The organism is Halalkalibacter sp. HAAS-P014 (assembly GCF_056619965.1).
This window is the reverse complement of the sequence record NZ_JBWQTV010000002.1, coordinates 1-57,671: the sequence shown is the minus strand read 5'-3', so window position 1 is coordinate 57,671 and position 57,671 is coordinate 1. Positions and strand designations below refer to the sequence as shown.

Sequence of the window (57,671 nt, the reverse complement as noted above, 5' to 3'; positions counted from 1 at the left end):
AGTAGGCTTAGGCTTCAAGTTATAATTACACTTTTAAATCAATTCATTTGTATTAGTTTACTGTCATGTAGTAGAGGATCAATATTGAAAGGCCTTTTTAAACTATCGTTGTCTTTAAAAGAATGATTCCACTGAACTGTAACTTTTTTCACTTTTAAAAGTTCATCGTAATGATCAATATTTAAATAAAGCGACTTTTGATTATTGAAAAATACAACTATGCATACAGCCTCAAAATCTAGAATTCCAGCCATTATAGAAACGTTGTAATAACCTTGACAAGGTAACAAATAATAGTTATCTATCTCGATCTGTACCATTCTATTGGCGTAGACTTGCTTTAAAACACCATCTGTTTTATAGTGTTCTCCTAAAAATCCAGGTATCTCTTCAACAGTCCCTTTCCTTATTAATTCGCGAATTTGACTAGATCCGATTTTTTGACGATTGTGTTCACATTTTTGAACTGTCGTTACATCAAATCGTCCTTGACTATCTTCTACCAATGTAGACATATTTCCTTGACCTAGATTGCCGTATGAAAAATCAAAGCCTGCGACCACATGTTGGCCATTTAATTTACATAAATATTGGTTTACAAATGATGCACGTGATAAATTAGCAAAGTTTCTATCAAATTTGATAACGTACAACAAATCCACACCTAATTCTTCAAATTTTCTTTTTTTCACTGGTAGTGGAGTTATAAATTGTTTGATCACCTTCTCAGGTTTCACAATTTCACTTGGGTGTGGGGTGAATGTCATCACAGCTAATTTTATCTTTTTTTCCTTTGCTATAGTCTTCGCTTTCTTAATAATTTGTTGATGTCCCAAATGGACACCATCAAAGAATCCTAAAGCTATGACACAAGGTTCATAGTTAAATAGTTTCGAGTAAATCATTTCGTCTGTAATATAACGTACGTGCAACTTACTCACTCCTAACTGTGCTGCTCCTTAACTAATCTGATAGTATTTACCGGAGAAATAAGTTAATGGTTTGACCTCTTCTTCTAATTTAATATCGCGTACTTTACCAACAAATAGAGTATGATCTCCTTCTACATGAGTATTATGAAGCTCACAAGCAATATTGGCTATTGCTCCCTCTATTACAGGTAAGTCATTGAGCGAATTGAAAGAAATATCACGTTGTTCTTTAATCTGGCCAGCAAAGTACATTGACATGTCTTCCTGTTCACTTGACAACAAACTGACTGCGAAAGTCCCTGATTGCTGAATTAATTCTTTCATTGTTGCATTGTTTGCAACCGAAATTAAAATCAGTTTAGGGCTGAGAGAGACAGACATAAATGCATTGGCTGTCATACCATGAATTTTACCATTAATTTCAGTTGTAATAACAGTAACACCAGTTGCAAATTTCCCCATTGCTGTTTTAAATGTACGATCTTCCATCCTCATAACTTCCTTTCCAAACGATTTTAACCTAAAGTGAGTGTTTCAAAACCAAATAATGATTTGCCATATGCATCTACTGAATCTTCATATAGAGATGTCTTATGAGTCGCCGCTGATAAAAGATCTCTGACAAATAATTCAACAGTATCCCCTTTACCAATCGCTGCTCCTCCAAGTGTAAGGAGTACTTTCACTGCGATATCGGTCGATGTTTGAACAATTTTCGCTCTCATTGCACATAACTCTTCTATCCAAGCCTTTTCATTTTTGTGATTTTCCAATAGGGTAATATATTGATTCAATAATCCTTCAGCTTCCAAATATTTCACTCTTAATTCTGCTAGTACTCTTTGACTACGTGGCGACTCCATCTCTTGATCTCCATCAATCCGAACTCTACTTTTTGTACGTACTTTAAATTCTTCTAATAGCCGTTCAGCTCCACCAAGCGCTACACTTGGAAATCCGATATAAAAAGCTGAGAAAAATGGAACATCATAGTAAGGATAATCCTGATCGTAACTTTCTTCCTCTGGTGGTCTGCCAGATTCATTGATAACATTTAGTCGTACAATTCTTTCCAATGGAACAAAGACATCTTCAGCAATCACTTGGTTACTTCCAGTAGCTCTAAGTCCCATCGTATTCCAATTCTTAACAACTTCCACTTCAGAAACCGGAACCATAAACATACAAAACTCTGGTTGCTTACTATCTGGTAGTTCCATCATGACCCCTAATCCAACCCAATCACTATAAAGAATTCCACTAGCAAAGTTATAAACCCCTGAAATACGGTAACCACCCTCATCCGGAACAACTGTCCCTACAGGTGCAAAAACATCAGAAATTAATCCACCTTGACTAATAATCTCTTCTCTCCCCTTTGCTGGTAGATATGAAGGTAGTGTATTATGAAGTGGATAAAGGTATGTTAACCAAGCAGCGGAAATATTGTGTTTGGCAACTGTACGAATGATTTGTGAGAACCCTCTTATATCTACTTGTGGTCCACCATATCTTTTTGGAAGGAGTAATTTAGTGATTTTGGTTTCCTTCATTGCTTCAATTACTTTTTCAGATAACGTTGCATTAATGTCTGCTTCCTGTGCTTCCTTAGCAGCTAACTCTCCTACTTTTTTAGCTCCGGCTAACAATTCCTGAAGTGTCATTTTATTTTCTTTCACCATATTTTTCTCCATTCTTCTACACCTCTTTCACAATATTAAGAATATTACTAAAAAAATGGCAGACATGTAGCATACCCGTGGACATATGCCTTCTATATTACGATTATTTATGAATTCAATCTTACATATCCCCACTAATAAACTGACGTAGCATATTTATAAAACGATCTCTTTTTTCAATCTGGATCCAATGGCCACACCCTTTAAACAAATGCACTTCGGCATTAGGTAAATGCTGTAATAAAGAAAGACTACTCTCTTTTGATACAAAACGATCTTCAAAGCCATGCAGTAGTAAGAATGGATGGTCCATGCGCTTTAAAGCCGATGGAGGAATAATTCCTTCTCCAGGTGCAGTTGGAAACATATTACTAAGATATGACTTCCTAACCTCCGGGCGCATAATCGTTTCATAGCGTTCTTGTAATACTGATTCCAATTGATCTCCGAGAGCTCTTTCATCGTAAACAAACCAATTCGTCAGATTTCTAAGTGCATTGAGTGTTGGATTTCGATAGAACCCAACCATTCGACCAATTTCAGGTGTTGGAACAGTCTCACCACCAGCACTCCCCATTAGGAGGACTTTCTTAAAACGCTCAGGTGCAGCCATAATTAAGTTAAGTGATACATATCCCCCCATTGAGTTTCCAACTAAATTCACCTTTTCAACCCCAAGATAATCGATTAATTCTAGCACTTGTTCTACTCTTCGATTTGTCCATTCCCAAAAACTATTCGGAGGGACTTCAGGGTGCTGTGTATTACCAAACCCAAACATATCCGGAGCAACAACATGAAAATTATTAGTTAAGGCTGGGAGAATATTTTTCCAATTTGACTCTGATGTTGCCCCAGGTCCAGATCCATGTAGGAATAACAATACTTCCGAATTCGTTTCTCCTCCTTCGCAATAGAACGTTTCATAACTGCCAGTATTTTTTGTCTTTGTTTCATAACCACTCATCTTAATCTCTCCTTTTTAATTCTATTAGGCTTCAGTCGAATCCTCATTTCCTGCAGTCGCATTTTCCCCCCAATATGTTAAGCCTCGCTTCATATCTTCTTCTGTCCATTCAACAGGCTCCCAATCCGGTTCAAAAATTAGATAACTATTCGAAAATAATTCGACACGATGACCACTGCCAGGGTCTTTCACATAAACATAGACAGCTTGAGTAATTCCATGCTTTCCAGGTCCTACAAACTTAATTTCAGACTCACTTAAAATATCAGAAGCTCTCAATAGATCCTGGGCATTGTCTAACCAATAAGCAAGATGATGTAGTCTATTAGGTCCGGAATTTGTTTGATCTCCCATTACTGCAACATCATGGACAAGGGGCGTTACACTCATCCAGCCGGCAACGACTGGTCCATTCTGAACCTTGATATATTCGCGCATTTTAAAACCTAATTTTTCTGAAAGCCATGTGTGAATACCACCTGGGTCCATATTTGTTGAGATATTTACATGATCAATTCTGCGAGGAGATATCCCTTTTCTCCAAGATTTATAAGCTTGATTTTTCAAGACAGATTTTAAGTCATCAGATACTTTGGGTTTTTCCATATCGTAATAGATTTCAAATCGGTGCTTGCTTGGCAACTGGAAACGAATTGCTTTTCCTTGTCCAGCTTCTCGACCAGCTTCAACCCACTCTACAGTAGTCCCAGCCTCCTCTAATAGTGTTGCAAATCCCTCAACGTCTTCTTGACGTTTCGCACGCCAACCAATATGATCAACATGTGCGCGATCTCCTGCGGTTAAAGAAAGTGAATGGTGTTCAAAGTCCCCCCATGCTTTCAAGTAATGAGTACCATCTCTTTCCTCTGTTTCCTCTAATCCGATTACTTCACGGAAAAACCAAAGCGACTTTTCAAGATCCGGTGTTACTAGAGCAATATGTCCTAATTTAGCAATTTCAGGTATAATCAAACGAATTACCTCCCATATTTTTGAATTATTATTTTTTGTTCTATGAATCTATTAAATTGATGCTTACCTATTTAGTGTAACCTTAAATGGTAGCATCTTATTGAGATGCTAATTCCGCTGCTACATCAACAATCATATCTTCTTGACCACCAACCACTCTTCTCTTGCCTAGCTCTATTAAAATGTCCCTCGAATCGACAGAAAATCTTTTTGCAGCCTTCTTTGCATGAAGGAGAAAACTTGAATAAACTCCTGCATATCCAAGTACTAAACTATCACGATTGATTACTTGTGGTTGTTGCAAAATAGGCGCTACAATCTCCTCTGCTATATCCATCATCTTGTATAAATCAATTCCAGTTGAGATTCCAAGACGATCTAGTGCAGCAACCAATACTTCCGTCTGCGTATTCCCTGCTCCTGCACCTAAACACCGAACACTCCCATCGATTCGAGTAGCTCCTTCTTCAATAGCTACTAACGTATTTGCCATCGCCAAAGATAGATTATTGTGTCCATGAAAGCCAATTTCGCAACCCAGCTCTTTTCTTAAAACACAAATACGATCTCTTACTTCATGCGGAAGAAATGCACCAGCAGAATCTACGACATACACGATATCAGCTCCGTAACTTTCCATTAATTTCGCTTGTTCAACCAATTTATTTGTCGGAACCATGTGAGACATCATCAGAAAACCAACTGTTTCCATCCCTAACTCTTTTGCAGCCGCTATATGTTGGGCAGAAACATCTGCTTCCGTAACATGGGTTGCAATTCGTGCCATTTTTGCTCCTAGATTAGCTGCCTGTTTTAATTCTCTAATCGTTCCAATCCCCGGGATGAGTAATACAGCTACTTTCGATTGTGTACAGGAATCTACCACTGCTTCAATTAACTCCATCTCATTCGTACGGGAAAAGCCGTACTGCAAAGAAGAGCCTAATAATCCATCACCGTGTGACACTTCAATAAATGGAACATTCGCCGCATCCAAGGCCTTTGCTACTTTGATAACTTGATCCACAGTATATTGATGTGAAATGGCATGGCTTCCATCTCTTAATGCAACTTCTGTAATCGATATCTTTCTATTTACTTCCATTGATATTGCTCCCTTCCTATTAAACCGTTCTAATCTCCACTTGCTTCCTGGCCATTTCCTCTGCTACTTTCACCGCAGCAGCCGTCATAATATCTAAGTTACCAGAGTAGTTAGGAAGGTAATCGCCAGCACCTTCCACCTCCAACAAAATTGTTACCTTATTTCCTTCGAAAATTGGATCTGTTCTCAAGCGATAACCGGGTACATATGCTTGAACTTTTTTTACCATTTCATAAATGGAGGCTGTAATTTCTTCTTGCTTATTCACATCCTCATCAATTAATACATAAACTGTATCCCTCATTAGGATAGGGGGCTCTGCCGGATTTAAAATAATAATCGCTTTCCCTTGTTTTGCACCACCTATTTCTTCGATGCCTCGTTTGGTCGTATAGGTAAATTCATCAATATTTGCCCGAGTTCCTGGACCTGCACTCTTACTAGAGATAGTCGCAACAATTTCTGCATATTGAACAGGACTAATACGATGAACTGCATTTACCATTGGGATAGTCGCTTGCCCACCACATGTGATTAAATTGACATTGTCTGCTTCTAAGTGACTTCCTAGGTTAACTGGTGGCACCACAAATGGCCCTTTGGCTGCAGGTGTCAAATCAATCACTTTCTTCCCAGCTTTTTTTAACAATTTTGCATGACGTATATGAGCTTTAGCAGATGTCGCATCAAATATGATGTCAGCCAGTTCCGAATTTTCTAAAAAACCAGTGATCCCATTATCAATGACTTCCAATCCTTTCTGTTTAGCCTTTTGTAATCCATCTGAATTAGGATCGATACCAATCATGGTTGTCAATTTTAATACATCTGATCTAAGCAGCTTTAACATTAAATCTGTCCCGATATTTCCCGAACCTAATATCCCTACTTTAACCTCTGACAAAGTAATAACCTCCTTCCAAAGTTGGAAATATTATTTAAATGATATTTCCACTATCCCTAACGCTTTAAAATCAGCCGTGAAACGATCCCCTTTTGTAGCCTCAACAGCAGCAGATAATGCACCTGAAAGGATGACTTCCCCTGCTTTTAAAGAAACATCAAATTCAGCTAATTTATTGGCTAACCATGCGACACAATAAGCTGGATGTTCTAATGCTGCTGAACCCCTCCCTGAATTGAAGACCTTCCCATTTCGCAACAAATCCACTTCCACCTCAGGTAGAACAACTTCTGATACCGAAAACGTTTCTTTTCCTAGAACGAATAATCCGGAAGAAGCATTATCAGCAATCGTATCTTCAAGTTTAATCTTCCAATCTTTGATCCTACTATCCACAATTTCAATGGCTGGTACAATATATTCGGTAGCTTTTAAAACGTCTTCAATTGAAATGTTAGGACCTTTCAAGTCACTTTTTAATATAAAGGCAATTTCTGCTTCGACCTTTGGTTGAAATAACCGATCAATTAAAACACTACCGCCATTTTCTATTTTCATATTATCTAGTAAGTAACCATAATCTGGTTGGTCGACTCCCAGTAGTTCTTGCATTGCGACTGAAGTTAGTCCGATTTTTTTACCAATAATTTTGTTTCCACTTGCTATTTTCTGCTCAATTATTTTCAATTGAATTTGATATGCATCTAGAACTGTCAATTCATTAAATTGATCTGTTAACGCTTCAACTGGTTGACGTGTCTTCTCAGCTTGCAAGAGAGTTTTATAAGCGCTTACATTTCTATTTACTTGCTGTTGACTCAAATTAAATCCTCCTTTACCAATTATATGAAAGGTATTTATGTTCATAAATCTTATAAATCCTTCCAGCAAATTCAACGTTACTCGTAACACCTCCAGGTGAGTTTATAAATAGAAAATTGGTGTCTTGTTATTAAAGTGTGGATCGCTTTTCTATAACTAAAGTTTAGATAAGTTACAATTATTCGACTATACAAAAAACTAATTAATAATTTATTATTTTCCGTAAGTTTTTATTGGTTTTTTTACGAATTCAAACAAAAAAGACCAGACGTATAAAACGCCTAATCTCTAGAGGGTAAATCCAAACTATTTTAAATTTTCTTAATACAATTATAACTCAAAAAATTATCAACTTGATATTTCAACCTTTTTTTGTTTATTAGTAAACCAGTCTTGTACAAATAAGAATGTAGCAAGAGAGATTCCTACGAGATTCACGAGCAGTTCTAAATCAATATTTTGAATTGGGAAAAAGAATAGGACTGCACCAATGGCAAAAAGGAAGCGCTTAATCATACTTAAATGACCAAATAAATAGCCTTCTAAACTAATGGACAATAAAATACAACCAACTAAAACTGACAAAATTGCCAATGTTACACCTAGAATCGAAAATTCCATGTTATAGCTTAATAACAGACGTGTATCATAAACAAATATGAACGGTACAATATACGCCATAACTCCAAGTTTCATTGCTGCTAAACCTATTTTATAAGGACTTTCTTTCGCAATCGGTGCAGCTACAAAGCAACATATAGCAATTGGTAGAGTAATACTCGAAATATTAGCAAAATAAAACACAAACATATGTGCAGAAATTGGTGAAACCCCTAAATTGACTAGCGCTGGCGCCACTAAAATTCCTACTAATGAATAAGCAGCAATCCCTGGCATACCCATTCCTAAAATAATACAAACAATAGCACAAGCTAATAGTAAAATGAACTTTCCATACTGTCCAAAATCTGTTAGTACGAGAGCTAAATTAAAACCAAGTCCTGTAATACTAACAATTCCAACAATTATTCCAGCTCCGGCAAGGACAATGCCAATTTCAAGACACGTTTTCCCTGTATCCTCTAGTATTTGGATAATTCTCTTACATATATTCTTTCTCATATCTTTTTGAACTAACAATAGAATCAATGCAAATCCCGAAGCATAAAGTCCTGTCGTTGCCGGTGAATACCCTTTAAAAAATAACAAATAAACCATCAGACCAAAAATTGGTATAAGTAACCAACCCGTTTTTATTACTTTTGACATAGATGGCATCTGTTCTTTTGAAATAATACCAATTTTTCTCTTAGCTGCACTAATATCTACTTGGATAAATAAGCACAAAAAATATAATAGAGCAGGGATAAGCGCAGCAAGTGCAATTTCACGATAAGGAACGTTTAGCGTTTCTGCCATGATAAATGCAACGACCCCCATAACAGGGGGCATGATAGATCCACCAGTAGAAGCTACCGCTTCTATTGCACCTGCTTGGGCTCTTGAATACCCACTTTTATGCATTAAGGGTATCGTCATATTCCCAGTTAACATAATGTTCACTACTGGTCCACCTGTAATACTTCCTACCATACTTGAGCCAACAATAGAAGCTTTTGCAGGTCCACCACGGTATCTTCCAAAAAAACGCATGGCAATATCATTAAATATATTTGCCCCATTTAAACGAATTAGTGTGTGTCCAAATAAAATGAAAGCCAAAGCAACTGTAGCTGCTAGTTTTAATAAACTTAATATACTATTTGCATCAAGGTAAATATAATTCAGCAGCTGACCAAGACTCGTGCCTTCTCCTTGAAAGGATCCTGGCATATAGGGTGCTGCAAAAGCATAGCCAAGGAACAAGCCCACAATGATGACTAATACCCAACCATAAATTCTTCGTAACCCTTCTATAATTAATACAACTGCTGTAAGACTCAAGAAAAACCTAAGAGGCGTAATAGAGGAAAAGTTATATAACAAATCTACATAATAAAATGCAATGTATAATCCAACCAATATACCTAACACGCTTAGAACCCAATCATACCAAGGTACATATAGTCCACTTTCTCCTTTATTACTTCGAACTCCAATAAATACACTAGCAAATAGCAAAGCCATAAAGATTCCTATATATTGCTCTGTCATTAAATATAGTCCTACTAGTGGAAAGACATTCAATATAAACATTATACCCATTAGAGGAATAAGAATTAAAAGAACACGTAAGACATGATGAGTAGGACCCGATAATGTTCTAAATCGTATCGGTTCGATACTTTGGCTCATATATTTTCAACCCCCAAATCTACTAGTCCATAAAAGAGATATTACATCATAATGGTGATTGGTAAATAATTATTGAATGGAAGGTGGAGACATGCCCTATTTGATGGATTCAACTAAGAATCACTACATGTCTCTACTCCCTTAATTATTACTTGATCAATTTAGTCATATTGTATTCACTTCACCATATCGATCAATTCTTGATTCCTTTTTTCAACATCATCATTCCACTTTCCAATCTCCTTTAAGTATCGGATTGTCCCTTGATGATAAGGGGTAGGAGGATTAGAATTAAACATTGAGTCAGTATCCCAACCTTTAAACCAATCATGCATCTCATATAAATCTTCATGATTTTCCCAAATGTTTTTTGTGATTTCATACACGGTGTCTTCATCTAGATGAGCTGACACAGCAAGAATTACAGGAGTTTGAATAATAACGGTTTCTTCCTCGGCATAGCCACCAATTTGAACAACTGGTTCAATTCCTTCCTTTAAATCATCTATTTTCTTTTGAAGTTGATCCGAATGTTTATCGAAAGAAGATGCAGAAACATCTCCAAGATTTAACGGACGTACGCCAACTGTGTTATGCAATTCCAAGACAGGACCTCCTGTTGTTTCTCCCCCCCAAACTGCATCAACTCTTCCTTCTCTCAGTGCATCAACACCGGCAATGAAGTCGGATACCGGGACTTTGACCACATCATCCCATGTTAAGCCAACAGAATGAAGAAAAATTTCAATATATTCGTTTATCGTTGTTCCGACCTGTAAATAGGCGACTCTTTTCCCTTTTAAATCCACTATATCTTCAATACCTGAGTCTGCTTTAACAACGGGACCTGTTATTTTCGTCTGTGTTCCAAAAGCGATTGTACGGATATTTTCGAGTGGCCGACCATGTATCTTTCCAAGATATGCATCTCTTACTTCATAAAGAGAGACACCCATGGCAATGTCACCTTTGTCCATTAAATCTTGCCATGGTGGGGCACCTGCGAACGGTCTAACCGTTACGTTATAATCTCCTTTTTCTGTTAAAAGGCTCGCCAATCCAGAACCACCCGTATATAAAATTGTTCCTGATGGGTGGGTTCCGATACTTAAGTTACTTTTTTCCTGTTCGCTTGATGCAATAGATCCCTCATTATTACTACCACACCCAGTCAAACTAAGAATCGATACTATTACACAAATCAGAAACAAACTTTTTCTCACTTTTATTTGTTCTTTTCTCACCATGATGTACTCCTCTCTCCGTGTTCTAACTCTTTTTGTAAGCAGGACCATATTGCTTTTAATCAAATCCTTATTATTTGTAAGCGTTAACAAATAACTCTACTAATATTAAACATCCCCCCTAACTGTAGATAATTTCACTATTTTTTATCTTGTATAAAAGTTTAAAGTATACTTTATTTTCTGACTATAAAAAAAACAGTTGAATTATTTTAGTTAATTAGTAAGTTTTTATTGGTTTTTCATAGCTCTTAGTTTGAAATAAAACAAAGGTTATTCAATTTTCAGCTCTCCTAATGCAATTAAAGATTCCAAAATTAATAATAACTGGTACCCGCTTTTGGGGTTACGAAGATCTTGATCTATGATCTTTTCTATATTCTTTATTCTGTACATCAAACCACTCAACGATAAAGCAAGGTCTTTCATTGTTTGCTCAAGCTTCCCACCATTTTGCAAAAACACATATAACGTTTTGATAAGTTCGTTTTTTTTATGGTCATCCATTTTATATAATAGTCCCAATTGTTGTTCGGCCATCATTTTAATTCCACTAATGTTATTTGAGTCTATTAACACGCCTACAATCCCTAAAGAGGCAAAATTAACAACCTTTTCTTTGGTAGTTAAACGTAACACAACCTTTGCTTCATTATGTTTTTGTACTGCTTCTTCTATTGCTTTTCCTTCATTACTTATTCCTACTTTAAATTCACACTTCGGATGTTGACTCTCTAAAAATTCAATCAATTCCTTGAAAATCTCTTTTATTCTTGCTGCTTTTGTTGACTCTTTTGTAATTAACATCACAACTTTTCCATCTCTTTGCCCTATGAGGATATTTTCTTTTTTCTTATTAAAGTACTCGAAGACTGTTTCAAGTATTTGTTCATGGTAAATCCACTCATTTTTATTCATGTTATTTCTGTTATGATATTCTAATATTGCAATATTAAATGGACTTGAAAGATCAAGGTTAATATATTTACCTCGGTTAATTATCTCTTGATTAGATGTAAATTGTGAATTTAATATTTGATCTAAGAAATTCCCTTTCATCCTTTCAAAAGATTCAAAGCTTGTTTTTTCATTTAATAAATAAAGGGAAGAAGCATTCGCAATTCTTTCTAAGAGATGAATATCACTTTCTGCTTTTGGAATTTCATCTCGACAATAGACAAAGGAACAATAACCCACTACTTTTTTTTGTATTTTAATAGGGATAACAAGCCTTTCTTGAAATTCGGTTTTATACCACCTCTTTTTAAAAGGAAGTTGTTTAAGTACATGTTTGTTTGAGGTGTCAAACGCGAATTTCACTCGCAAATATTCATGCATGTCTTGCTGCAAATGGACAAATTCCTTTTCATCAAATCCGGAATGTGCGATCGTATTAAAATCTAAATCTACAATTACTAACGGTATTTTGGTGAGATCGAAAACCATATTAGCAATCGTCTCCAAATTACTTCCATTTGTAATTTCTTCTGTTAAGGTTTGGTGAAAACTAGATATTCTTGCAATATAGTTTTTTTGTTCCAAAAGTTGGTCATACGTATATTCGAATTCTTTTATTAACGGAGCTTCATGATAAAACTGTAATTCATCCTCAATTTCCGTTCCCCATTCCTCCTTTAATTTAAATTCCCAACGGCATTCATCGTCTCCTTTTGCTACACAAGTAACTTCTTTTGCAATAGCTGTCTGGTTAGTCGCAGTTGACATAAAACCACTTGCATATCCTAATAACGTATGACAAACTTGAGTTTTTGAATATCCTAATCTACTCAAGTGCTCCATCGCCTCGTATGAGCCTTCCCAAGTACCATACCCCGTTAGAGAGATTATATTTTTATGTTCATCCAACTTAATTTGTCCTTCATATTTTGTTCCTTTTATATGACCACTTTCTATATGATAAATTGGTCCTTGTGTTATTATCTCTTTAATGGTTAAGTTGCTATTCAATGCTTTCTTCGCATCACTCACCCCCATTTTCCATCCGTATTGGATAAGAAACCCTTTTATCCGTCCCATACCAATATTATTGATAAGTACTTCTCGCAGAAGACCAAAAGCCGAGGATGATGTGTAAATTTGACGATTAGCATCACTTAATTGCTGATTGTAACTTTGCTCGGAAAATTGAATTAGCATTCTACCCCCACCTTTATTAATATTTAAGTTAGCACATTTCTAATCGTATTTTCATTAATGTAAAGAGTTAACAGTATTTTGACTTTTTTTAAAATCGAGTTAAATACAATTACACGTCTATCCTTTAACAGCAATAGATTTCTGTCTGTTCACTAACCAATCCTGTAAAGACAATAATATTGCAATGAACAAACCAATTCCTGCCACACTAAGTGAGAGGGTGACACTTTGAACTGGAAATAGAAAAAGTGCCGACGTAACAGCAAACAAAATTCGCTTCCCCCAATTCAACGAACCAAATAAATATCCTGAAAGACTGATCGATAATAGAACACAACCAATTAGAACCGTACCTAAAGATGCTACTAGACTCATTATCGAAATTTCCATGTTATAGCTTAAGAGAATCGTAGAATCATAGATAAAAACAAATGGAATAATATATGCCATCGCTCCTAACTTCATCGCAACCATTCCTATCTTATTAGGACTTGCTTTTGCAATTGGTGCTGCTGCAAAACAAGCGATTGCAATCGGTGGGGTGAAATTAGAAACATTCGCAAAGTAAAATGCAAACATATGAGCCGCAATTGGTGGAACTCCGAATTCGACCATTGCTGGTGCTACTAAAACGGCAACCAATGAATAAGCGGCTATCCCAGGCATTCCCATCCCTAATACAACACTTACCAGAGCAGAGAAGAAAAGTAATACAAATAATCCATAATCAGCAAGTTGCGTTAGTGCCATAGCAAGATTAAAACCGAGCCCTGTTATACTAACAATCCCCATGATTACGCCCGCAGCTGCTAAAACAACACCAAGTTCCATACTTGTTTTTCCAGTGTGCTCTAATATCCGGAAGAGTCTAGTAAATAAATTTTTCCTTACATCCTTTTGCAATAGCAATAAAATTAGTGCAGCAAAAGAAGCATAAACACCCGTTAACGCAGGGGAGTAACCTTTTATGAATAATAGATAGATAACAAAAGAAAAAATCGGAATGATTATCCAAGCCGTTTTCATTACTTGACGTACTTTTGGAAGCTCACTTTTTGAAAGTTTTGTAGTACCTTGTTTTGCTGCACTTAAATCTACTTGGATGAATAAGCACATAAAAAATAATAAAGCTGGAATAAGGGCAGCGAGTGCAACTTCCCTATATGGAACACCCAAAAGCTCTGCCATCATAAAGGCAACGATCCCCATGATTGGTGGCATAATTGCCCCCCCAGAAGATGCCACTGCCTCAATGGCCCCAGCTTGTTCCCGTTTGTAACCAGTTTTATGCATAAGTGGAATGGTCATTGATCCAGTCATCATAACATTAGCGACAGGGGCTCCCGTAATACTTCCAACAAAGCTTGACCCTACAATAGAAGCTTTCGCCGGGCCTCCACGAAACCGGCCAAATAAACCCATTGCCAAGTCATTAAAGATATCTGCTGCTTTCATGTGTAAAAGCGTTTGACCAAATAGAACAAATGCCAATCCCATAGTAGCTGCTAACTTTAAAAGACTTAGCAAACTATTCGCATCCAAATAAATATAATTTAATAATTGACCAGCACTGTTTCCATTTCCCCTTAATACACCAGGCATGAAAGGTGCCACGAATGAATAAGATAGAAACAAAGTAACTATAATTACTAAGATCCAACCAAATACTCTACGCAGTGCTTCTAATATTAAAAGAACAATTGTTAGACTCAAAAAAAACTTAAAAGGGGTAATCTGTGCAAAGTTATATAAGATTTGTTGATAAAAAATAGTAATATAAAGCCCTACCATAGCCCCAAGACAAGCTAAAATCCAATCGTACCAGGGAACTTTTTTGCCTGACTCCCTTTTTCTACTTTTCGTACTAATGAAAACACTTGTAAAAACCAATGCGATAAATAAACCAACATATTGTTCTGTCATCATGTTGATCCCTATTGAAGAGAACACATTTAAGATAAACAGCATTCCAATAATTGGTATCAAAAGGAAGAGGGCCTGCCTGAAATACTTAACAGGCCCTGTTAATGTTCTAATAATCTGATGTTCTTTCTCATTACTCATTGTAGTTCCTCCCCTACATTAAACTACTTATGCAGATTAAGTAATTCCTCATTGTTCGCTTCAGCTTCTTCATTCCATACACCAATTTCTTCAAAGAGACGTATGGAACCTGGGTGATAAGGTGCGGGAGGGTTATTTCTAAACATTGTTTCTGTTGTTGTTCCCTTAAACCATTCATTCATACTTTGGAGGTCTTCATGGTTTTCCCAGATATTTTTCGTTATTTCATAAACAGTTTGATCATCTATGTGTGCCGACACAGCAATCAAATATGGGTCACGTACAATGACAGCTTCCTCTGACATATAACCACCTTGATAAACACTTGGTTCAAAACCTAGAAGTGTTTCATGAGCTCTCTTTGTGAGGGCTTCCTTTTCACTCTCGAAGTTTTCTGGTGTAACATCTCCAAGACTTAATGCTTCAATATCAACAGCGTTATCTAATTCTAAGAAAAGGCCCCCTTCTGGACTCCCTCCAAATACAGCGTCAGCACGTCCTTCACGTAAGGCATCCAAACCTGCATTAACCTCTGAAACTGTAACTTTTTTAACGTCATCCCAAGTAAGTCCAACTGATTTTAAATACATTAAAATGTGATCATTAAGAACGTCATCTCCTTGATAGAAAGCTACATTTTTGTCTTTTAAATCAGCTATTTTTTCAATACCTGATTCCTTTTTTACTATTAAAGGAACTACTGGGTTCGGCGAAAGAAATGCAAGTGTTCGTAAATTGGTTAATGCCTTATCATGAGCAACCGTTTCACCATTATAAGCTTTGTATAGTACATATCCACCTATTCCCATTTCAATTTCACCTTTATCCATTAGATCTCGCCAAGGTGCTGAACCTGCGTAAGGACGAACGTCTACATTAAAATCTGTATGTTGAGTTAATAGACTTGCAACGCTCGCCCCTGCAACATGAACAATCGTTCCTGATGGATGCGTTCCGATACTTAAATTACCACCAATTTGTTCACTATTCGAAGCATTTGTTTGCTCACTATTCCCACCATTACAAGCAGTTAAAACAAGTATCAATGTAACAATAACAAGTATTTGCCACCTTCTAGCTTTTTCTATTACCCTCATCACTTTTCCACCTTTCCTATTTAAATTGACTAGACATATTACTCTACCGCTAACTCACGATTTATTAATGCTTCAATGTCTTCTTCGTATCCTCCTAATGTATAAATAACTTTATTAACTTCCCCTTCGAATGTAAACGGTTCCAAATATGAAGTGCAAATAGGACTTCGATCATTTTGACCTATATGAAATGGTCCTGTAAAAAATCCGAATGACTGGGTATCTCCCATTTTCCCTTCACCAATTTGTTCGTTATTGACGAATAATTTACCAATACCCTCATTATCCTTCGTTTTTATAAACAAGAAGCGTATCTTCAGTTTTCCTATTGGAATTTTCTTAGTTGATTTAATTACATAATGGTTTATATTCGACGCATTATAATGAAAAGTCAGGTGATTATTTTGAATAAACATTGTATAACCTCCTGCATTATCACCGTGACCAACAAGAACACCATCATCCGTTTCATAGCTTCTTTCTAAGTCCACATCTATACAAAATGATTTATTTCTTAAGTCTGGGGCTACCGAATTATAAAAACTCGTTTGCTTGGCATAAAAAACTCGGTGAATCGGTCCATTCTTCCTTCTGCTTCTCGTCTCCAACATTCTATTACGCATCGATCTTCCGTCTAATGGCAATACATCATATTTCTTCGCTTCCTCCCACCAGAGTTGTATCAATTGGTTTAACTTATCAGGGTATTTACTTGCTAAATTATTTGACTCTGTAAAATCATTTTCAATGTGGTATAATTCCCATTCATCCTCCTCAAAAGAGGTGTCCGGTTTATGATGAACTACCGCTTTCCACCCCTCTTCCCATACTCCTCGGTTACCAACAATTTCATAATGCTGTACCGTTTTCTCAGTTGGCCTATCTTTACCTTCAAATGTGTAAGCTAAACTCGTACCGTGAACCGGTTTCTGAATAATGCCCTTATAAACATCAGGTGCTTTCGCATTCACCAATTCTAAAATGGTTGGAACTATATCAGTTACATGGTGATATTGTTCACGCAGTTCTCCTTTGGTTTTTATTTTTTCTGGATAGTGAATAATTAACGGACATCTTACACCACCTGCATGAGCAAATGTTTTGTACCATTTAAACGGAGTATTTCCTGCCTGAGCCCATCCAGCAGGATAATGGTTATTGGCCGTTGGCCCTCCGATCTCATCAATTCGTTTGTACATATCTTCAAATGTTTCTTGTACTGGATTTAATCCTTTGGCCCATGAATTCATCGAACCTGATTCTCCTCCCATAGCACAAGCGCCGTTATCTGATAAAAATACAATGATTGTATTATCAAGTTGGTCCATCTCTTCTAATGATTTAACAAATCGACCTATTTGTTCATCTGTATGCTCCATGTAGCCTGCAAAAGCTTCTTGCATTCTCGCAAATAAATGTTTTTCCTCCACATTAAGTTCATCCCATTTTTGTACACCTGGATTAGATGGGGGTAACGTAGCATCACGAGGTATAATACCAAGCTCTTTTTGACGTTCAAAGCATTCCTCACGAATTCGATCCCACCCTTTATCAAAATGACCTTGATACTTATCAATATACTCCTTCGGGGCGTGGTGAGGCGCATGAGGTGCAGCATATGATAAATACATAAAGAATGGTTTTTCAGGCGCCGTGGATTTTTGTTCTTGAATATATTCGATCGCTTTATCTGTTAGATCTTCACTTAAATGATAGCCTTCATTAACACTTTTCGGTTGTTTTATTCGGTGGTTATCTTCCACTAAGTCTGGATGAAACTGACTTGTTGCTCCACCAAGAAATCCATAATACCTTTCAAATCCTCGACCAAGAGGCCATCCAGCAAACGGACCTACATTCGATTGTTCTCTTCCAGGATTAAGGTGCCACTTACCAACTGCAAATGTGTTGAAACCATGTTCTAACAACATTTCACTAATCATCGCTGTATCTTTTCTAACTTTCCCACGGCAGTTCGGAAACCCATTATCAAAATCAGTTACAATTGAAACTCCAGTTGATTGAGGATTTCTTCCTGTTAAAAGAGATGCTCTTGTTGGAGAGCACATCGCTGTAGTATGGAAATTGTTATATTGTAAACCTCCTTCTGCTAATCGGTCAATATTCGGTGTAGAGATTGTTGAACCGTAACAACCTAATTGAGAAAAACCTAAGTCATCAAGCATGATTAAGGCAACATTTGGCCTCTTTTTAGACTGATGTTCTTCTGGCCACCATGGGATTGACTCATCTATTGTTTCACCAATTACTCCTTCAAACTGATCTAAATTTTCTTTAGAGCTCATAAGTACCTCCTTTTTTTATGAAGTATAGCTGGAAAACCTTCCATTTATTTGATTACACAATTGCTTTTTGGTTTAAATTTCCAACCATCACCTCCTTGAATTCTTCTATGACCTTTATCTTAAAATGAGATAAAGTATTCAAAGATTGTAAATTAATTTCGCGAATCTTTCTTCCAGTTAAGTTAAGACTAAAAAATATTTGAGGTATATAATCATTCAGTGGGGTAGATTGCAGTTAAATTGGCCGATCATAATTGAATGCACTTACACAAGGAATCTTGATAATTATTATTTATCATAATATAGAATATAAAATAGAATATAAAACAGATGTCAATAACCATATTCATAAAAAGGATCTAAAGAACTCGCTTTCAAAGCTGGCGCTGTCTCAAAACAAATGCATAACACAAGAAAAATGCATTGTGTACAAAATCATGTTCAGCAACTTAAGCATGAAACAGCCCAAATAGAAGTTCAAACTTATTCACATACAATACTCAAAGCTTAATTTTGATTAATTAAACTGAATCTATATTTTTAAAGTACGAATCGAAGAGGACAGTTCCCAAACCAATCTCGAGAAATTTCTCCTTAAAAAAGCCTTGAATAAAACTTACATTTCGCTTTCTAAAAATATGTTTCGCTGCAGTCTGACTAGCAATTTCAAAATAGTGGGGATAACTCCTCATAAGTGGACCTCCTATGATAACCACTTCTGGCCCTGCAATATTAACCATATTAGCGATACCAACGCCAAGATAATGTGCAGATTGTAATACAACTTTTTTGCTAAGTTCAAAGTTTTCTATTAAAACTTCAATGACTTCTTCAGTTGATAATTCACTCCAATTAATTCCAGCAAAGTAAGAATGACTTTTCTTCAATAAATCTATTATAGAAAACAAAGAGGTGTATGCTTTTAAACACCCCTTGTTTCCACAAGAGCATACTTGACCATTTAAATCAATAACCATATGTTCAAATCCACCGTTATTCTCTAAATTGTTACTGGTAATATGCCCATTAACCATCGTCCCACAACCAATTCCCCAACTATTATAAATAAGCAAAATATTTTTAGCAGGCAATGATGAATCAAGATATTCTCCTAATAAACCGACAGTAGCTGCATGCTCTATTAGAACTTTCACCTTAAAATAATTTTGTATTATTGTCGCAATTGGTACATTAAGCCAACCTTCAGAAAAAAAACCTTCAGTTTCTAAAATGATTCCATCGTCTTTATTTAAAGCACCGACCGTTATTACGCCAATTCCAAGAATGTAATCTAGTTTAATAGAATACTCATTAATAAGTCGATGAATAATTCCAATTATTTTCGGTAGCACAACCTCTGGAGTGTGTTGTCTCGTCATAACAAATGACTCACTTTTTACTGGATTAAGACCCAAGTCTAATAAGACAACCTTTGTTTCTGCACGTATAATTTTTACTGATATGAAATATCCAGCATTAGGAACGACGTCATAAAGAATTGGTGGACGACCTCCTTCTGATTCTCCAAGTCCAGCTTCTCTAATGAATCTAATAGCTTTGAGTTCATCAAGAATTCTAGCTAATGTAGCGCGTTTGATTTTTATTTCTAACTTTTTTGAAAGTTCTACTTTTGTGATGGGACCGTTACCCCTAATTATTCGGAAAACTTCTTTTATTGAGTGATTTTTCTTTGAGGTGTCTAGTAAAAATTCCTTTAGCATTTTTGTTCACCTGACATTTTAAAATTAGTTAGTTAAATATATGAAAATAATAAACTAACCTAAGATCATACTTAAAAGAATATTCTTCATAATTAGCAAGATCCCTTTTATTTTTTTGTTATTAGAATTGATTTATCTACTATTTCAGAAAATTTCTGAAGCATAAATAGACAAAATTTAACCCTCGCGTTCCAGAAGCACTGAAACTCCTTGGCCACCGGCACAACAAAAAGTTATTAACCCAAACCGATCTTGTCGTCTATTAAGTTCTGAGACCATTTTAGCGACTAAAATTCCACCTGTAGCAGCAAGTGGATGTCCCAAAGCGATTGCACCACCATTTACATTTAATTTACCTTTATCAATCTCTAACTGTTTCACAACTGAGATAGCTTGAGAGGCAAAAGCTTCATTTAATTCAATTAAATCAATTTCATTAAGAGTCATTTTTTTGTTATATAATAGCTTTCTTGTTGCTGGTACTGGTCCTATTCCCATTATTGCTGGCTCTACCCCTGCTGCTGCATAACCTCGAAAAGTTGCCAGTATCGGCAGTCCCAATTTTCTTGCTTTGTTTTTTTCCATCACAACCATAGCACTTGCCCCATCGGAATATGGAGAACTATTTCCTGCGGTTACTACACCACCTTCGACACCACTTACAACTGGAAGCTTTGCCAATTGTTCTAGTGTAGTAGTTGAACGCATTGTCTCATCTCTTTCGATTAATACCGATTTCCCTTTCCCTAAGTTCACTTCAACGGGAATAATGTGATCCGCAAACAACCCCTTTTCCCAGGCACGAGCTGCTTTTTGCTGACTCCACAAAGCAAACTCATCCACCTCTGCCCTTGAAATATTATATTTATTTGCTAGATTCTCTGCTGTAACTAGCATATTCACTTCTCCAAATTGTACAGGTGAAGTAATTGGGGCATCAATTGAATTCATAGGTGACATTGAATAAGCTTGATTGGGCTTCTCAAACATTACTAGCCTTTGAGTATCTGAATTTACACCACCAACAACGAGACAATCATGGTTTCCCGACTCTATAAACATTGCTGCATACGCTAACCCATTTATTGACGTTCCACATTGTCTATCAATAGTTATAGCTGGTACTTCTATTGGTATACCAGCTTCTAATGCAGCTACTCTCGCCATATTATTATATTGTAATGCAGTCAAATTACCAAAAATTACTTCATCAATTATAGTAGGGTCGATATTTGCTTGAGAGACAGCTTCTTTTATTGCTATTGCAGCTAACTTTTCTGGTTTGACTGGCGTAAAACCTCCACGATATTTCCCTACTGGTGTTCTAACAGTGGATACAATTACAGCTTCTCGTTTCATAACTATTTCATCCCACTCCACTCTAAACTATTAAATTAAATATTATAACTGAATGCAATTACAAAATAATTCTAGTTCATTCAGTCATCTATTAGCAAAAAACAGAATGAACTAGGTTACGATCAAATTTCACTTTTCACTAATGATGGAACGACACAATTTTCTAACACCCCTAAATTAACGCTTCCATCTGGTGTTCTCACCTCACAGCGAATCACATCTCCATCTTTTAAGTATCCAGGGTGACTTTTCTGTTCTTGAATAATCTTTTTCTTCACTTCTGGATCCGTATGGGGGCTTGACAATTCCCCTAACTCCTCAAAGGATAGTTTCATCCCTACGCCACCCGGAGTTCCAGTCATTAACAAATCACCAGGAGAGAAGTCCATAAGATCAGATAATTCCGTCAATGTTTCTTCTGGTTTATACATTAGATGAGAAGTGTTTGATTGCTGTCGCACTTCTCCGTTCACTGTTAATTTGACATCTAAATCGTGAATGATAGACAATTCATCTTTGTCGAATAAATAAAGATATGGTCCAGTTGGACAAAAAGTCCGGAAACTCTTTCCTTTATACCACTGGTTTTGTGAAAATTGAAAGTCCCGAGCCGTAATGTCGTTTGTAATTACCATCCCTGCGACATACTCATGAATATTGCTTTCATTCACTTCAACCTTTCCCTTAATTTCTTTACCGATCACTAAACCGACTTCAATTTCATAATCTAACAGTTCTACATATGATGGACGTATAATATCATTCTTAGGCCCAGTTAAACAACTATCCGCTTTTGTAAAGATTAAATTAAATGGGGAACGCTTTTCATCTAATCCAGCTTCCACTCTATGGGCAGAATAATTGGCTCCTTGGCAAATAATACGAGCTGGTTGAGTAATAGGGCTTAATAATTCAACTTCACTTATCGGTAATGACTCACTTCCACTATTAACTGCGTGCTTCAATTCAGAAAGTCCTTTACTTAATAATTTATTTAAGTTTTCATAATTACTTCGAATAGGGTAAATACTTTCTCCCTTTAGTACACCCCACTCATAATTGCCTTCATTTTTAAATCGAACAACATAAATCCCCATCTCTTTTTTCCTCCTAACAATTATTCATACAACTTATTAATATTATTATATTATCAACCTCGAGCAACTGTCAACAATAAATAATATTAAATTATTTTAAAATGAATAGCACTATTATTTTTACGAGTCAACTAAAAAAACAACTCCAATATGAGAAGTGTTGTTAATATTTTATAAGTAAATTAGAGTAAAGCTTTCCAAGGGATTTCAATTGACTCCACCACTTTAAGTAGGATTGCGAGCATTATTCATCCCACTGTTTTTCCAGAATTTAATGATGGTTATGATCCATTACTAGATGGTGATCAATAGGTTATATGTTTTACAACTCCTGCTGAGTAACTAAGAAAAGTGACTCCGTTATAATGGAGTCACTTTTCCAAACCAATAACATTGAAACTTCAAACAAACCTTTTACTTGTTTACAATACTCCATTGTATTCTTACATATGATTCGGTAAAAACAATACAATCTCTGGGAATACAAAAAGCAACGTAATGAGTAAGAAGATAGGGATTAAAAACAAAATTGATCCTTTATATATTTCATTCACCTTTAAATTCGGAGCAACCCCATTTAAAACAAAGACATTCATTCCCACTGGAGGTGTAATGAGACTAGCTTCTACTAAAATACAAAGAATGACACCAAACCATATCAAATCGAATCCAAGAACTTCTACAACCGGCAGTACAATAGGTGCTGTCACTGCTACAGCTGCCATTGCATCCATAAATGCGCCTAAAATAAGATACAAAAGGACAATGAAGAGAAAAACGATTAAAATTGGCATTCCCGTATCGGACAAGAAAGAGGAAAGCATGTTAGGCAACCTTGAGATTGTTAATAAATGACTTAATGTCATAGCTGAAAGCAAAATGGCATATGCAAAACCCGAGACACGAATTGTACTTGATACAATCTCAGCAAATGTGTCTCGATCTAACTTTCTTTTTAATACGGCAATAATCATTGCAAAAAATGCACCTACTCCTGCTGCTTCAGTTGGACCAAACGCTCCAAGATACATTCCACCTACCACGACAATAAACAATATTACAATCCAAATCACACTTCTTAATGCTAATAGTCGCTCCCTCCATGTAAAAGACGTAATGACAGGGGCAGAATTTGGACTTACTCGCGCATATACATGCACGAGAACCATATATAAAATAGCTAAAATGATTCCAGGGATCAGTCCAGCAATTAATAACTTTCCTATGTGTTGATTTGATAGCATTCCATACACAATCATGAATGTACTCGGTGGAATTAGAATGCCTAACGTACCTCCTGCAACAATTGAACCTCCTGTTAAAGGTTTACTGTATTTAAATTTCAGCATCTCTTTCGATGAAATAACTCCCATTGAGGCAGTCGTAGCAATACTAGAGCCTGAAGCTGCAGAAAATACAGCTGAGGCTCCTACTGTCGCCATTCCTAAGCCACCTTTTGTTTTACCGAACCAATTTCGAAATGCTTCGTAAAGTTGTCCACTTATTCCTGTTTTGTTTAAGGTTTCACCCATTAAAACAAACATTGGAATCGTAACAAGCAAATAATTAATACTCTGATTCCATATAACAGATTCTACAACCGCAAATAGTACATCTCCACCCTTTAAATACAAAATTCCTAACATTGCCGGTAAAAACATTGAAATTGCAATCGGTACCCGGAGAATCATAAGGGTAAACATTATAACCAAAGTAAGGACTCCTACTAATTCTTCACCCATTTAACTTCACCTTCTCCCCATAACTATTGACATTTGGCATTTTTCTAATATGAAAAATGATTTGATTTAATGCTGCTAATGCCCATGTTAAAAATCCAAGTGAAGCAATAAATTTCAGTAAATAAAAAGGGATTTGGAGAAGAAGTGTTGAACGATTTGATTCAATAAGGTTGTGCAGAGCGCCATTAAAAAAAACATAAGCAATTAGGACACAAACGAAAAAAGTCATTATATAACTAGAAAGCTCAAAAATCTTTTGAACTCGTCTAGGCATTCGTTCTACGACAAACTCTATAGAAATATGACCTTTTTGTGTTTGCGTATAAACGACAGCAAACATAATTAGTACAAATTGTAAAACTTCAATAATTTCTACATTTCCTGTTAATGGATAGCCTATTAGACGAAATACAGTACCAATTGTTATTACAAACATAATTAGAACTAAAATAGTCATTGAAATCCATTTTAACAGCAGGGTCAACTTTTCAATGATGCTCGAGATAAAATGCATCCTGATCACCTCATAAAATTAATAGGCTGGCTACAAGTAATCTCTAGCACTATATTACTGTGATAAAGATACCCTACAGCCAGCCGAAAACACTATCGAATCATACTAAAACGGAACTTCAGATCCATTTTCTTTTAAAATTTCTTTAAATTGATTGACCATCTCATCACCTGGATAGCCTTTCTCATTAGCTGTTTTCACCCAACTTTCCCATACTGGCTCTGCATTCTTTTGAAGTTTCGTTAATTCATCCTCTGTTAGCTCAATGAATCCATCATCATTATTCAATTTCTCTTCACTTGTTTTCGCTATATCTTTAATCGCAATTTCATCGTGTTTTTTCGAGCTTTCTAGTAGAAGTCTAGCAAATTCTGGATTAATCTCTTCTTCAAACAACGTACTCAATTCATTAGGAAGTGAATCATAAAAAGCTTGATTCATAACGGGAATCGTTTGAACACTCCTAATTGGCACATTTAAGAAATACGGTGCTACTTCAGGCAAATAAAGATCACGTGCAGTCACCGTTCCTGTAAGCACAGAATCGATTATACTTTTATCTAAAGCATTGTATAGTTCTTCTAATGTAACTTGTGTTGGTACTGCTTCAAGTTCATTATAAAGCGCTACATCACTATCACTTGAAGCTCTTATCTGTACTCCTTTAAAATCTTCTACTTGCTTGATCGGTTTAGTACTTAAAAAATACGATGGTGGTCCAGTTGCAATTCCCATATAGAGGACATCTGACCAAATATCATCTTGATATAATGATGAGAATTGTTGTATAACTTTAGAATCAATCTCAAGATCTCCTGTGCTAGCAAAAGGTAGATCAGCTACGGTAATTGGGAAGAACTCAGTATCTTGATAATAAAGAGAAACCATTAAACCAACATCATAAACACCATTTGAAACATCTTCTAGTACAGTATTTGAACTCCCTAGTGTTCCATTGTGATACAATTGCACTTCTACTTGCCCATCTGTTCTTTCTTCTACAAATTCCTTCCACGGTTCAAATACATCCTTAGTTATATCGGATGTGCTTGGATAATAATTTCCTACACTTATAGTAATTTTTTCTTCAGAACCTCCCTCACTAGTTGAAGTGTCACTCCCACACCCTACAAGTAATAGGCCTACAATACTAAGAACGCTAACTACTTTTAATAGACTCCATATTCTCATCATTCGTTCACCAACACCTTTTTATCATGGTTTGAAAAAAAAGAATTATATACTAGATTTTTCGAACTGCCCCAAAATACCACAGCGCTACTTTTTGAATTTTGCGATAAATAAAACTATTATAATGCATTACACCACCTTCCAATTATGTGGTGATTATTATTTCTCCTTTTGGAGCAATGGAGAAATTTGACTATCCATTGTGAACTTAGCTGCCATACCAAAATCGACATTTATATTGACACCGCTTACATAATTAGCCATTCCACTGTTCAAAAACAACATAACCGATGCCATCTGTTCTGGATCAGCTTCATAACCAGCTGGAGAAACGGCCATTTGACTATCTCTACTTCGACCAACAATTTCATTGAAATCGTCATGCATTGGTGTTCTAGTTGCTCCTGGACTTATCGTGTTAATCCTGATTTTATCTGCAGCTAAATCCCAAGAACGAAGAGTGGCGTAGATAATCATGCACTCTTTCGCAAACACATATGGTTTATTGGCCGTTGTAGGTCCCCCAATAAACAATGGGTCCTCTCCTCGTTCCATCACATAGTTTCTAGCTTCTTGCCAATCGTCTAACTGAACAAATTCCAAATAGTCACTAATATGCGATTCCCAATTCCTACCAGCCAATGAAGAGACTAATACGATCGAAGACCCTTCTTTCATCTTCGGAATCGCTTTTTCAACAAAATACTTCGCACCTATAAAATTAATGGTGACGACATCCAGAGGATCGAAGTTGTTTCCTAGATAAGTAATTCCTGCGATACCAGCACAATGGAAGATACAGTCTATATCATTTGGTAACTGTGCGACAGCAGCATCTATCGAATCTTTGTCTCCTAAATTTATCGGAATGTACGTCTCAATATTTCCTTCTACTTCCTTGATATCTAGTGCATAGATTTCTGCACCTACTTCTCCTATTAATTTCGTAACAGCTTCCCCCATACCGGATGCAGCACCGGTAATGACTACTTTTTTTCCCTTATAATCAATCATGTTATAATTGTTCATTCTTTAACCCCTTTCACGCATTAGTTCTTGCCACAAGATAATAGACAATTTAGATGTCTTCTTCTTTATCTACATGCCATAGACCTTATCATGTAGACTATTACCATTTCACCCCCTTTCACGTATTTCGAGATTTTCTACAATGCTAATGATTTACCTAATAGTCCATAGATAAAAGGACTTTTGTAACCCTAATTCTTTCAACAAAGGTTCAGAGATGCCACTTCAAAAGTAACTTATTGTGGCTATCAAACACTAAACTTTTCTTAACCTCCATGCAAATGAATATAAATTTACTACATCTCCTTTTTAATTGATAACAAACTTATTCCTATTAATCAGTATGCTGATTAATAGGAATGAAAAACTTTTAGATCATATTTTCTGAAGGAGTAATTTATCTAGTTGACGTAAAGTTTGCCATAATTTCTTGACTATACATATTAATCAGCATACTGACTAATTGGCGTTTTGAACCTTTTTTACTGTTTTAGTGTAACAAAAGGTTTAATTAAAATCAATATTTTTTTATAATTCAAAAAATTCAAATGATTCATCTTGGAATAACAACAAAAGTGGTAGAGTTCTGCATTAAACCCTACCACATATAACTTAATTTAGATCACAAACTTATTGTCTCTATTGTACATGATTAGACTCATTACTCGTATCCACCTTATACCAACTATGTTCTTTATGTGTTTCCTTACTATCACTTTCACCAATAACCTTATAGCTCACAATAATAACAACCAATATCGCAATCGCACTCAATACCCAAGCTGAGACTAATTTCGTCATCATCTACAATCTCTCCATTTCTTTCATGGAAAATTTTGTTTTTTGTAACCTCAATGCGTTTAAAACAACGGAAACAGAACTGAATGCCATCGCTGCCCCGGCTACCCAAGGAGCTAATAACCCTATAGCTGCTACCGGAATTCCAAGTGAGTTATAAACAAAGGCAAAAAATAAGTTTTGCTTGATGTTCACCATCGTTTTTCGACTCATTAAAATCGCATCAGCGACACTATTTAAATCTCCACGCATCAGTGTGATATCAGCTGCTTCAATTGCAACATCAGTACCTGTACCAATTGCCATACCAATATCAGCTACAGCAAGGGCGGGCGCATCATTTAAGCCATCCCCAACCATCGCAACTTTCTTCCCTTCTGCTTGGAGCTTTTCAATTACTGCACTCTTTTCTTCCGGGAGAACTTCAGCAATAACATGGTCAATCCCCACTTGACTAGCAATTGCCTTTGCTGTTCTTTCGTTATCTCCAGTTAGCATGATTACTTCTAATCCTATTTTGTGTAGTCTAGCTATTGCTTGTTTGGACGTATCCTTAACTGTATCTGCAACGGCCACAATTCCAGTGTATACACCATTTACTGCAATCAGCATAGCTGTTTTTCCTTCTATTTCAATTCGCGTCATCGTTTCATTCGCTGCTTCATAAGAAATACCTTCATCTTCTAATAACTTCCTCGTTCCGACTAAGATCCTATCTCCTTTTACAATTGAGCGAATTCCATGTCCTGGAATTGCTTCAAATTGCTCTGAATCAGATAAGCTTTGTCCTGCATCTGTTACGTGGCGAACAATTGCTTGTGCTAATGGATGCTCTGATTTACTCTCAGCTGATGCCACTAAATCAAGGAGCGCATCATCTTGCAGCTTGCTTTCATTTATAAAATCCGTAACTGTCGGTTCCCCTTTAGTAACTGTACCCGTTTTATCAAGAACAACTGTTTCAATTGATTGAGTACTTTCAAGATGCTCTCCCCCTTTAAAAAGCAATCCGAGTTCAGCCGCTCGACCAGAGCCTGCCATAATCGATGTTGGTGTTGCAAGGCCAAGAGCACATGGACATGCAATGACGAGAATCGAAATGGTTGGAATGAGCGCAGCTCCTAAATTTCCTGGAGTAACAAAGAAATACCAAACAACAAATGATAGAATTGCAATCATGACAACGACAGGAACGAAGATACCCGATACTTTATCGGTCATTCGCTGAATATTGGCTTTTGACCCTTGAGCATTTTCAACAATTTTTATAATTTGTGATAATGCTGTATCCTTCCCAACCTTTGTTGCTTCCACCGTTAATGAACCATTTTTATTAATCGTTGATCCGATCACAGAGTCGCCTTTTATTTTGTCAATTGGAATACTTTCTCCTGTGATCATCGATTCGTCAACAGCAGAATGCCCCTCTAAAATAATTCCATCAACTGGAATTTTTTCACCGGGCTTTACAAGTAAATGGTCACCTACTTGAACTTCTTCAAGGGCGATTGTAACCATCTCACCTTCTCTTAACACCGTTGCCGTTTTTACTTGAAGACCAAGTAATTTCTGAATCGCTTGGCTCGTTTTTCCTTTTGCTCGAGCTTCAAAAAGCTTTCCTAATACGATCAATGTAATAATGACTGCAGATGTTTCAAAATAGAGATCTGGCATCATAATTCCTTGTTGCATTGCTTCAATGCCTAGATAAATACTATAAAAATACGCTGCTGATGTACCGAGTGCAACGAGTACATCCATATTGGCGCTTTTATTACGTAATGCTTTATAGGCTCCCACATAAAACTGCGCACCGACAATAAATTGAACTGGAGTCGCTAGCGCTAATTGTACCCAAGGATTCATGAACATTTCCGGCATCCAAATAAACGCTGTGAATTCAAAATGAGTAACCATTGACCAAAAAAGTGGAATCGTTAAAATTGCTGCAAATAAAAACTTCCCTAATTGAGCTTCCATTTCTCTTTCTTTAGTATCTTTATGCGCAGTAGTATCTTTTTTTTCTTCTAATCGATACCCGACCTTTTCGACAGCCTCTATCATCTCAGATGGTTCTACGACTCCATCAAAATATTCAACTGTAGCGGTTTCAAGGGCTAAATTGACCGTTGCCTCTTTTACACCATTTATGCGATTTAACTTTTTCTCTACACGAGTGGAACAAGCAGCGCAGGTCATACCACTCACAACAAAATCAGCTTTCACCACTTGAACATGATATCCGAGTTTCTCTACCTTTTCGTTAATTTCAGATAAACTAAGCTTATCTGGAATATACGTAACACTTGCTCTTTCTGTAGCAAGATTGACATTAGCTGTTTGTACCCCCTCCAAGCGATTTAACCCTTTCTCAACTCGGGTAGAACAAGCAGCACAAGTCATGCCTGATATCGCTATCGTGACATCCCGTTCTTTTGCCATAATACTTCCTCCTCCCCATACCCCCTTAGGGTATGTGTTAATTAATAATAAAACGCGCTCTTAGGCACGTTTATTATTAATTAAACTACATCATATCCCTGATCTTCTATCTCTTCTTTAATTGTATCTAATGCAATATTTTCTTTATTGTATTCTACATCAACATTGCCATTCTTTAGATCTACATTAACAGAATGAACTCCATTTAATTTCCCTACGCTTCCTTCCACTGCCAAAACACAGTGATTACAAGACATCCCTTTTACTTGAATTGTTGTTTTTTCCATGTTGACTACCACCTTTAATTAAGATTATATGGCCATACTACCATACCACCCTAGGGTAATCAAGAAAACAAAATGTCCAATTTATGTTTTAGTTAAACGCTCAATTACATCCATCAATTCAGTTATCGATTCTTCTCCACTTCCACTTTTAATAGCGTCTGCTACACAATGTTTTGTATGGTTTTCCATCAATTGTAAACTCACTTTTTTCATAGCTGCATTAATTGCAGAAATTTGAATTAAAATATCAACACAGTACCGATCATTTTCAACCATATTTTGAATTCCACGCACTTGTCCTTCAATTCGTTTCAGTCGATTCACTAACTGCTCTTTATCACGAGAATGTCGATGATCAACCTGTTTTAATTCAATTTCCTTTGACATCGGCAAATCTCCTCTCAACACGTTTTCTTACTTCAACTATCATACATTATTTGTTGTTTGTCAATGACAACTAGCCATATACAGAATGTCTATGTTCGATTGGCAAAATCTCTTCTTCCGGGAAAAAAGTATCTACTTTTTCTAGCGCTATAAAGACAAAAAACACGAGTAATAACGCAATCAATGGATTTCTCAGAAACGTAACAAGCACTGATTTCGACTTTTGATGAAATAGACGAACTGTAATAAGTAAGATAATGAAACTGATCATGAATAAAAATTTTAATAGGGTATCTTCTTGACCAATCGGTGACATTTCACCGATCATTGCCCCCATCATTCCTCCCATTAAACCAGCTATCATGCCTTCAAGGGTGGCAATTAAATGAGTTGGCAAACCTATAAAAGCCCCGATTGTCATTCCAATAACAATTCCAAGTATGGTCGACTGAACAAAATCCCCTCTTAATAACATCCCCATCATCGCCCCAAAAAGGATCCCGGCTGTTGTTCCTCCAGCCATTGCTGTCATCATTAAACTCATTTGTGATCCTTTTCGATTTTGGACAATGACTACATAATAACAAACAAATAAACACGTCGAAGCAATGAAAAAAAGAAGCAATCCTGATGACATCTAAGTTCCTCCTAAAGCCCTTTTTATCATCCTATTTTAAGACTAAGTGGATTAGTACAAGTTATTCACTTCGACGTCGAACTAAAAAAGAAGAGGGTATCCAAATTATAGGATCCCCCTTTCTACTAATTTACAAGCAAATTCCCCATTTCAGGAATCTCTTGGATAATACGCTCTATCGGAATGGCAAGCCCATGCCCTTCTTCTCGGCTTCCTATCGATGGAACTGTCCTAGCATAAACAACTCCAACCACTTCTCCACCCTCAGATAAAACTGGGCTTCCACTATGTCCCGGAAAGATGTTATTAGAAATTCTCAAAACTTGGTAGGGGTCTTCATCATTTAAAATTTCCCCTTCATTGACGATCTGCGTTTGTGACAAGGGACTTCCAATTACATAAATCTTCTCCTGTAGAGCGGCATCCTCGACACGTATAGGCAAATACGGTAATTGATCTCCATCTACCTTTAAAAGAGCTACATCGAGATCTTCCTTTGACTTTACTACATTCGCATGAAATATACCCCCATCTGGAAAAACAACCGCTAGTGGTTCACGATTGAAAATGACATGATGATTTGTCAGTACATAGCCATCAGGATGAAAAGCAAATCCTGTTCCACGTCCTCCATTTCCTTGAATCGTCACAACAGCATCTTTCCATTCAGCAATGTGTTCTTCCTGACTAAGCTCATCAGAGATTTGAGCTAATTCACGTTGATCTTGTGAAAATAAATTAAACCAAATATTGACCACTTGCATGATCAAGACAAAAGCAATACCTACAGCAATGAAGCGAATAATAACCTTTTTAGACTTTTTCTGTTTTAGCTCCTCTTCAGTTTCTTCCTCATCAAAAAGAAAATCCTCAGGGGCCGGTACATACTCTTCATCATCATCTCGTCGATTATCATCTTTCATCCAGTTCACCTACTTCCTCGGGCTGAACTCCACATGTTTAGTTTACATAACCTTATTATAGTGAAGTTAGGAATGGAACTACATTACTCTACTGAATTAACTGGTGTCTTCGGAGCTTCGCCACCTAATACAGCTATAATGTTATCTGCAGCCATTTCAGCCATAGCTTCCCTTGCCTCAACCGTCGCATTTCCTATATGAGGAGTTAATATGACATTATCTAATGTCTTTAATCCTTCTGTAACTGCCGGTTCAAATTCAAATACATCCAGACCTGCCCCTGTAATTTGTCTATTTACTAAAGCTTCCACTAGTGCTTCTTCATGTACAAGAGGGCCTCTAGCTAAATTCAATAAATACGCTGAACGTTTCATTAAAGAAAGTTCCTCTTTACTTATGAAATGTTTTAACGATGGATGATAGCTCATATGTAAGCTAACAACATCCGCTTCCTGCAGCAATGCTTGTTTTTCTACATATGTACAATCTAACCTTTCTTCTTCTTCGTTTGTTAATCGGGTACGGTTATGATAAATCACATTCATATCAAATGCGTGTGCCATCTGAACGACCTTTTTCCCGATGTTTCCCATACCAAAAATACCTAACGTTTTCCCACGAAGTTCTGTCCCTAAATGAAAAAGGGGCGCCCATCCTTCAAATTTTCCAGCTCTTGTTACTTTGTCACCTTCTACTAAACGTCTAGATAAGGAGATAAGCAGTCCCATTGTCAATTCAGCTGTTGCATATGTGGATACAACAGGGGTATTTGTTACATGAATATGGTTTCGTGTCGCTGTTTCTACATCAATATTATTAAAGCCCGCACCATAATTTGCAATAATCTTCAAATTTGGAGTAGATTCAATAATTTCCTGATCAATCGTATCAGATAATATTGATAAAATAGCTTCTTTCCCTTCTACCATTTTCAAAATTTCTGTCTTTGTTAATGGTGTAACGTCATGATTCATCGTTACTCGAAAATATTTACTTAGCTTTTCATATGCGATATCAGGAATTTTCCCTAGTACTGCTACTTCTTTCACATTTACACTCCCTCTCTGTATCATCATTTCCATTTTAGCAAAAATGAAAGCGATATTACATATTTATAGAGGCATTACATGGTAAACTGATATACACAAATATTGGTCGCTTTACCGAATTTGCTTTATACTAGAAACAAACAAGCGAGATACAGGAGGAACTTATGGAGGTTATTACGTTACATAAAGTGCAGAGCATCATAGATTCATTTGCCAATCAAGACGTTTACTTACACTTAGAAACGACAAATGGTGCTTATGCTTCACACTTTGATGAGTCATTTTTCTCAGTAGGTGCTTACATTCGCAATGCACAAATTAACTATGAACACGGAAAAATCATTGGGGATGGACCATACCGGGTAGGTCTGAAACTTAACATCGGCTGGGTATACGCTGAAGGCGTAACTCACTTTGAACTAGATGAACTTGGTCGTCTATTAATTGCTGGACATGGAAATGACGGAAAGCTAGCTGTAGCACTGCAAGTTAGCAAAACACCGTTTGAATAGAGAGGAGCAATAAACATTGAAAAAAGAACGACAAATCCTTGTTATCTTCCCACATCCAGATGATGAAGCATTTGGTGTATCTGGGACGATTGCCATGCATATTGCGAATGGTACCCCAGTTACATACGCTTGTTTAACATTAGGAGAAATGGGAAGAAACTTAGGAAACCCACCATTTGCAACTAGAGAATCCCTTCCGAAAATTCGAAGAAAAGAACTATTAAAAGCAGCTGAAGTAATGGGAATTGATGATCTACGCATGTTGGGCTTCCGAGACAAAACGATAGAATTTGAAGATGATGAAAAAATGACGCTCACCATGAGTAATTTGATTGATGAGCTCAACCCATCACTAGTAATCACATTTTACCCTGGATATTCTGTCCACCCTGACCACGAGGCAACAGCACGTGCCGTCATTCGTGCCGTTAGCAGATTGGAAGAGAGTAAACGTCCAACTGTCCACTGTGTTGCCTTTTCAAATGGACATGAAGAAGAAATCGGGCCTGCAGATGTCGTCATCAATATATCTCAATATGCAGAACAAAAGAAAGCTGCGATTCGCGCCCACATCTCACAAACAGCATGGATGCTAGAAGAAATGGAACCAAAATGGGATAGTGGCGACCAAGTAGCACTCGAATGGTTACATTTAGAACGTTTTTGGACATACCGATTTTAAAAGTGAGTGAAAGAAAAACAGGAGGGGTTCTTTATTGAAGCCCTCTTTTTCGTTCTTGATTAAAGCGCCTAGCACCTTCCCTCTTGTACCTACATGTTCTTGTTTTCAAACTCTCCTCTTTGAGGCACTCTATTTACTGTTTTCGGGGTTTCATCTTTATATAAGTCACTTAATTACCTCAAACTCTATTCACTTTTGCATCTTTAAACAAACTCACGAAAACGTTTTCTATAAAACTTGCACGTTTTAGCAAACCCCTTTATAATATATAACTTATATATGCTTTACTAGATACAAAGGAGTGGTTCCGTGCTTCAAACAGCTTTTAGGGGAGAAGAGAAGAAAAAAGATCCTGAGGAGCTAAAACAAGATTTAGAAGAATTAGAGTTTCAAATGTTCCGTATGCAAGAAAACGTAAAAGAAATCGCGAAAAAAAGACAAATACTTGGGATTGAACAAACAAAAGATGACAAATGGGTGATTGTGTCCATTGTCGATGACGGTCATGCGTGCAAAATCATGTTAAACAACTGTGACCAAGCCTTTCGTGGAAGTTGGGATTTCTCAATCCAAGCAAAATATGAAAATCATTCCACGATTCACATTGGTGATATAAAAGGCGAGGAAAATAAAGGGTTCGGCTCGATCTGCATGGATTATTTAAAAGAACATGCCCAAGATCAAAACGTCCAATACATCAAAGGCGACCTCGCCGAACGTGATTGGGACCATCTTGACAGACTTGTCCATTTTTATGATAAGCACGACTTTGATGTTGAGGTGGATCATGAAAACTGCAACGGATCAATTGTTTGGCAACCCCATTGGTAAAATGGGGTTTTTGTTTTATTTAAATTAGTTGAGAAATTATTATTCTAACCATAATCTATTCATTAAAAGCTGCTTTCTAGAAGCTTTGCTACTTTTACGACATCGTTAGAGTAACATACAGCTTAGCTAGCTTTTTGTTCGTGGCTGCCTCAAAAGGACAAAACCCAATCTTTTGAGACAACCTCGTTGTTACTTACCCATTAATAAATATCCAATTGTACCAGTGAGCATTCCTAAAAGAGCCCCTCCAAGAACTTCTTCCGGCATATGACCGAGACGCTCTCGTAATTTAGCTCTTCGCTCTCTGATCTTTTCTGTCTCATGTTTGCCAGAAAGTAGCTTTAACTCTTCATCCATTTCATTTACTTTAACGGTTAACTCTCCTGTTTGTCTTCGAATTCCTTGTGCATCGTACATCACAATTAACCCAAATACGGTTGACATTGCAAAGTCTACAGACGAAACCCCTTTTTCTAAGGCAACAAACGTTGATAACGCCGTAACTCCTGCTGAGTGAGAACTCGGCATTCCACCGGTTTCTGCTAACAATCCAGTATCTAATTCGCCCGTCTTTGCTTTATGAATAGGTATTTTTAACGCTTGTGCAATCCCAATCGTTGACAGCGCTGTAATCATTGGCCGATTCATACACTTCACCTCATTTATAATGTTTGAAATAGGCCCAAAATCTATACATCATCCTTCTAATTGCTTCTTTTCACCTCAAATTATCTTCATGCTTTTAAAATTTAGGGTTCTTCTCTTTTTTTTACCATCTTTGATGAAAAAGTATAGTCTAAACAAAGAAAGCTCAAAATACTTTTGTACGTCGATCCAATCACAATTCTTAGGGGGTTTTCTAAATGGGTTTTTTTGATTTGTTTAACGAAGAAGAATCTCGTAAAGAAGAGCGTAGGGAAGCACGCGAAGTAAATCGAGTTACAGATACAGAATTCGCTGAGGACAATGCTCACCTTGACCTTCGTGAAGAAGAGTTAGACGTTCATAAACATCGTACAACAACAGGTGATGTTACTCTTCATAAAGATATTATTGAGGAAGAAAAAACAATTGATGTTCCTGTTTCTCACGACCAAGTAGTCATTGAACAACGAGCTGTTGATCATGAACCAACAGATGAGCCAATTACTGAGGAAGAAACCATACACATTCCAGTTACTGCAGAAAAAGTAGATGTTGAAAAGCAGACGGTTGTAACGGGAGAAGTTTCCGCTCATAAACGTTCCGTTCAAGAAACTGAACAAGTTCGCGATGTACTCCATAAAGAAGTGGCAGATGTGGAGGCACATGGTGATACAGATGTTATAAAAGAGGATTAAAACTTTATCTAGGCCCTACTCATTCGAGTAGGGTTTTTTTCTTTAAATTGAGGAATAATACAAAAAAACTCTCAGGAGGTGCCAAGATGGGAAAGTTTATTATATTGGGGGCCATTATAGGAAGTTTCCTCAGTTGGTTCATGAATTTACCTATTTATATGGGAATTGTTTTAGGGGCAGTAATTGGAGGAATAAGCAAAAGCTTAGCAAAAAAAAGAAACATCGAACCATTAGAAAATTCATCCTCCCCTAATAATACGATTCAGCTTCGTGAAGAACAATTAGATATAAAAAAAGAACGTGTACAAACAGGCGAAGTAAGAATACACAAGGAGGTCGTGGATGAGAAAAGAACATTCACTGTCCCTATTAAGCGCGAAGAAATGGTAATAGAAGCCGGAGATGAGGAAGAATATCGCATTCCACTTAAAGAAGAAGAAATCGAAATTACAAAACAACCTGTAAAGCTCAATGATGTTTCTGTTTCGAAAGTACAAATTGAAAACACAGAAAAAATAAAAGAAACGCTCAAAAAAGAAAAAGCAAATGTAGAAGTTGAAGGCGATGCAGATGTAAAAATGCCGAAACAATAACGAAGTAAAAGTTCCAAAACAACTTGTTTTTGGAACTTTTCAGTCTGTATAAATAAATTCAAATATCATAACCACCCATATTGAGTTTTCATGATTACTAAAAGCTTTCGACACAAATACTAAACAAATAACCATGCTATATTGATCCCAAGTAGACGCTTTCAAACATCAGTCAAATTAAACTTACTATTCCGTCAATAAAGTGTAAATGCTTTCAAGCATTTACACTTGACAGCTTATAAGTTAAGCTAATAGCTAAATTGAAAGAAGGAGTTACTACCATGGAGATTGTTGATCAAATTACTCATTTACAAGTATTAAACCAGTTTTGGATTTTGCTCTTTTTCCTCGTTCCTATGGTGTTAATCTCGAGAACGGTTGTAGCAGGAACCCGTTATTCCCCTGTACTAATCATTGTAATTTTCGGATTATTACTTGGTTTTCTTCTCGTCTTTGTTGGAGTCGCATCACCAGGACTAACTGAATTTCCATTTATAGGAATGATGGCCAATACAACCGTTATTGCTTTAACAGTATCATTTTTCGTTGGTGGTCAAGAACTACGAAAGATTTTAGGTAATAAAAAGCTCGAAGTTGATGAGATTCTTGTGCCTTCAGATGAGGAAACTATTTTAGGTACAAGTCGTACACAAATTTTTTACATTGTTCGTTCTTTTTTCTTATTATTAGGGATTCATGGTTTCACTAGTATGATAATAGCTGGGCGATCAGCTGAAGGACTCGCTGCGTACAATCCATTAATTGCTTATATCGGTCTTGTCCTAGCAATTATTTTTATCGATAATAAAGCGACAATAAAAAACAAACATAAGTACATACGAAAAGGTTTGATTGAGATTGCTTTAATCACTGTCGTATTACTAATTTCCTATAACATTGCCCAAATCTTTGCTTCAATCATCGCGTTACCACAAATTTTCTTTGCAATGATGATTTCAGCAGCGCTTGGTGCCATCTTCCATAATTGGACATTTGGTCCTACCATTCGTGCTCTTCTCTTTGCCGGTATTCCAGTACTTCTTGCTGCCAATTTTATGGTTGGAGGTTCTCGTGTAGGTGATGCGTTTGCTATTGAAGGAATGAATTCTGTTCTTGCATACGGATTTTTCGGGCAACTATTCTGGATGTTTGGTGGAATAGCTTTGGTTATGTTAATAGCGAGAACAGCAAATACAAGAAACTTAGCACCTGGAATGGCTGGTTCTCTATCTCACTCTGGGTTAACTGGTGCCTGTACAGCCGGAGACTTTGGAAAAATTGCCGCACAACGCGCACCCATTATGATAAACATTCCATTTTTTGGTCATGTTTTTGTATTTTCTATTTTAGCGGTCAGTGCCGAACGAGGTGCTCTCTGGGTTGGGCCTGCAGCAATACTTGTTGCTATTGGAGTTGGGTTAACAATTTTATCTTTGATCAACCTTCGAAAAGCCAATGGTAATGACCGAAAAGAAGTAAATGCATTAATGCAATTTTCATTTGGTTGGCAAATTTGTGCCGTCTTTGGTGGGCTTGCCCTTTTAACAATAAGCCCAATGGCTTTTGACTATACAGCTATGGCGCAAACTTCAGCAATTTCCCATTTTGGTTTGTTTGCAGCTATTCAAGAAGGAATGTTCGGAACAGAGGCTGCCCTACTCATTCCATTTATATTCTCAATGCCATTTTTAGTTCATCCACTTGTATTCTATATGTTTGGAAAAGCAATGGAACGAAATGGCGAAATGCCAACAAAACCTGTTTATATTCTTGCATCAATTGGTGCTCTAGGATTAGCTTACGCTTTATTGTTTGCTTAAATTATAACAAGTACAAGGTGTGTGTCAAATTTTGGCACACACCTAAACAAATACGCATACGAGCCATTGCAAATTCTATTTTAGCTTTTAAGAAACCTTTGTACTCTGTTTACTACTGGTTCTATTCTATAGATTGATATCTCTTGACGATTTCTTGCAATTTTAATGCTAGTCCAATTTTCCCTTCAACCTTTAGCTTACCTGTCATAAAAGCCATTGTTGGGTTCAAATTATTATCTAACAATTTAAGTAAGTCTTCTTCTGATAATTTCAATGTTACATCTGGCTCCTCTGTTTTGTCCTCAGCTAAATAAGTACACCCTTTTTTTAAGACAACTTGTAGACTGTTAGCATCCGTTAAATCAAATTGAAAAACACGATCCTTTTCACCTTGAATATGTTCCGGATTGTTGTTCACTTTTTCAACAAAAGCCTTTAACTCCCCCATTGCTTTCATCTTTTGTTCCTCCTATTCTGTTGTTTACTTATTCTCCTTATATGTAAGCGATTGTTTTCTTATTTAGAAGTGTAGATTGGAAGTTAAATCAAAATAGATATAGAAAGATCGAAAACAACGAGGATTTCACATTATGTTTGTTCGTTTTGAAAAGGGCTTTCTGTATACATACAGAGAAGGCTAGCACTTTCTATTTGCTAACCTTCTTACAAAAGAAATTATTGGACTTTCTCGCCATAGTACATTAATGCAATCGCTCCTGGTCCCGTATGTGTACTTATGATCGGTGAAGTTTCAGTAATTGTTACACTTATATTGTTATTTCCTTGTGTAAGAGCATCTTTTAATTTATTGGCTAGGTTTTCTGCTTCAATATGGGCTATACCAATTGCTTTAACCTCTTGTGACTTCGTTTCTTCGAGGAATTGTTTTTTAAGATACTCGATCATCTGCATATGTGTCCTAACTTTCGTGACGGGGGTGTATACACCATCCGCTAGCGAAGCGATAGGTTTAATTTTTAATAATGAACCTAGCAAGGCTTTCCCTCGGCCAATTCTCCCACCTTTTGCTAAATATTCTAACGTATCTACCATTAGATATAAGGACGTATGTTTTCGAACTTGTTCGAGTCGATTCACAATCTCTTCAACACTATGTCCATTCCTTGCCATCTTTGCAGCTTCAATTACTTGAAATCCTAGAGCATGCGAGATGAATTGAGAGTTAATAACGGTTACGTTATCACCAACCATGCTAGCTGCGCTTCTCGCAGAATTAACCGTACCACTCATTCCCTCTGTTAAATGGATTGAAATGACATGTGTTGTATCAGCTTCAGCCAACAATCTGCGATACGTCTTTTCAAAAACCCCGACAGATGGTTGCGAACTTTTAGGTAACTCATTTGATGAAGTCAATAAATTCACAAATTCTTTTTTGGTAATATCTACTCCATCTAAGTAGGTTTTTCCTTCTACAGAAATTGATAATGGCACTACTTCCACGCCATATTCTGTTATATGTGCTTCTGTTAAATCACTTGTTGAATCTGTCACTATTTTTATTGTCATTATGAATTCCCCTTTTGATGCTGCTACTAATTATCACACCAACTATATTCATAGCCATCATACCATACGTTCATTGCTATATGAATATAAAGCTATATTCCTAACGTAAAACGGATTTCTTGGTAAGTAATCGAGTCTGGAAGCACCTCTTTAATTGGGCGCAACCTTTCAGTTCCTACTTCATTTGCTGCTTCCATGATTAAATGACGTTTTTCCTCTTGTACATATTGTTCTAACTTGAGATCTGCTCCTTCTCGTTCGGCGCGAAGCAAATGCTTAACAATTGTCTGCTCCGTTAAAGAGAGGTCCTCAGCTAATTGGGGAACCGATTCACCCTTTTTAAACCTTTGTGCCGTCTCCATATATTGGCCTTTTCTAGTTGTGTTGGTTTTTTTAGCTGTACCAATAGTACCTTGGTTAGTAGGTCGTTTATTTTCAAACTGTTTTAAGACTTCTAAAAAGGCCTGTCCGTATTTTTCTTTCTTTTGTTCTCCCACACCGGAAATAGTTGAGAAATCATCTAAATTAAGTGGAATATAACGGCTCATTTCTTTTAATGTTTTGTCAGAGAAGATCATGTATGGTGGTAAATTGTTGTCAGTTGATAATTGTTTACGTAACTGTCTTAATGCTTCAAATACTTCATCTTGTTGTTCTGGTTCAGTTGGTGTTACCATTTGCATTACTTGGACAGACAGTTCCCCTTTTAAGACTTGTACGGCTTTTTCTGTCAACTGAATCGTTGGATAGGAAGTTCCAGTCGGCCTAAGAAATTCTTCTGCCATTAAAATATCTATAAATTCGGCAACATCCTTTTGTGTCCAATCACTCATTAAACCATAGGTTGTTACATCTGTTAAATTTAATTGTCTGATCTTTTGGTTCGTTGATCCGACTAACACTTGAGCAATTATGGTCTTCCCAAACCTTTCTCTAACTCTTTTCACGCAAGAAAAAACCATCTGCGCTTCTCGAGTCCGATCGACTTTCTCACCTGTTTGTACACAATTTGAGCATTTCCCACATGTCTTATTTGTATTTTCACCAAAGTAATGCAAAATATATTGTTGCAAACAACGTTCTGTATGTGAAAAAGCTGTCATTTGTTGCAATTTTTTGTATTCCATCTCTTGCCTGTCATCCGCTCGATCAGATTGTTCAATTAAAAACGTTTGCGTTCTGACATCTTGTGGACTGAACAGAAGCACGCAGTCACTCTCCTCGCCATCACGCCCTGCTCTTCCAGCTTCTTGATAATAGGCTTCAATCGTCCTTGGTATATTATAATGCAAGACATAGCGAACATTTGATTTATCAATGCCCATCCCAAAGGCATTGGTCGCAACAATGATTTTTGCTTCGTCATGAATAAATGCCTCTTGTGCTTTTGATCTCTCCTCTTCTCTCATCCCACCATGGTACATAGCAGCTTCAAATCCTGTAGAGTCTAATTCCTGGTAAATTTGCTCAACTTCTTTTCTAGTTGCAGCATAAATAATGCCTGATTCGTTTTTTCTTGTTGCTAAGAATGTAGACATAAACCTTTTTTTATTAACGCCTTTTTTCACTTGAAAGGTTAAGTTTGATCGCTCAAACCCAGTTGTAATTACATTCTCATCTTCTATATGTAAAAACTGCTGTAAGTCTTGGCAAACTTGCTTTGTTGCGGTTGCAGTTAAAGCGAGAACAGTAACATTATAAGTGATTTCCTCAAGCCAGGTAGAAATCATTAAGTAACTTGGTCTAAAATCATGCCCCCATTGTGACATACAATGAGCTTCATCAATCGCAACTAAAGAGATCGTAATGTTCCTTATAAGGTGCTGAAACGTCGGATGGTCTAAGCGCTCAGGAGCAACATACACAAGTTTGTAGTATCCTTCTTTAATCTGCGAGTGCCTTTTTCTTTCTTCTTCTGTACTTAGTGTACTATTTAAATACGTTGCAGGAACATCGAGTTCCGTTAAGGCGTCAACTTGATCCTTCATCAATGAAATTAACGGAGAGATAACCAATGTAACACCGGGTAAAATAAGAGCTGGTATTTGGTAGCAGAGTGATTTCCCACCACCAGTGGGCATAATGCCAATCGTATCGGTCCCAGCCAACACTTGTTCAATAATAGATTGTTGACCTGCGCGAAACGCATCGTAGCCATAAATTGATTTTAACTTTTCTTGAGCAATCTGTAGATTATTTATTTCCATCTCCGGTTCCCCTTTTCTAATTTTGAATGAGAAAGAAATCGTTGGACACTTTAAAATTAACAACATCAAACGAGGTGATTTCTGTGAACATGACGTTAAAACAAAAGAACACAGTCTGCGTCATTATTCTTTCATTGCTTATGTTCGCACCTGTTTTCATCATGCTCTTTACAGGTGAACGATTTGTACAAGCTATTCGACTGTTTCCGTTAGATTTTTCTTTATATTTTGCAGTGTTATTAGGTGCGATTATCGTGAATTATACAATGCGATCAACGAAGCTATTAACAATCACGATGCTTGCCACTATTGGTGGCCTTGCTGTGTACTTCTTTTGGTATCTATAATCCGATCTTTTCATCGTAACATGTCGGTGAAAATCGGTCGAGAGTCGAATAAAGATTACAGTTTTAAAAAAAAACGTTAGAATGCTAGCCCCTTGTCCACAATGAATGGTATAATTCATTCGATTATGGATATTGGAGGCTTACATATATATGATTACTGTTACAAATGTTGGATTACAGTACGGCGACCGAAAATTATTTGATGAAGTGAATATTAAGTTTACACCTGGTAATTGTTACGGACTTATTGGCGCTAACGGTGCAGGGAAATCTACATTCTTAAAAATCTTATCAGGTGAAATTGAACCTCAACAAGGTGATGTTCATATGAAGCCTGGGCAAAGGCTTGCTGTCTTGAAACAAAATCACTTTGAGTATGAAGAAGTTGAAGTATTAACCACGGTGATTATGGGTCACGCTCGTCTTTACCAAGTAATGCAAGAAAAAGATGCTATCTATATGAAAGAAGAATTTTCAGATGAAGATGGTATTAAAGCGGCTGAACTTGAAGGTGAATTCGCTGAAATGAATGGTTGGGAAGCAGAATCAGAAGCTGCCATCTTATTAAAAGGGCTTGGAATTTCAGAGGACCTTCATACAAAGAAAATGGCTGATTTAACCGGTTCCGAAAAAGTTAAAGTATTACTTGCACAAGCATTATTTGGTGAACCAGATGTCCTACTACTTGACGAGCCAACGAACCATCTTGATATTAAGGCAATTGATTGGTTAGAAGAGTTCCTTATTAACTTCGAGAATACAGTTATCGTTGTTTCGCATGATCGTCACTTCCTTAATAAAGTATGTACACATATTGCTGATTTAGACTTTGGGAAACTCCAAATTTACGTTGGGAACTATGATTTCTGGTATGAGTCAAGCCAGCTTGCACAAAAGATGGCTCAAGATCAAAACAAGAAAAAAGAAGAGAAGATTAAAGAGCTTCAAGGCTTTATTGCGCGCTTTAGTGCTAATGCTTCGAAGTCAAAGCAAGCAACTTCTCGTAAAAAGCTTCTTGATAAGATTGAACTTGATGACATTAAGCCATCTTCTCGTAAATATCCATATGTACATTTTGCACCAGAACGAGAAATTGGAAATGATGTTTTACGTGTGGAAGGACTTACGAAAACAATTGACGGTGAAAAGGTTCTTAATAATGTTAGTTTTACAATGAACAAAGAAGATAAGATCACTCTCGTTGGTGACAACGAAATTGCCAAAACAACACTATTCAAGATACTTGCTGGTGAAATGGAACCAGACAGTGGTTCTTACAAATGGGGTATTACAACTTCACAAGCTTATTTTCCTAAAGATAACTCAGAGTACTTTGAGGGCTGTGACCTAACCTTAGTTGATTGGCTACGTCAATATTCTCCTGAAGATGACAGTGATACGTTCCTACGTGGATTTCTTGGCCGTATGCTGTTCTCTGGAGAAGAAGTAAAGAAGAAGGCTAATGTTCTTTCTGGGGGCGAAAAAGTTCGTTGTATGTTATCAAAAATGATGCTAAGTGGCGCTAACGTTCTTTTGCTCGATGAACCAACGAACCATCTTGATTTAGAATCCATTACAGCGGTAAACAACGGGTTAATCAACTACAAAGGTGCAATGATTTTCACCTCACATGACCATCAATTTAATGAAACGATTGCAAATCGTGTGATTGAATTGACAAATGAAGGTATTGTTGATAAACAAATGACATTTAATGAATATTTAGAAACAATAAAATAATACACGAAGAGAGGCTGTGCCAAAAGGTGGGATTTTACCCTGTGGCACAGCCTCTTCTATATATTTTCAAAGATCCCTACTTCAGTCACTAAATTTACAGCATGCGACTCCTTTGTTGTTTTCTTCGCTTTATTATTTGCAGAACAATGACCAATACTAAAATAGCGAATAAAGAGGAAAGTAAATGTTGAACAAAAGTTGTCCAATCTTTGATAGAGTTCCCAAAAAAATAACCAATAAAAAAATAGATTGATAGCCAAACAAACGCTGAACTAAACCCAATCAAAGCAAATAAGCGATACGAGATTTTTGACAATCCAACACTAAAAGGGACAGCATGGCGAATAAAGGGGAAAAAGTAACTAAAGCTTGCCGCCTTAAGTCCATATTGATCTAGCAACTCTCTTCCCTTCTCAGCACGAGAATACCAGATTGATTGACTTTTATTTTCAAAATTTGAATGTTGGTGAACAGCATGCCCAATAACATACAGGAGAGTTCCATGTAAGATAATACTACTGAAGAAGACAAGAAAAGTAGGTAGAGGAGCAATGTATTTCGTAGTAGCTAATAAACCACCACTCATTAATAACACTTCATTAGGAACAGGAAAGAAAAACAAACCTACTGCCACAATAAAAAATAATGCGATATAACCATATTGTTTGATAAAATCAACTAAAAGAATTGTGTCCACTTTCCTCCTCCCCCTCTACCTTGTTGAAAGAAAAAAGGCAGCTTTGTGACTACCCTTTGAAGTAATCTTTATAATAGCCGCCAATTTCTCCAGTATTGTCAATTACAAAGTAAAACTCATCCGTTTCATTTTTCAGTTCGTACGATTTTCCTGCAGTTAATGCGCGATTTACCATATACTTCTTTGCATCTGTATGTAGACACTCAATCGTGCGAATCGTCTCTTTCTTTTTCCATGTTTGGTGAATCATCTCTAAAACCTTCTTTCGTCTTCTTATTATATGTATGATTCCATTATAATGGTATTAATTAAATTTGCCAACTTTATCAGGCATCTGTTAAGAAACTTTAATACTAAGGAGGTTGACGAGAATCAAGGCAAAATAAAAAGCATGAGCCGGTAAAATTACCGAACCCATGCCTGTAATACTCATTGTCTACCTTTTTTAGGCTGACTTCAAAGTAACCAACTAATCATTATCCTTCAAGTAAAAGAGTTTCAGGATCTTCAATCAATTCCTTCACTTTTACAAGGAAACCAACTGCTTCTTTCCCATCTACAATACGATGGTCGTAAGAAAGAGCAATATACATCATTGGGCGATTTTCAAAACGCTCTTGATCAATTGCAACAGGGCGCCATTGAATTTTATGCATTCCCAAGATTCCAACTTGAGGCGCATTTAAGATTGGTGTTGACATCAGCGATCCAAACACCCCACCATTTGTAATCGTAAATGTACCACCTTGTAAATCAGAGATAGCTAATTTATTATCACGAGCTTTTTTACCTAATTCACCGATTCCACGTTCTATACCAGCAAAGCTTAAGCGATCTGCATCACGTAAAACAGGAACAACTAATCCTTCTTCTGTCGATACAGCACAACCGATGTCGTAATATTTCTTAATTAACAACTCGTCGCCTTGAATTTCAGCATTTAGTAATGGAAACTCTTTTAAGGCTCCAACAACTGCTTTGGTAAAGAAAGACATAAAACCAAGCTTTACACCATTTTTATCAACGAATGCATCTTTACGACGGTTACGAACTTCCATAACTGCTGACATATCCACTTCATTGAATGTTGTTAACATAGCTGCTGTCTGTTGAGATTCAACTAAGCGTTTCGCAATTGTCTGACGACGACGAGACATTTTCACACGCTCTACTGGCTTAGCTGGATCATCCGAAGCAACTTGTGCAGCTGGTGCCTTTTGTGAAGGTGCAGATGGCTTTGCTGCTGCTGGCGCTTGCTTACCATGAGATTCAACATCTTGCTTACGAACACGACCTAATGGATCTGTTGTAGCCACTGTGCTTAAATCAATACCTTTTTCACGTGCTAATTTTCTAGCTGCCGGTGAAGCTAGTGGACGATCAGCAGATGATGTTGTACTTACTTCTTCTGTTACTGCTGGTACAGTTTCTTGCTTAGGTTGCTCTTGAGGGGCTTCTTCTTTTGTCTCACTGCTTTCACTGCCACTTGCAGTTTCATCAATTACAGCAATGACTTCACCCACTTCAACTGTATCACCTGGTTCTCTTTTAAATTCTTTAATAACACCAGAGTGCTCAGCAACAATTTCAACGTTTACCTTATCTGTTTCTAGCTCAGCGATATATTCACCCTGATTAATATATTCTCCTACTTCTTTTAACCATTGAGCTATGGTTCCTTCTGTAATCGACTCTGCTAGTTCTGGTACTTTAATCTCAATCACGGAAAAGGCCTCCTCTTATTGTTTACGTGTCAGTGTTTCTGTTACAATTCGTTCCTGTTCTGTTTTATGTGCGACCGGGTCACCTTCAGCTGGACTCGAACGATGCGTTCTTCCAATATAGCTAACAGCAGTTCCTTCAGGCGCAATATCACGAATACGAGATTCGATAAACGGCCAAGCTCCCATATTTTTCGGTTCTTCTTGTACCCAGACAATTTCTTTAGCGTTTGAATAGCGAGCAAATAATTCTCTAATTGGTTTTTTCGGGAATGGATATAGTTCTTCCACACGTGCAATATGCAACCAATCCCAATCTTTATCGCTATTCTTATTAATACGATCAGCTAAATCAATTGAGACTTTCCCACTACATAATACGATACGTTCAACTTTTTCTGTGTTTCCTCCAAGCCCTTCCTGCTCAAATACAGGTTTAAATTCTCCCTCTGTAAATTCAGCATGCGTCGAAGCAACGACTTGGTTACGTAATAAACTTTTTGGTGTCATAATAATAAGAGGACGAACTGAATCCTTCTCAAGAATTTTTGCCTGTCTTCTTAAAATATGGAAATATTGTGCAGCCGAAGTACAATTCGCAATCGTCCAGTTATTTTCTGCAGCTAGCACAAGAAATCTTTCAACACGGCCACTTGAATGTTCTGGTCCTTGACCTTCATAGCCATGAGGTAATAAAACGACAAGTCCTGATTTTTGTCCCCATTTAGCTCTACCCGCCGAAATCCACTGGTCAAACATAACTTGCGCACCGTTAGCAAAATCTCCAAATTGAGCTTCCCATAAAACCAATGTTTCTGGCGCTTGAACATTGTAACCATACTCAAAACCAACAACCGCTTGTTCAGAAAGTGGGCTGTTGTATACAGCAAAAGAAGCATTTGCCATGTCGAACGATTGTAATGGTGTATGAACCTCATTTGACTTACTATCATGTAAAACTAAATGGCGATGAGCAAACGTTCCACGTTCAGAGTCTTGACCCGTCAATCTTATTGGAGTTCCATCATGTAGAATCGTCGCAAATGCTAACGTTTCTGCTAATGCCCAATCAACTTTCCCATTTTCATCAAAAGATTGAAGACGTCGTTTCAAGATTTTCTCTAGCTTTGTGTTGGCAGAAAAATTCTCTGGCCATGCCAATAGTTTTTCATTGATATCCTTAAGTGTATTAAACGGAACACTCGTTTTCACTCTTGGCAGTCCGTTTACTACATAATCAGGTGGAGACATTTCTTTCGGTTTATTCGATTTATTAGCAATAACATCGTCATATTGAGATTGCAAATAGTCTTGAACATCCTTATCTAATTTTTCCCCATACGCTTTATCAATGACTGTCTTTTCAACAAGTTGATCACTATAGATAGCACGCACAGTTGGATGCTTCCGAATTATGTTATAAGTAGTTGGTTGTGTCACAGCTGGTTCATCCATTTCATTATGACCAAAGCGACGATAGCCAACTAAGTCAATCAGGAAATCCTTCTTGAAGCGTTTGCGATACTGGACAGCTAAGTGAATAGCAGCTAAACAAGCTTCTGGATCGTCTGCATTTACGTGGATGATCGGAATTTCAAATCCCTTTGCTGGATCACTGGCATATGTAGTTGAACGTGAATCATATGTCTCAGTTGTAAATCCAATGTTATTATTAGCAATAATATGAAGAGACCCGCCAGTCTGATAACCATTCAGTCGACTAAGGTTCAAGGTTTCTGTAACAATTCCTTGTCCTGGGAAAGCTGCATCTCCATGAATTAAAATTGAATATGCTTTCGTTACTGACTGCTCAGGAAACCCTTTAGATGTACGTACTTCTTGAGCTGCTCTAGCGTAACCTTCGACAATTGGACTAACAAACTCAAGGTGACTTGGGTTGTTCGCTAAAGACACAGTAGCTTCAGCCGTATTTTCCTCTCTTATTTGACGATCAGCACCTAAATGATATTTCACATCACCAGTCCAGCCATTTACCCCAGCTGATACACCAGATGGATCTAAATCTTTGCTTGGTGCGTGCAAGAATTCAGAGAAAATCATTTTATAAGGCTTACTTAAAGTGTGTGCCAATACATTTAAACGTCCACGATGCGCCATACCAATGAGTACATGTTGAGTTCCTTCATGTACAACTTCACGTACAGCTTCATCTAACATTGGAACTAACATATCTAAGCCTTCGATTGAAAAACGCTTCGCACCCACAAATGTACGGTGAACAAATTTCTCAAAACCTTCTACATGTGTAAGTCTACTTAACAGATTTAGACGTTGTTGTTTTGTCAGATTAGGAATATACATTCCTGTCTCGACCATTTTTACTAACCAGTCACGCTCTTCCATATCAGGAACATGGTTAAACTCAAACGCCGTTGTTTTTGTATAAACATCTTTTAAATAATTAATCGCATCTAACCCATTTTTTACATGGGATGGTGCATGCTCACAAATCATCTCAACCGGTACTTGTTTTAAAAAGTCCTCAGTTAGATCATAATGACTTAATTCAAGGATCCGATTTTGATTTTCATTTTTGAGAATGGGGCTAATATCTGAGAACAAGTGCCCTTTTCTACGAATCATATCAGCTAATTTAACTGCGTTAACATACTTCCTAACCGTATCTGGTGAGGATGGAACAGCTACCTCCACTGCTGATTGACTCTGCCCTTCAGAAGGTGGCGGTCCCCAAATATCAAATAACTCTCTTAAATCTTCTTCAACAGCATCAGGATTCTTGGAATACTCTTCATAAAGCTCAATTGCTACGCCAAGATTCGGACCATGGAACCCTTGCCATGGTTCTTCCGCTTTGTGCCCCTTGCTTGACATATGATGATTACCTCCTAGTTTAACTTCAAGTTAAATCTATGAATTTTAAGTTAATATAACGCTTTCAAAGCCATTTTAACATAATTGTCACATTTGTTAAAGAATATCTGATCTTATTCATAGATTTATTTTAACTTGAACTTGACAATTATCATAATAATATAGAAAGTAGAATAAAACTCTCTACACTTAAAAAGTTTATATCTTTTTATTAAGAAAATCTAGTTCTTTCTAAAAAAAGATCTGTTTTCCCCTTTAATTTTCCCAAAAAAAGAAAAGGAATGTAATTATGGTTAAATTTGACAATCAAAACAATCAAATATTATCTTCTTCTTGCTTGAATTGCCAGGATGAATTTTTTCAGCCACCTATAGATGATATGCCTAAAGTAGGCTGTTGTTCCTATAGCCCTACCTTTTATCTACTTGAAATAGCCAACATGATCCAAAAAGATAGTGAATTCTTTTCTAAAAGCGTATTGCGGCACCCCACAGCTGAAATATCCCCTTTTCAAATAACGGTTCATGCTAACGTTCACCCTGAATTTGCAAGTATTATTAACAAAAGAAACCTTTCCAAACTTGAAATGGATGACCTACGTCATTCGTACTCGGTTTGTCAGTATTTCAAAGATCAACAAGGCTGCTCATTAGAACCTGCGTTTAAAAACTCTGTATGCCGTTCCTTTATTTGTCTGACAGTTGAAAATGAGTTAACGAAGAACGAAAAACTCACTTTTGAGAAATGGACAAATAAAATAAAAGCCAAAGAACTAAGCTTTCAACACAAACACGAGAAGGAGCTAAAGTCATTAGGCATCGATTTGCAATCAGCACCACAAGAAGTCATTTGTTATTTCAAAGGATTATAGAGGTAGCCGAAAAAGTTGAGACTTACTTTTTTCGGCTGCCGTAATGTAATGTAAACCAATCTAAAATTTGTTGCTTTTCATTTTCAGTAAATTGAAATAAGGGCGAGTCACAACCTTCTTCTCTTAAGACAATTTGCAAAATCGAACCTGACTCCCCAGCTATTACCAGAGCTTCTGGTTCTTGCAACTCACTCGGTAAATCCCCCTTAAACGTTACTATATAATGAGTCCACGGTTGCATTTCATAAGAGTCAGCAACCTTCATATTTGTCAATGTGCATTCTGTGTATTTCTCAAACGTTAAATCAATCATATCTTCGTTCTCACTTTCCAAGTTTGGTCTATTTTTATAATAAGATATTCAGAAGAACCGACCTCATATTATTACAGCGAGGTCCATCATAATTTGTTGTTTCTTTAAATTAAATCGTATTATACGTAATGACACCATCAATTGGCTTTCTAGATAATGGATATGTTGTTTTCGCTTATCTCCCTTTATTTGTTTATATCCTTACGTACGGCTTCTTCCCCAGCGAGTAAAACCATTTTCTTATGTTAACCGCTTTTTCAATAATTGGACAGCATTGGCAAGTTCATCCTTTGTTGTTGGACGACCGATGCTAAATCGAATCGTTCCTTTTCCCTCTTCGGGTGTAACATTCATGGCTTGTAATACAGGTGATAATGTCACTTCTCCTGAGTGACAAGCAGACCCAGTTGAAGCAGCAATTTCTGGCACAGCATCTAATATTTCTTGCCCTATTCTGTTAACAAAACTTACATTTAATGTGTTAGACAAACAATTTGTCGGATGCCCGTTTAAACGAATTTGATTAGGAAACTCTTCATTAAGTTTTGTAAACAAGAAGTCCTTAAGCTTCTGCATTGTAGAGGTATCCTTTAAATAACGTAAGGCAATTTCCGAAGCAGCTCCTAATCCGGCAATTAAAAGTACATTCTCCGTCCCAGCTCTTTTTCCATACTCATGACCTGCACCATGAATATAGGGGTCTAGTTCAACTCCCTTTCGGATATATAGTCCACCAACTCCTTTTGGGGCATAAAATTTGTGACCAGCTATTGATAAGAAGTCTACAGACAGCTGTTCAACATTAATTGGTACTTTCCCAATCGCTTGAGCTGAATCCGTGTGAAAGAGAATTCCTTTTTCTCGAGCCATCTTTCCGATTTCCTCGATTGGTTGCAATGTTCCTACTTCATTGTTAGCATGCATAACCGTTATAAGTATCGTATCTGGTCGGATAGCATTTTTTATATCCTGAAGGGAGACTTGTCCGAATTCATCTACAGAAACATACGTAACCTCTGCTCCCTTCTGTTTTAAATACTGTAGAGGTTGGTAGACAGCAGGGTGTTCGATCGCCGTTGTTATTATATGCCTACCTTTATTTTGATAGCGCTCGAAAACGCTTTTTATAACATGATTATTAGATTCACTTCCCCCACTTGTAAAGATAATTTCTTCTTCCTTTGCCCCGATTAGAGCTGCAACTTGCGCTCTAGATTTTTCTATCGCTTTCTTTGCTTCAATTGCTGCAAAATGGCTAGTGGAAGGATTCCCATAATGATTGGTCAAAAACGGGGTCATCGCCTCCACCACCTCAGGAGCTAATGGTGTACTAGCATTATAATCCAAATATATTTGTTTCACGGTTTGTTCCCCCTTGTATATTCGTATACATAGTTTATCAACTTATGTAGAACATGCATAACATTCTGTATTTGATACATAATGAAAGCAAAAACAGGGACGTGATTTATGTGGAAATGACCTTACAATCAACCAAGAGTGACATTCCTTGTTTAGTAACGGTTGAACCTAGTAATGGTACTTATACCCTTCGCACATTTGACACAAGCGAACGCACATTTCATAACGGACATGAATTGTTGGCATGGGTAAAAAGAAATTGGGAGCCGTCCCAATTTCAAAATTCCTCACAGTATACTGAATTGCTACATAATGTAAGCGAGGAATTGAAAGATTCACTATATTGATATACCAAAAGGAGTTATCACCGATAGTTAAGGACGTTAACCTTCTAATTAAGACAAGCTACGCATATACATTGGAGAACTTCTACTGTGAGGTGAGTATATGCTAGCTCTTATCTTTCTCCTTCTACTCTCCATACTTGTTAGCATTGATGCGTTTGCAATAGGATTTTTATTTGGTCTTAAAAAAATCCGAATCCCCCTTATCGTCATTGCTATGATCTCACTCTTTTCTGGATTTGTTGTATTTTTTTCTATGGGGATTGGTCGGCTAATAGGAGAATTTGTTCCTACTTCAATCATTCAAACAAGTGCTGGCCTTACCCTTATTGCTATTGGGATTTTCAACCTTATTCATGATTTACCCCTTTACCGACGTTCTTATTTCGTCATGATTGCCTTACTTATGAATGTTGATAGTTTCGGATACGGAATACAAGCTGGTTTAACTGAACGCTCTTTTTGGTTAGCTCCAATAGTTGGCTGCATCATTTTCATTGCATTTATTGTAGGAATTGTCCAAGGCCACATCATCAAAAGTCGGTTTATTATCCGTTATATGGCTTTAATTCCTGGTATTCTCTTTCTCCTACTCGGTTTCAATAAATTACTTTTTTAAAAAAACGTTCCCGTTTCATACTTAGTCCTATTTACATTATAATATCCCCCAATAATTACTCTGGATATATAGACACTAATAACACAATTCGGAATGGACAAAGAATTAGTTTACCACTCTAAGGTTAAATACACCCACAAAACAAAAACAACAATCGACATTTAACTGAAAATTTTGTCTATTCCTGCGCTTGCCTCGGAAATATCTATGTAATTCCCCATTAAAATAAGAAAGAGGAGATTCTCCTCTTTCTTATTTTATTACTATTTCCTACCTTACAATACCTCTACTATGCTGTTTTGCTACTGAAATTTCAAAATAACTATCATCGTCTTCATTTATTCGGTCAACTATAATCAAGACGTCTTCGAACGCTACAGAATGATTATTGGTTTTATTTTCACTCATAAACCTAATAATACTATTTATCTCTTCATTGATTTTATGATTAAGAATTTCTTCAGTAGTCTTTTTGCTTCTGATACTGTCATTAAAGTCCATTGGGTATTGAGGAATATTCACCAGCTTAACCTTCTTTCATACTAAATTTATTTCCATCATAATTGTTTAAATAATAGGAATCAAGATTTGAATTCAAGATAGACTTATTTTAATTCTTCCCCCTTCTTTTCTTTATTTATAGGTTGGTATCTATACGAAATCATTATAGATGAATACCTTACTATAGACTAACGGAATTGGAGGGAATACAATGTCCGAAGAACTCATTAAACCTTGGGATTTTGATGACACCTTAAATGATGATTCTTATGTACCCTCATATATTGAGGACATGGCTCATAAAGTCCTAACTCATTATGATTTAAAACTTCATAGTCTCGAAGTAATGGCCACTAAAGCTGATAAAGGTGGTCTGATTTGGAAAATCGAAACAAATCGTGGACCATTCAGTTTAAAAGTTTTACACCGCAGACCAACAAGAAGCCTATTCAGCTTAGGTGCCCAAACTTATTTAGTAGAAGAAAAAAAAGCAAGAGTCCCTCCTATTTTCAAAACAAAATCAGGTGAAGATTTTGTTGAAATGGGTGGGAAGCTATGGTTTATAGCTGAATGGATAGATCTAACCGAGGCTTCAAAAGACTTAAAAGGAGCTGAATTGCTTTGTGCTGGCCTTGCAGAATTTCACAAACTGTCGATAGGTTATGAACCTCCTTATGGAGCAGAAATACCATCACGCCTGTATCGCTGGCCACGAAAATACGAAAAAATGATCACAAAGATGGCGTGGTTCAGAGATTTAACAAGCGTTTATCCTGAAATGCCAGCTAGCTCTCCTATTCTCTCGGTAATTGATAAATTTGAGGAACAAGCAAAAAAAGCACTTACCAAACTTGAACAATCAAACTATCACAAACTGATTCAAAAAGGGAATAAAGAATGGGGTTTAGTTCACCAAGATTATGGTTGGGCAAATGGTCAACTTGGACCAGGTGGGGTCTGGTTGATTGACTTAGATGGTGTCGCCTATGATCTGCCTATCCGAGATTTACGGAAGTTAATTACAAACCAAATGGAAGAACTAGGAGCTTGGGATGTCGAATGGATAAAGGGAATGATTAAAGCATATCATGAAACAAATCCAATTGATAAAGATCTATATGAAATTCTTCTTATAGACATGAGTCTTCCTAATGAATTTTATTTACAAGTAAAAGATATGGTTTATGAACCTACAGTATTCTTAGACGAAGAAGTTGCAGCGGTTGTTGAGGATATCATCCATCTTGATCAGTCAAAATGGCAAGTACTAGAGGAACTCCATCAATGGAAAGGAGCATTTACGGAATGAAAATATTAATGATCTGTACAGAGAAGCTTCCGGTTCCAGCAGTTAAAGGGGGTGCAATCCAGACCTATATTGATGGTATTTCATCTCACTTAAACAAAGAGCATGATCTCACAATCCTTGGCAGAAGCGATCCTACTTTACCAGAAGAAGAGACCATCGACAATATTCGATATGTGCGAACTTCCGGAGGATTAGTTGAAGTTTATCGTGAAGGTGTGAAGCAATTTTTACAAAAAAATTCGTTTGATGTGATTCATATCTTTAACCGACCTCGACTCGTCTTACCAGTAAGAGAATGTGCTCCAAAAGCAAGAATTATACTAAGCATGCACAATGATATGTTTAAGCCTGAGAAAATAGACCAAGATGAAGCATCCAAAGCAATTGATGAGCTAGACAAAATTATTACAGTCAGTGATTATATTGGTAAAACAATTTCAGATCCTTTCCCAAAAGCAAAACCTAAACTTAAAACCATTTATTCTGGTGTCGACATCTCTCGCTTTGTTCCACCAAATTCAAAAAGCGCAAAAGAAATGCGCGAGTCAATTCGGAAAGAACACAATCTTGAAGACAAAAAAGTCATCCTTTTTGCCGGAAGACTCTCCCCTAATAAAGGGGTAGATGTATTGATTCGGGCATTACCTGAACTGGCAAAAAAACATTCAGATATTGCCCTTGTAGTTGTCGGCAGCAAGTGGTTTAGCGTTGATGAAGTGACAGATTACATCGCTTACGTACGTGCACTGGCAGCTAGATTAACCGTACCTGTTATAAATACAGGGTTTGTTCATCCAAGTGAGATCCAAAAGTGGTTTTTAGCTTCTGATGTATTTGTTTGTACCTCACAATGGCAAGAACCTCTTGCTAGAGTGCACTATGAAGCTATGGCATCAGGACTCCCGATTCTCACAACACAACGTGGTGGAAATCCAGAAGTCATTATCTCTGGTGAAAATGGTTTCGTGATAGAAAAACCAGAAGATCCACAATCGTTTGTATCTCACCTAACGTCACTTCTTTCCGACCCAAAACTATGTAAAAAATTAGGTAAAAAAGGCCGGGCACTTGCAGAACAACATTATACTTGGGATCGAGTAGTCTCTGATGTCCGTTCTGTCTGGAAAGAAGTTGAGTATCGAATCAAAAATAATATATCTCTTGCTAACATTGAAAATAGCAATAAAGAATCTATCGATGACGTGATTGATGACCTTAATGAACAAGTCCAATCTCAAGAGTCCACAGAGAGTGATTCTGATTCTCTACCTATTGATGATGTGATTGATGACCTTAATGAGCAAGTCCAATCTCAGGAGTCCACAGAAAGCGATTCTAATTCTCTACCTATTGATGACGTAATTGATGATCTTAATGAGCAAGTCCAATCTCAGGAGTCCACAGAAAGCGATTCTGATTCTCTACCTATTGATGACGTAATTGATGATCTTAATGAGCAAGTTCAATCTCAGGAGTCCGTAGAAAGCGATTCAGCCTCTCACCCTATTGATGACGTAATTGATGATCTTAATGAGCAAGTTCAATCTCAAGAGCCCGTAGAGAGCGATTCTGATTCTCTACCTATTGATGACGTAATTGATGATCTTAATGAGCAAGTTCAATCTCAGAAGTCCGCAGAAAGCGATTCAGCCTCTCACCCTATTGATGACGTAATTGATGATCTTAATGAGCAAGTTCAATCTCAAGAGCCCGTAGAGAGCGATTCTGATTCTCTACCTATTGATGACGTAATTGA

51 protein-coding genes are annotated in these 57,671 nt (G+C 36.9%); 12 read left to right on the top strand and 39 right to left on the bottom strand.

All coding sequences use genetic code 11. The features are described from left to right. Positions 1 to 38 precede the first annotated feature (38 nt). The 28 genes from AC1FXZ_RS01005 to AC1FXZ_RS00870 form a co-directional block, all read right to left on the bottom strand. The gene (locus tag AC1FXZ_RS01005) at positions 39 to 932 is read right to left on the bottom strand and encodes a cytidyltransferase (RefSeq protein WP_480050129.1); all 894 of its coding nucleotides are present in this window, start codon (positions 930 to 932) and stop codon (positions 39 to 41) included. A 27-nt stretch (positions 933 to 959) separates the two neighbouring features. Then, positions 960 to 1,421 carry a flavin reductase family protein gene (locus AC1FXZ_RS01000; RefSeq protein ID WP_480050675.1) on the bottom strand — a complete coding sequence of 154 codons (462 nt, stop codon included), beginning with the start codon at positions 1,419 to 1,421 and terminating at the stop codon, positions 960 to 962. A 26-nt stretch (positions 1,422 to 1,447) separates the two neighbouring features. After that, the gene (locus tag AC1FXZ_RS00995) at positions 1,448 to 2,626 is read right to left on the bottom strand and encodes an acyl-CoA dehydrogenase family protein (protein ID WP_480050127.1); all 1,179 of its coding nucleotides are present in this window, start codon (positions 2,624 to 2,626) and stop codon (positions 1,448 to 1,450) included. Positions 2,627 to 2,735: 109 nt separating this feature from the next. Beyond that, positions 2,736 to 3,581, bottom strand: a complete 846-nt coding sequence (locus tag AC1FXZ_RS00990; protein ID WP_480050125.1) for an alpha/beta fold hydrolase — start codon at positions 3,579 to 3,581, stop codon at positions 2,736 to 2,738. A gap of 24 nt (positions 3,582 to 3,605) precedes the next feature. Further along, entirely contained in the window at positions 3,606 to 4,553 is a 948-nt protein-coding gene (locus AC1FXZ_RS00985) for a VOC family protein (RefSeq protein ID WP_480050123.1), read from the bottom strand. 97 nt (positions 4,554 to 4,650) lie between these two features. Further along, positions 4,651 to 5,658, bottom strand: coding sequence for a 4-hydroxy-2-oxovalerate aldolase (gene dmpG / locus AC1FXZ_RS00980; RefSeq protein ID WP_480050121.1), 1,008 nt, complete (start codon positions 5,656 to 5,658; stop codon positions 4,651 to 4,653). A gap of 19 nt (positions 5,659 to 5,677) precedes the next feature. After that, a complete protein-coding gene (locus tag AC1FXZ_RS00975; protein ID WP_480050119.1) occupies positions 5,678 to 6,562 on the bottom strand; it encodes an acetaldehyde dehydrogenase (acetylating) in 885 nt (294 codons plus the stop codon). 30 nt (positions 6,563 to 6,592) lie between these two features. After that, positions 6,593 to 7,384, bottom strand: a complete 792-nt coding sequence (locus AC1FXZ_RS00970) for a 2-keto-4-pentenoate hydratase (protein ID WP_480050117.1) — start codon at positions 7,382 to 7,384, stop codon at positions 6,593 to 6,595. A gap of 348 nt (positions 7,385 to 7,732) precedes the next feature. Beyond that, positions 7,733 to 9,679, bottom strand: a complete 1,947-nt coding sequence (locus AC1FXZ_RS00965) for a TRAP transporter permease (RefSeq protein WP_480050115.1) — start codon at positions 9,677 to 9,679, stop codon at positions 7,733 to 7,735. A gap of 176 nt (positions 9,680 to 9,855) precedes the next feature. Continuing rightward, positions 9,856 to 10,923, bottom strand: a complete 1,068-nt coding sequence (locus AC1FXZ_RS00960) for a TAXI family TRAP transporter solute-binding subunit (protein WP_480050113.1) — start codon at positions 10,921 to 10,923, stop codon at positions 9,856 to 9,858. A 273-nt stretch (positions 10,924 to 11,196) separates the two neighbouring features. Continuing rightward, a complete protein-coding gene (locus tag AC1FXZ_RS00955) occupies positions 11,197 to 13,080 on the bottom strand; it encodes a V4R domain-containing protein (RefSeq protein ID WP_480050111.1) in 1,884 nt (627 codons plus the stop codon). 117 nt (positions 13,081 to 13,197) lie between these two features. Further along, entirely contained in the window at positions 13,198 to 15,144 is a 1,947-nt protein-coding gene (locus tag AC1FXZ_RS00950) for a TRAP transporter permease (RefSeq protein WP_480050109.1), read from the bottom strand. Positions 15,145 to 15,167: 23 nt separating this feature from the next. Next, a complete protein-coding gene (locus AC1FXZ_RS00945; RefSeq protein WP_480050107.1) occupies positions 15,168 to 16,241 on the bottom strand; it encodes a TAXI family TRAP transporter solute-binding subunit in 1,074 nt (357 codons plus the stop codon). A gap of 38 nt (positions 16,242 to 16,279) precedes the next feature. Further along, positions 16,280 to 18,547, bottom strand: a complete 2,268-nt coding sequence (locus tag AC1FXZ_RS00940; RefSeq protein WP_480050105.1) for an arylsulfatase — start codon at positions 18,545 to 18,547, stop codon at positions 16,280 to 16,282. A 521-nt stretch (positions 18,548 to 19,068) separates the two neighbouring features. Next, a complete protein-coding gene (locus AC1FXZ_RS00935) occupies positions 19,069 to 20,268 on the bottom strand; it encodes an ROK family protein (RefSeq protein WP_480050103.1) in 1,200 nt (399 codons plus the stop codon). Between the two features lie 177 nt (positions 20,269 to 20,445). Beyond that, entirely contained in the window at positions 20,446 to 21,627 is a 1,182-nt protein-coding gene (locus AC1FXZ_RS00930) for a thiolase family protein (protein WP_480050101.1), read from the bottom strand. Positions 21,628 to 21,749: 122 nt separating this feature from the next. After that, the gene (locus tag AC1FXZ_RS00925; protein ID WP_480050099.1) at positions 21,750 to 22,724 is read right to left on the bottom strand and encodes a fumarylacetoacetate hydrolase family protein; all 975 of its coding nucleotides are present in this window, start codon (positions 22,722 to 22,724) and stop codon (positions 21,750 to 21,752) included. Positions 22,725 to 23,167: 443 nt separating this feature from the next. Next, positions 23,168 to 24,466 (bottom strand): TRAP transporter large permease, encoded by a 1,299-nt coding sequence (locus AC1FXZ_RS00920; protein WP_480050097.1) that lies wholly within the window; start codon positions 24,464 to 24,466, stop codon positions 23,168 to 23,170. Then, positions 24,459 to 24,980, bottom strand: a complete 522-nt coding sequence (locus tag AC1FXZ_RS00915) for a TRAP transporter small permease (protein ID WP_480050095.1) — start codon at positions 24,978 to 24,980, stop codon at positions 24,459 to 24,461. The genes AC1FXZ_RS00920 and AC1FXZ_RS00915 overlap by 8 nt, the downstream gene beginning before the upstream one ends. Before the next feature lie 105 nt (positions 24,981 to 25,085). Further along, positions 25,086 to 26,174 carry a TRAP transporter substrate-binding protein DctP gene (gene dctP / locus AC1FXZ_RS00910; RefSeq protein WP_480050093.1) on the bottom strand — a complete coding sequence of 363 codons (1,089 nt, stop codon included), beginning with the start codon at positions 26,172 to 26,174 and terminating at the stop codon, positions 25,086 to 25,088. Positions 26,175 to 26,330: 156 nt separating this feature from the next. Beyond that, positions 26,331 to 27,200 (bottom strand): SDR family oxidoreductase, encoded by an 870-nt coding sequence (locus AC1FXZ_RS00905; RefSeq protein WP_480050091.1) that lies wholly within the window; start codon positions 27,198 to 27,200, stop codon positions 26,331 to 26,333. A gap of 639 nt (positions 27,201 to 27,839) precedes the next feature. Then, positions 27,840 to 28,004: a hypothetical protein gene (locus AC1FXZ_RS00900; RefSeq protein WP_480050089.1), complete on the bottom strand. Its 165-nt coding sequence runs from the start codon at positions 28,002 to 28,004 to the stop codon at positions 27,840 to 27,842. Continuing rightward, positions 28,005 to 30,440, bottom strand: a complete 2,436-nt coding sequence (locus AC1FXZ_RS00895) for a heavy metal translocating P-type ATPase (protein WP_480050087.1) — start codon at positions 30,438 to 30,440, stop codon at positions 28,005 to 28,007. Between the two features lie 80 nt (positions 30,441 to 30,520). Continuing rightward, the gene (copZ, locus tag AC1FXZ_RS00890; protein WP_480050085.1) at positions 30,521 to 30,727 is read right to left on the bottom strand and encodes a copper chaperone CopZ; all 207 of its coding nucleotides are present in this window, start codon (positions 30,725 to 30,727) and stop codon (positions 30,521 to 30,523) included. 81 nt (positions 30,728 to 30,808) lie between these two features. Continuing rightward, on the bottom strand, positions 30,809 to 31,114 hold the full coding sequence (locus AC1FXZ_RS00885) for a metal-sensing transcriptional repressor (RefSeq protein WP_480050083.1): 306 nt from the start codon (positions 31,112 to 31,114) through the stop codon (positions 30,809 to 30,811). 70 nt (positions 31,115 to 31,184) lie between these two features. Continuing rightward, positions 31,185 to 31,751 (bottom strand): hypothetical protein, encoded by a 567-nt coding sequence (locus tag AC1FXZ_RS00880; protein ID WP_480050081.1) that lies wholly within the window; start codon positions 31,749 to 31,751, stop codon positions 31,185 to 31,187. A gap of 125 nt (positions 31,752 to 31,876) precedes the next feature. Continuing rightward, the gene (locus AC1FXZ_RS00875; RefSeq protein ID WP_480050079.1) at positions 31,877 to 32,674 is read right to left on the bottom strand and encodes a S1C family serine protease; all 798 of its coding nucleotides are present in this window, start codon (positions 32,672 to 32,674) and stop codon (positions 31,877 to 31,879) included. Between the two features lie 83 nt (positions 32,675 to 32,757). Then, positions 32,758 to 33,750 carry an NAD(P)-dependent oxidoreductase gene (locus AC1FXZ_RS00870; protein ID WP_480050077.1) on the bottom strand — a complete coding sequence of 331 codons (993 nt, stop codon included), beginning with the start codon at positions 33,748 to 33,750 and terminating at the stop codon, positions 32,758 to 32,760. Between the two features lie 137 nt (positions 33,751 to 33,887). Here AC1FXZ_RS00870 and AC1FXZ_RS00865 point away from each other — a divergent pair, with 137 nt between their 5' ends. The 3 genes from AC1FXZ_RS00865 (at position 33,888) to AC1FXZ_RS00855 (ending at position 35,748) form a co-directional block, all read left to right on the top strand. After that, on the top strand, positions 33,888 to 34,235 hold the full coding sequence (locus AC1FXZ_RS00865) for a YojF family protein (RefSeq protein ID WP_480050076.1): 348 nt from the start codon (positions 33,888 to 33,890) through the stop codon (positions 34,233 to 34,235). Between the two features lie 16 nt (positions 34,236 to 34,251). After that, complete coding sequence (gene bshB2 / locus AC1FXZ_RS00860) at positions 34,252 to 34,917, top strand: bacillithiol biosynthesis deacetylase BshB2 (RefSeq protein ID WP_480050074.1); 666 nt, start codon at positions 34,252 to 34,254, stop codon at positions 34,915 to 34,917. A gap of 309 nt (positions 34,918 to 35,226) precedes the next feature. Then, entirely contained in the window at positions 35,227 to 35,748 is a 522-nt protein-coding gene (locus AC1FXZ_RS00855) for a hypothetical protein (RefSeq protein WP_480050073.1), read from the top strand. A 189-nt stretch (positions 35,749 to 35,937) separates the two neighbouring features. Here the strand turns inward: AC1FXZ_RS00855 and AC1FXZ_RS00850 are convergent, their stop codons facing one another. Next, complete coding sequence (locus tag AC1FXZ_RS00850; RefSeq protein ID WP_480050071.1) at positions 35,938 to 36,396, bottom strand: divergent PAP2 family protein; 459 nt, start codon at positions 36,394 to 36,396, stop codon at positions 35,938 to 35,940. 215 nt (positions 36,397 to 36,611) lie between these two features. On the opposite strand from AC1FXZ_RS00850, the gene AC1FXZ_RS00845 reads away from it, so the two are divergent. From AC1FXZ_RS00845 to AC1FXZ_RS00835, 3 genes are all read left to right on the top strand, one after another. Further along, the gene (locus tag AC1FXZ_RS00845; RefSeq protein WP_480050069.1) at positions 36,612 to 37,088 is read left to right on the top strand and encodes a YsnF/AvaK domain-containing protein; all 477 of its coding nucleotides are present in this window, start codon (positions 36,612 to 36,614) and stop codon (positions 37,086 to 37,088) included. Positions 37,089 to 37,174: 86 nt separating this feature from the next. Further along, positions 37,175 to 37,681: a YsnF/AvaK domain-containing protein gene (locus AC1FXZ_RS00840; RefSeq protein ID WP_480050067.1), complete on the top strand. Its 507-nt coding sequence runs from the start codon at positions 37,175 to 37,177 to the stop codon at positions 37,679 to 37,681. A 281-nt stretch (positions 37,682 to 37,962) separates the two neighbouring features. Beyond that, positions 37,963 to 39,501, top strand: a complete 1,539-nt coding sequence (locus tag AC1FXZ_RS00835) for a hypothetical protein (protein WP_480050065.1) — start codon at positions 37,963 to 37,965, stop codon at positions 39,499 to 39,501. A 121-nt stretch (positions 39,502 to 39,622) separates the two neighbouring features. Here AC1FXZ_RS00835 and AC1FXZ_RS00830 read toward each other — a convergent pair whose 3' ends face one another. The 3 genes from AC1FXZ_RS00830 to recQ all read right to left on the bottom strand — a co-directional run bounded on the left by AC1FXZ_RS00830 (position 39,623) and on the right by recQ (position 43,238). After that, entirely contained in the window at positions 39,623 to 39,958 is a 336-nt protein-coding gene (locus tag AC1FXZ_RS00830) for an SCP2 sterol-binding domain-containing protein (RefSeq protein ID WP_480050063.1), read from the bottom strand. Between the two features lie 218 nt (positions 39,959 to 40,176). Further along, the gene (locus AC1FXZ_RS00825; protein WP_480050673.1) at positions 40,177 to 41,034 is read right to left on the bottom strand and encodes a DegV family protein; all 858 of its coding nucleotides are present in this window, start codon (positions 41,032 to 41,034) and stop codon (positions 40,177 to 40,179) included. 89 nt (positions 41,035 to 41,123) lie between these two features. After that, complete coding sequence (recQ, locus tag AC1FXZ_RS00820) at positions 41,124 to 43,238, bottom strand: DNA helicase RecQ (RefSeq protein WP_480050061.1); 2,115 nt, start codon at positions 43,236 to 43,238, stop codon at positions 41,124 to 41,126. Positions 43,239 to 43,327: 89 nt separating this feature from the next. On the opposite strand from recQ, the gene AC1FXZ_RS00815 reads away from it, so the two are divergent. Together AC1FXZ_RS00815 and AC1FXZ_RS00810 are read left to right on the top strand one after the other, a co-directional pair. Next, positions 43,328 to 43,585 (top strand): hypothetical protein, encoded by a 258-nt coding sequence (locus tag AC1FXZ_RS00815; RefSeq protein WP_480050060.1) that lies wholly within the window; start codon positions 43,328 to 43,330, stop codon positions 43,583 to 43,585. A gap of 150 nt (positions 43,586 to 43,735) precedes the next feature. Further along, positions 43,736 to 45,325 (top strand): ABC-F family ATP-binding cassette domain-containing protein, encoded by a 1,590-nt coding sequence (locus AC1FXZ_RS00810; protein WP_480050058.1) that lies wholly within the window; start codon positions 43,736 to 43,738, stop codon positions 45,323 to 45,325. A gap of 94 nt (positions 45,326 to 45,419) precedes the next feature. Here the strand turns inward: AC1FXZ_RS00810 and AC1FXZ_RS00805 are convergent, their stop codons facing one another. The 4 genes from AC1FXZ_RS00805 to AC1FXZ_RS00790 all read right to left on the bottom strand — a co-directional run bounded on the left by AC1FXZ_RS00805 (position 45,420) and on the right by AC1FXZ_RS00790 (position 50,596). Further along, positions 45,420 to 46,022: a DedA family protein gene (locus AC1FXZ_RS00805; RefSeq protein ID WP_480050056.1), complete on the bottom strand. Its 603-nt coding sequence runs from the start codon at positions 46,020 to 46,022 to the stop codon at positions 45,420 to 45,422. A 49-nt stretch (positions 46,023 to 46,071) separates the two neighbouring features. Further along, a complete protein-coding gene (locus AC1FXZ_RS00800) occupies positions 46,072 to 46,272 on the bottom strand; it encodes a DUF6501 family protein (RefSeq protein ID WP_480050054.1) in 201 nt (66 codons plus the stop codon). Between the two features lie 226 nt (positions 46,273 to 46,498). Beyond that, a complete protein-coding gene (odhB, locus tag AC1FXZ_RS00795; protein ID WP_480050052.1) occupies positions 46,499 to 47,746 on the bottom strand; it encodes a 2-oxoglutarate dehydrogenase complex dihydrolipoyllysine-residue succinyltransferase in 1,248 nt (415 codons plus the stop codon). Between the two features lie 15 nt (positions 47,747 to 47,761). Next, positions 47,762 to 50,596: a 2-oxoglutarate dehydrogenase E1 component gene (locus tag AC1FXZ_RS00790; RefSeq protein WP_480050050.1), complete on the bottom strand. Its 2,835-nt coding sequence runs from the start codon at positions 50,594 to 50,596 to the stop codon at positions 47,762 to 47,764. A 289-nt stretch (positions 50,597 to 50,885) separates the two neighbouring features. Here AC1FXZ_RS00790 and AC1FXZ_RS00785 point away from each other — a divergent pair, with 289 nt between their 5' ends. Beyond that, positions 50,886 to 51,467 carry a hypothetical protein gene (locus AC1FXZ_RS00785; RefSeq protein WP_480050048.1) on the top strand — a complete coding sequence of 194 codons (582 nt, stop codon included), beginning with the start codon at positions 50,886 to 50,888 and terminating at the stop codon, positions 51,465 to 51,467. Between the two features lie 22 nt (positions 51,468 to 51,489). On the opposite strand, the gene AC1FXZ_RS00780 is transcribed toward AC1FXZ_RS00785, so the two are convergent. Together AC1FXZ_RS00780 and AC1FXZ_RS00775 are read right to left on the bottom strand one after the other, a co-directional pair. Continuing rightward, complete coding sequence (locus AC1FXZ_RS00780; protein WP_480050046.1) at positions 51,490 to 51,780, bottom strand: hypothetical protein; 291 nt, start codon at positions 51,778 to 51,780, stop codon at positions 51,490 to 51,492. 240 nt (positions 51,781 to 52,020) lie between these two features. After that, on the bottom strand, positions 52,021 to 53,142 hold the full coding sequence (locus AC1FXZ_RS00775) for a cysteine desulfurase family protein (RefSeq protein ID WP_480050044.1): 1,122 nt from the start codon (positions 53,140 to 53,142) through the stop codon (positions 52,021 to 52,023). Between the two features lie 447 nt (positions 53,143 to 53,589). Here AC1FXZ_RS00775 and AC1FXZ_RS00770 point away from each other — a divergent pair, with 447 nt between their 5' ends. Continuing rightward, the gene (locus AC1FXZ_RS00770) at positions 53,590 to 54,105 is read left to right on the top strand and encodes a manganese efflux pump (RefSeq protein WP_480050042.1); all 516 of its coding nucleotides are present in this window, start codon (positions 53,590 to 53,592) and stop codon (positions 54,103 to 54,105) included. 270 nt (positions 54,106 to 54,375) lie between these two features. On the opposite strand, the gene AC1FXZ_RS00765 is transcribed toward AC1FXZ_RS00770, so the two are convergent. Continuing rightward, positions 54,376 to 54,627 carry a hypothetical protein gene (locus AC1FXZ_RS00765; RefSeq protein ID WP_480050040.1) on the bottom strand — a complete coding sequence of 84 codons (252 nt, stop codon included), beginning with the start codon at positions 54,625 to 54,627 and terminating at the stop codon, positions 54,376 to 54,378. A 190-nt stretch (positions 54,628 to 54,817) separates the two neighbouring features. Between AC1FXZ_RS00765 and AC1FXZ_RS00760 the strand changes: the two genes are divergently transcribed. Next, positions 54,818 to 55,915, top strand: a complete 1,098-nt coding sequence (locus tag AC1FXZ_RS00760; RefSeq protein ID WP_480050038.1) for a CotS family spore coat protein — start codon at positions 54,818 to 54,820, stop codon at positions 55,913 to 55,915. After that, positions 55,912 to 57,671 (top strand): glycosyltransferase family 4 protein (locus AC1FXZ_RS00755; RefSeq protein WP_480050036.1); only part of this gene is annotated, 1,760 nt, incomplete at its 3' end. The genes AC1FXZ_RS00760 and AC1FXZ_RS00755, both read left to right, overlap by 4 nt.

Excerpts from the sequence above, each read along its gene's own strand:
- AC1FXZ_RS01000 (WP_480050675.1), bottom strand. The coding sequence starts at position 1,421 with ATGGAAGATCGTACATTTAAAACAGCAATGGGGAAATTTGCAACTGGT.
- AC1FXZ_RS00995 (WP_480050127.1), bottom strand. The coding sequence starts at position 2,626 with ATGGAGAAAAATATGGTGAAAGAAAATAAAATGACACTTCAGGAATTG.
- AC1FXZ_RS00990 (WP_480050125.1), bottom strand. The coding sequence starts at position 3,581 with ATGAGTGGTTATGAAACAAAGACAAAAAATACTGGCAGTTATGAAACG.
- dmpG (WP_480050121.1), bottom strand. The coding sequence starts at position 5,658 with ATGGAAGTAAATAGAAAGATATCGATTACAGAAGTTGCATTAAGAGAT.
- AC1FXZ_RS00965 (WP_480050115.1), bottom strand. The coding sequence starts at position 9,679 with ATGAGCCAAAGTATCGAACCGATACGATTTAGAACATTATCGGGTCCT.
- AC1FXZ_RS00955 (WP_480050111.1), bottom strand. The coding sequence starts at position 13,080 with ATGCTAATTCAATTTTCCGAGCAAAGTTACAATCAGCAATTAAGTGAT.
- AC1FXZ_RS00950 (WP_480050109.1), bottom strand. The coding sequence starts at position 15,144 with ATGAGTAATGAGAAAGAACATCAGATTATTAGAACATTAACAGGGCCT.
- AC1FXZ_RS00945 (WP_480050107.1), bottom strand. The coding sequence starts at position 16,241 with ATGAGGGTAATAGAAAAAGCTAGAAGGTGGCAAATACTTGTTATTGTT.
- AC1FXZ_RS00940 (WP_480050105.1), bottom strand. The coding sequence starts at position 18,547 with ATGAGCTCTAAAGAAAATTTAGATCAGTTTGAAGGAGTAATTGGTGAA.
- AC1FXZ_RS00935 (WP_480050103.1), bottom strand. The coding sequence starts at position 20,268 with ATGCTAAAGGAATTTTTACTAGACACCTCAAAGAAAAATCACTCAATA.
- AC1FXZ_RS00930 (WP_480050101.1), bottom strand. The coding sequence starts at position 21,627 with ATGAAACGAGAAGCTGTAATTGTATCCACTGTTAGAACACCAGTAGGG.
- AC1FXZ_RS00925 (WP_480050099.1), bottom strand. The coding sequence starts at position 22,724 with ATGGGGATTTATGTTGTTCGATTTAAAAATGAAGGCAATTATGAGTGG.
- AC1FXZ_RS00920 (WP_480050097.1), bottom strand. The coding sequence starts at position 24,466 with ATGGGTGAAGAATTAGTAGGAGTCCTTACTTTGGTTATAATGTTTACC.
- AC1FXZ_RS00915 (WP_480050095.1), bottom strand. The coding sequence starts at position 24,980 with ATGCATTTTATCTCGAGCATCATTGAAAAGTTGACCCTGCTGTTAAAA.
- dctP (WP_480050093.1), bottom strand. The coding sequence starts at position 26,174 with ATGATGAGAATATGGAGTCTATTAAAAGTAGTTAGCGTTCTTAGTATT.
- AC1FXZ_RS00905 (WP_480050091.1), bottom strand. The coding sequence starts at position 27,200 with ATGAACAATTATAACATGATTGATTATAAGGGAAAAAAAGTAGTCATT.
- AC1FXZ_RS00900 (WP_480050089.1), bottom strand. The coding sequence starts at position 28,004 with ATGATGACGAAATTAGTCTCAGCTTGGGTATTGAGTGCGATTGCGATA.
- AC1FXZ_RS00895 (WP_480050087.1), bottom strand. The coding sequence starts at position 30,440 with ATGGCAAAAGAACGGGATGTCACGATAGCGATATCAGGCATGACTTGT.
- copZ (WP_480050085.1), bottom strand. The coding sequence starts at position 30,727 with ATGGAAAAAACAACAATTCAAGTAAAAGGGATGTCTTGTAATCACTGT.
- AC1FXZ_RS00885 (WP_480050083.1), bottom strand. The coding sequence starts at position 31,114 with ATGTCAAAGGAAATTGAATTAAAACAGGTTGATCATCGACATTCTCGT.
- AC1FXZ_RS00880 (WP_480050081.1), bottom strand. The coding sequence starts at position 31,751 with ATGTCATCAGGATTGCTTCTTTTTTTCATTGCTTCGACGTGTTTATTT.
- AC1FXZ_RS00875 (WP_480050079.1), bottom strand. The coding sequence starts at position 32,674 with ATGAAAGATGATAATCGACGAGATGATGATGAAGAGTATGTACCGGCC.
- AC1FXZ_RS00870 (WP_480050077.1), bottom strand. The coding sequence starts at position 33,750 with ATGATGATACAGAGAGGGAGTGTAAATGTGAAAGAAGTAGCAGTACTA.
- AC1FXZ_RS00865 (WP_480050076.1), top strand. The coding sequence starts at position 33,888 with ATGGAGGTTATTACGTTACATAAAGTGCAGAGCATCATAGATTCATTT.
- AC1FXZ_RS00850 (WP_480050071.1), bottom strand. The coding sequence starts at position 36,396 with ATGAATCGGCCAATGATTACAGCGCTGTCAACGATTGGGATTGCACAA.
- AC1FXZ_RS00845 (WP_480050069.1), top strand. The coding sequence starts at position 36,612 with ATGGGTTTTTTTGATTTGTTTAACGAAGAAGAATCTCGTAAAGAAGAG.
- AC1FXZ_RS00840 (WP_480050067.1), top strand. The coding sequence starts at position 37,175 with ATGGGAAAGTTTATTATATTGGGGGCCATTATAGGAAGTTTCCTCAGT.
- AC1FXZ_RS00835 (WP_480050065.1), top strand. The coding sequence starts at position 37,963 with ATGGAGATTGTTGATCAAATTACTCATTTACAAGTATTAAACCAGTTT.
- AC1FXZ_RS00830 (WP_480050063.1), bottom strand. The coding sequence starts at position 39,958 with ATGAAAGCAATGGGGGAGTTAAAGGCTTTTGTTGAAAAAGTGAACAAC.
- recQ (WP_480050061.1), bottom strand. The coding sequence starts at position 43,238 with ATGGAAATAAATAATCTACAGATTGCTCAAGAAAAGTTAAAATCAATT.
- AC1FXZ_RS00815 (WP_480050060.1), top strand. The coding sequence starts at position 43,328 with ATGACGTTAAAACAAAAGAACACAGTCTGCGTCATTATTCTTTCATTG.
- AC1FXZ_RS00810 (WP_480050058.1), top strand. The coding sequence starts at position 43,736 with ATGATTACTGTTACAAATGTTGGATTACAGTACGGCGACCGAAAATTA.
- AC1FXZ_RS00800 (WP_480050054.1), bottom strand. The coding sequence starts at position 46,272 with ATGATTCACCAAACATGGAAAAAGAAAGAGACGATTCGCACGATTGAG.
- AC1FXZ_RS00790 (WP_480050050.1), bottom strand. The coding sequence starts at position 50,596 with ATGTCAAGCAAGGGGCACAAAGCGGAAGAACCATGGCAAGGGTTCCAT.
- AC1FXZ_RS00785 (WP_480050048.1), top strand. The coding sequence starts at position 50,886 with ATGGTTAAATTTGACAATCAAAACAATCAAATATTATCTTCTTCTTGC.
- AC1FXZ_RS00780 (WP_480050046.1), bottom strand. The coding sequence starts at position 51,780 with ATGATTGATTTAACGTTTGAGAAATACACAGAATGCACATTGACAAAT.
- AC1FXZ_RS00770 (WP_480050042.1), top strand. The coding sequence starts at position 53,590 with ATGCTAGCTCTTATCTTTCTCCTTCTACTCTCCATACTTGTTAGCATT.
- AC1FXZ_RS00760 (WP_480050038.1), top strand. The coding sequence starts at position 54,818 with ATGTCCGAAGAACTCATTAAACCTTGGGATTTTGATGACACCTTAAAT.